This window comes from Micromonospora sp. NPDC005710 (genome assembly GCF_040630995.1).
Classification (GTDB): Bacteria; Actinomycetota; Actinomycetes; order Mycobacteriales; family Micromonosporaceae; genus Micromonospora.
Map to the genome: position 1 here is coordinate 56,586 of NZ_JBEXYP010000016.1, position 57,300 is coordinate 113,885.

At 72.0% G+C, this 57,300-nt stretch carries 54 protein-coding genes and 3 pseudogenes (2 of these 57 running past the window's edge); 44 read left to right on the forward strand and 13 right to left on the reverse strand.

The genetic code is table 11. The features are described 5' to 3' along the window. Positions 1-323, forward strand: partial view of a DUF3040 domain-containing protein gene (locus tag ABZ406_RS21665; protein ID WP_030334542.1) — the 3' portion only. 76 nt of this gene lie to the left of the window's left edge; 323 of the gene's 399 nt are visible here — the last part of the coding sequence; the start codon falls outside the window, past its left edge; its stop codon occupies positions 321-323. 218 nt (positions 324-541) lie between these two features. Here the strand turns inward: ABZ406_RS21665 and ABZ406_RS21670 are convergent, their stop codons facing one another. Genes ABZ406_RS21670 through ABZ406_RS21680 form a run of 3 tightly spaced genes read right to left on the reverse strand, consistent with a single transcriptional unit; the run spans position 542 to position 5,385 of the window. After that, on the reverse strand, positions 542-3,013 hold the full coding sequence (locus ABZ406_RS21670) for a DUF3488 and transglutaminase-like domain-containing protein (protein ID WP_357764379.1): 2,472 nt from the start codon (positions 3,011-3,013) through the stop codon (positions 542-544). Positions 3,014-3,029: 16 nt separating this feature from the next. Then, the gene (locus tag ABZ406_RS21675) at positions 3,030-4,328 is read right to left on the reverse strand and encodes a DUF58 domain-containing protein (protein ID WP_357764382.1); all 1,299 of its coding nucleotides are present in this window, start codon (positions 4,326-4,328) and stop codon (positions 3,030-3,032) included. 1 nt (position 4,329) lies between these two features. Next, complete coding sequence (locus ABZ406_RS21680; protein WP_357764385.1) at positions 4,330-5,385, reverse strand: MoxR family ATPase; 1,056 nt, start codon at positions 5,383-5,385, stop codon at positions 4,330-4,332. Positions 5,386-5,786: 401 nt separating this feature from the next. Here ABZ406_RS21680 and leuS point away from each other — a divergent pair, with 401 nt between their 5' ends. Next, entirely contained in the window at positions 5,787-8,627 is a 2,841-nt protein-coding gene (gene leuS, locus ABZ406_RS21685) for a leucine--tRNA ligase (protein ID WP_357764388.1), read from the forward strand. Between the two features lie 163 nt (positions 8,628-8,790). On the opposite strand, the gene ABZ406_RS21690 is transcribed toward leuS, so the two are convergent. The 3 genes from ABZ406_RS21690 to ABZ406_RS21700 are packed head-to-tail and all read right to left on the reverse strand — an operon-like array spanning position 8,791 to position 11,430. Next, positions 8,791-9,477, reverse strand: coding sequence for a VTT domain-containing protein (locus ABZ406_RS21690; RefSeq protein WP_357764391.1), 687 nt, complete (start codon positions 9,475-9,477; stop codon positions 8,791-8,793). Continuing rightward, positions 9,474-10,193, reverse strand: coding sequence for a glutamine amidotransferase (locus tag ABZ406_RS21695; RefSeq protein WP_357764394.1), 720 nt, complete (start codon positions 10,191-10,193; stop codon positions 9,474-9,476). The genes ABZ406_RS21690 and ABZ406_RS21695 overlap by 4 nt, the downstream gene beginning before the upstream one ends. Next, positions 10,183-11,430 carry a MurT ligase domain-containing protein gene (locus ABZ406_RS21700; protein WP_357764654.1) on the reverse strand — a complete coding sequence of 416 codons (1,248 nt, stop codon included), beginning with the start codon at positions 11,428-11,430 and terminating at the stop codon, positions 10,183-10,185. The genes ABZ406_RS21695 and ABZ406_RS21700 overlap by 11 nt, the downstream gene beginning before the upstream one ends. A 354-nt stretch (positions 11,431-11,784) precedes the next feature. Here ABZ406_RS21700 and mraZ point away from each other — a divergent pair, with 354 nt between their 5' ends. From mraZ to ABZ406_RS21830, 26 genes and pseudogenes are all read left to right on the forward strand, one after another. Then, a complete protein-coding gene (gene mraZ / locus ABZ406_RS21705; RefSeq protein ID WP_357764397.1) occupies positions 11,785-12,216 on the forward strand; it encodes a division/cell wall cluster transcriptional repressor MraZ in 432 nt (143 codons plus the stop codon). A gap of 206 nt (positions 12,217-12,422) precedes the next feature. Continuing rightward, positions 12,423-13,533: pseudogene (rsmH, locus tag ABZ406_RS21710) on the forward strand (16S rRNA (cytosine(1402)-N(4))-methyltransferase RsmH). Next, positions 13,523-14,128, forward strand: coding sequence for a hypothetical protein (locus tag ABZ406_RS21715; protein WP_357764399.1), 606 nt, complete (start codon positions 13,523-13,525; stop codon positions 14,126-14,128). The pseudogene rsmH and the gene ABZ406_RS21715 overlap by 11 nt, the downstream one beginning before the upstream one ends. A 3-nt stretch (positions 14,129-14,131) precedes the next feature. Beyond that, on the forward strand, positions 14,132-16,342 hold the full coding sequence (locus ABZ406_RS21720; protein ID WP_357764402.1) for a penicillin-binding protein 2: 2,211 nt from the start codon (positions 14,132-14,134) through the stop codon (positions 16,340-16,342). 52 nt (positions 16,343-16,394) lie between these two features. Then, positions 16,395-17,957 (forward strand): UDP-N-acetylmuramoyl-L-alanyl-D-glutamate--2,6-diaminopimelate ligase, encoded by a 1,563-nt coding sequence (locus ABZ406_RS21725; RefSeq protein WP_357764405.1) that lies wholly within the window; start codon positions 16,395-16,397, stop codon positions 17,955-17,957. Beyond that, positions 17,954-19,351, forward strand: a complete 1,398-nt coding sequence (murF, locus tag ABZ406_RS21730) for a UDP-N-acetylmuramoyl-tripeptide--D-alanyl-D-alanine ligase (RefSeq protein ID WP_357764408.1) — start codon at positions 17,954-17,956, stop codon at positions 19,349-19,351. Before ABZ406_RS21725 ends, murF begins: the two co-directional genes overlap by 4 nt. Then, entirely contained in the window at positions 19,348-20,472 is a 1,125-nt protein-coding gene (mraY, locus tag ABZ406_RS21735; RefSeq protein WP_354945338.1) for a phospho-N-acetylmuramoyl-pentapeptide-transferase, read from the forward strand. Before murF ends, mraY begins: the two co-directional genes overlap by 4 nt. A 557-nt stretch (positions 20,473-21,029) precedes the next feature. Further along, entirely contained in the window at positions 21,030-22,469 is a 1,440-nt protein-coding gene (locus tag ABZ406_RS21740; protein WP_357764411.1) for a putative peptidoglycan glycosyltransferase FtsW, read from the forward strand. Then, complete coding sequence (gene murG / locus ABZ406_RS21745; protein WP_357764414.1) at positions 22,469-23,575, forward strand: undecaprenyldiphospho-muramoylpentapeptide beta-N-acetylglucosaminyltransferase; 1,107 nt, start codon at positions 22,469-22,471, stop codon at positions 23,573-23,575. The genes ABZ406_RS21740 and murG overlap by 1 nt, the downstream gene beginning before the upstream one ends. Continuing rightward, positions 23,572-25,137, forward strand: coding sequence for a UDP-N-acetylmuramate--L-alanine ligase (gene murC / locus ABZ406_RS21750; RefSeq protein WP_357764417.1), 1,566 nt, complete (start codon positions 23,572-23,574; stop codon positions 25,135-25,137). Before murG ends, murC begins: the two co-directional genes overlap by 4 nt. Beyond that, positions 25,134-25,955, forward strand: coding sequence for an FtsQ-type POTRA domain-containing protein (locus ABZ406_RS21755; protein ID WP_357764419.1), 822 nt, complete (start codon positions 25,134-25,136; stop codon positions 25,953-25,955). The genes murC and ABZ406_RS21755 overlap by 4 nt, the downstream gene beginning before the upstream one ends. A 246-nt stretch (positions 25,956-26,201) precedes the next feature. Beyond that, positions 26,202-27,317, forward strand: coding sequence for a cell division protein FtsZ (gene ftsZ / locus ABZ406_RS21760; protein WP_357764421.1), 1,116 nt, complete (start codon positions 26,202-26,204; stop codon positions 27,315-27,317). A 9-nt stretch (positions 27,318-27,326) separates the two neighbouring features. Further along, on the forward strand, positions 27,327-28,070 hold the full coding sequence (locus tag ABZ406_RS21765) for a YggS family pyridoxal phosphate-dependent enzyme (RefSeq protein WP_357764424.1): 744 nt from the start codon (positions 27,327-27,329) through the stop codon (positions 28,068-28,070). Between the two features lie 190 nt (positions 28,071-28,260). Further along, on the forward strand, positions 28,261-28,953 hold the full coding sequence (gene sepF, locus ABZ406_RS21770; RefSeq protein ID WP_357764426.1) for a cell division protein SepF: 693 nt from the start codon (positions 28,261-28,263) through the stop codon (positions 28,951-28,953). Between the two features lie 30 nt (positions 28,954-28,983). Continuing rightward, the gene (locus tag ABZ406_RS21775; RefSeq protein WP_030334503.1) at positions 28,984-29,289 is read left to right on the forward strand and encodes a YggT family protein; all 306 of its coding nucleotides are present in this window, start codon (positions 28,984-28,986) and stop codon (positions 29,287-29,289) included. Between the two features lie 44 nt (positions 29,290-29,333). Further along, complete coding sequence (locus tag ABZ406_RS21780) at positions 29,334-30,143, forward strand: DivIVA domain-containing protein (RefSeq protein WP_357764428.1); 810 nt, start codon at positions 29,334-29,336, stop codon at positions 30,141-30,143. Between the two features lie 80 nt (positions 30,144-30,223). Beyond that, positions 30,224-30,577, forward strand: a pseudogene (locus ABZ406_RS21785) (hypothetical protein); the annotation flags it as partial. A 267-nt stretch (positions 30,578-30,844) separates the two neighbouring features. Further along, positions 30,845-31,093 (forward strand): annotated as a pseudogene (locus tag ABZ406_RS21790) (hypothetical protein); the annotation flags it as partial. Between the two features lie 10 nt (positions 31,094-31,103). Continuing rightward, entirely contained in the window at positions 31,104-31,409 is a 306-nt protein-coding gene (locus ABZ406_RS21795) for a DUF167 domain-containing protein (RefSeq protein ID WP_357764430.1), read from the forward strand. 22 nt (positions 31,410-31,431) lie between these two features. Then, positions 31,432-32,931: a potassium/proton antiporter gene (locus ABZ406_RS21800; protein ID WP_357764433.1), complete on the forward strand. Its 1,500-nt coding sequence runs from the start codon at positions 31,432-31,434 to the stop codon at positions 32,929-32,931. Positions 32,932-33,157: 226 nt separating this feature from the next. Next, positions 33,158-33,589, forward strand: a complete 432-nt coding sequence (locus tag ABZ406_RS21805; RefSeq protein WP_357764436.1) for a TraR/DksA C4-type zinc finger protein — start codon at positions 33,158-33,160, stop codon at positions 33,587-33,589. Between the two features lie 64 nt (positions 33,590-33,653). Then, positions 33,654-34,268, forward strand: coding sequence for a signal peptidase II (gene lspA / locus ABZ406_RS21810; RefSeq protein WP_357764438.1), 615 nt, complete (start codon positions 33,654-33,656; stop codon positions 34,266-34,268). Next, positions 34,265-35,209, forward strand: coding sequence for an RluA family pseudouridine synthase (locus tag ABZ406_RS21815; RefSeq protein ID WP_357764440.1), 945 nt, complete (start codon positions 34,265-34,267; stop codon positions 35,207-35,209). The genes lspA and ABZ406_RS21815 overlap by 4 nt, the downstream gene beginning before the upstream one ends. 42 nt (positions 35,210-35,251) lie before the next feature. Further along, complete coding sequence (locus ABZ406_RS21820; protein WP_357764442.1) at positions 35,252-36,283, forward strand: hypothetical protein; 1,032 nt, start codon at positions 35,252-35,254, stop codon at positions 36,281-36,283. 74 nt (positions 36,284-36,357) lie between these two features. Then, a complete protein-coding gene (locus tag ABZ406_RS21825; protein ID WP_357764446.1) occupies positions 36,358-38,043 on the forward strand; it encodes an AAA family ATPase in 1,686 nt (561 codons plus the stop codon). Positions 38,044-38,098: 55 nt separating this feature from the next. After that, complete coding sequence (locus ABZ406_RS21830; RefSeq protein WP_357764449.1) at positions 38,099-38,914, forward strand: DUF2567 domain-containing protein; 816 nt, start codon at positions 38,099-38,101, stop codon at positions 38,912-38,914. On the opposite strand, the gene ABZ406_RS21835 is transcribed toward ABZ406_RS21830, so the two are convergent. Further along, the gene (locus ABZ406_RS21835) at positions 38,829-39,533 is read right to left on the reverse strand and encodes an LON peptidase substrate-binding domain-containing protein (RefSeq protein ID WP_357764452.1); all 705 of its coding nucleotides are present in this window, start codon (positions 39,531-39,533) and stop codon (positions 38,829-38,831) included. The two genes, ABZ406_RS21830 and ABZ406_RS21835, sit on opposite strands and share 86 nt — an antisense overlap. A gap of 106 nt (positions 39,534-39,639) precedes the next feature. On the opposite strand from ABZ406_RS21835, the gene hisD reads away from it, so the two are divergent. The 12 genes from hisD (at position 39,640) to hisF (ending at position 47,793) form a co-directional block, all read left to right on the forward strand. Next, on the forward strand, positions 39,640-40,962 hold the full coding sequence (gene hisD, locus ABZ406_RS21840) for a histidinol dehydrogenase (protein WP_357764454.1): 1,323 nt from the start codon (positions 39,640-39,642) through the stop codon (positions 40,960-40,962). Further along, the gene (locus ABZ406_RS21845; RefSeq protein ID WP_357764457.1) at positions 40,959-42,032 is read left to right on the forward strand and encodes a histidinol-phosphate transaminase; all 1,074 of its coding nucleotides are present in this window, start codon (positions 40,959-40,961) and stop codon (positions 42,030-42,032) included. Before hisD ends, ABZ406_RS21845 begins: the two co-directional genes overlap by 4 nt. Next, on the forward strand, positions 42,029-42,640 hold the full coding sequence (gene hisB / locus ABZ406_RS21850; protein ID WP_357764460.1) for an imidazoleglycerol-phosphate dehydratase HisB: 612 nt from the start codon (positions 42,029-42,031) through the stop codon (positions 42,638-42,640). The genes ABZ406_RS21845 and hisB overlap by 4 nt, the downstream gene beginning before the upstream one ends. Continuing rightward, complete coding sequence (locus ABZ406_RS21855) at positions 42,640-42,810, forward strand: hypothetical protein (protein ID WP_357764463.1); 171 nt, start codon at positions 42,640-42,642, stop codon at positions 42,808-42,810. Before hisB ends, ABZ406_RS21855 begins: the two co-directional genes overlap by 1 nt. A 13-nt stretch (positions 42,811-42,823) precedes the next feature. Further along, a complete protein-coding gene (gene hisH, locus ABZ406_RS21860) occupies positions 42,824-43,456 on the forward strand; it encodes an imidazole glycerol phosphate synthase subunit HisH (RefSeq protein WP_357764466.1) in 633 nt (210 codons plus the stop codon). 36 nt (positions 43,457-43,492) lie between these two features. Beyond that, entirely contained in the window at positions 43,493-43,816 is a 324-nt protein-coding gene (locus ABZ406_RS21865) for a hypothetical protein (protein WP_357764469.1), read from the forward strand. A gap of 14 nt (positions 43,817-43,830) precedes the next feature. Further along, the gene (priA, locus tag ABZ406_RS21870; protein WP_357764472.1) at positions 43,831-44,556 is read left to right on the forward strand and encodes a bifunctional 1-(5-phosphoribosyl)-5-((5-phosphoribosylamino)methylideneamino)imidazole-4-carboxamide isomerase/phosphoribosylanthranilate isomerase PriA; all 726 of its coding nucleotides are present in this window, start codon (positions 43,831-43,833) and stop codon (positions 44,554-44,556) included. Further along, entirely contained in the window at positions 44,553-44,942 is a 390-nt protein-coding gene (locus ABZ406_RS21875) for a RidA family protein (protein ID WP_357764474.1), read from the forward strand. Before priA ends, ABZ406_RS21875 begins: the two co-directional genes overlap by 4 nt. A 78-nt stretch (positions 44,943-45,020) precedes the next feature. After that, entirely contained in the window at positions 45,021-45,467 is a 447-nt protein-coding gene (locus ABZ406_RS21880) for a MarR family transcriptional regulator (protein ID WP_357764477.1), read from the forward strand. Positions 45,468-45,472: 5 nt separating this feature from the next. Beyond that, positions 45,473-45,904: an organic hydroperoxide resistance protein gene (locus ABZ406_RS21885; protein WP_357764657.1), complete on the forward strand. Its 432-nt coding sequence runs from the start codon at positions 45,473-45,475 to the stop codon at positions 45,902-45,904. Positions 45,905-45,950: 46 nt separating this feature from the next. After that, positions 45,951-46,949 (forward strand): NADP-dependent oxidoreductase, encoded by a 999-nt coding sequence (locus ABZ406_RS21890; protein ID WP_357764480.1) that lies wholly within the window; start codon positions 45,951-45,953, stop codon positions 46,947-46,949. A gap of 76 nt (positions 46,950-47,025) precedes the next feature. Then, positions 47,026-47,793 (forward strand): imidazole glycerol phosphate synthase subunit HisF, encoded by a 768-nt coding sequence (gene hisF / locus ABZ406_RS21895; RefSeq protein WP_357764483.1) that lies wholly within the window; start codon positions 47,026-47,028, stop codon positions 47,791-47,793. A 184-nt stretch (positions 47,794-47,977) separates the two neighbouring features. On the opposite strand, the gene ABZ406_RS21900 is transcribed toward hisF, so the two are convergent. Beyond that, complete coding sequence (locus ABZ406_RS21900; RefSeq protein WP_357764486.1) at positions 47,978-48,226, reverse strand: hypothetical protein; 249 nt, start codon at positions 48,224-48,226, stop codon at positions 47,978-47,980. A 174-nt stretch (positions 48,227-48,400) separates the two neighbouring features. Here ABZ406_RS21900 and ABZ406_RS21905 point away from each other — a divergent pair, with 174 nt between their 5' ends. Next, the gene (locus ABZ406_RS21905; protein ID WP_357764489.1) at positions 48,401-49,618 is read left to right on the forward strand and encodes a helix-turn-helix transcriptional regulator; all 1,218 of its coding nucleotides are present in this window, start codon (positions 48,401-48,403) and stop codon (positions 49,616-49,618) included. Positions 49,619-49,628: 10 nt separating this feature from the next. After that, positions 49,629-50,171, forward strand: a complete 543-nt coding sequence (locus ABZ406_RS21910) for an N-acetyltransferase (protein WP_357764492.1) — start codon at positions 49,629-49,631, stop codon at positions 50,169-50,171. Between the two features lie 37 nt (positions 50,172-50,208). Here ABZ406_RS21910 and ABZ406_RS21915 read toward each other — a convergent pair whose 3' ends face one another. Further along, complete coding sequence (locus ABZ406_RS21915; protein WP_357764494.1) at positions 50,209-50,670, reverse strand: hypothetical protein; 462 nt, start codon at positions 50,668-50,670, stop codon at positions 50,209-50,211. A gap of 101 nt (positions 50,671-50,771) precedes the next feature. After that, complete coding sequence (locus ABZ406_RS21920) at positions 50,772-51,443, reverse strand: hypothetical protein (protein ID WP_357764497.1); 672 nt, start codon at positions 51,441-51,443, stop codon at positions 50,772-50,774. A gap of 59 nt (positions 51,444-51,502) precedes the next feature. On the opposite strand from ABZ406_RS21920, the gene ABZ406_RS21925 reads away from it, so the two are divergent. Further along, positions 51,503-52,957, forward strand: coding sequence for a PLP-dependent aminotransferase family protein (locus ABZ406_RS21925; RefSeq protein WP_357764500.1), 1,455 nt, complete (start codon positions 51,503-51,505; stop codon positions 52,955-52,957). 66 nt (positions 52,958-53,023) lie between these two features. Here ABZ406_RS21925 and ABZ406_RS21930 read toward each other — a convergent pair whose 3' ends face one another. From ABZ406_RS21930 to ABZ406_RS21940, 3 genes are all read right to left on the reverse strand, one after another. After that, positions 53,024-54,850, reverse strand: a complete 1,827-nt coding sequence (locus ABZ406_RS21930; protein WP_357764503.1) for a long-chain fatty acid--CoA ligase — start codon at positions 54,848-54,850, stop codon at positions 53,024-53,026. A 137-nt stretch (positions 54,851-54,987) separates the two neighbouring features. Then, positions 54,988-55,863: a terpene synthase gene (locus tag ABZ406_RS21935; protein WP_357764506.1), complete on the reverse strand. Its 876-nt coding sequence runs from the start codon at positions 55,861-55,863 to the stop codon at positions 54,988-54,990. Between the two features lie 199 nt (positions 55,864-56,062). Continuing rightward, on the reverse strand, positions 56,063-56,692 hold the full coding sequence (locus ABZ406_RS21940; protein WP_357764508.1) for a TIGR03085 family metal-binding protein: 630 nt from the start codon (positions 56,690-56,692) through the stop codon (positions 56,063-56,065). Positions 56,693-56,864: 172 nt separating this feature from the next. Between ABZ406_RS21940 and ABZ406_RS21945 the strand changes: the two genes are divergently transcribed. Next, positions 56,865-57,300 carry the start of an ABC transporter ATP-binding protein gene (locus tag ABZ406_RS21945; RefSeq protein ID WP_357764511.1) on the forward strand. The gene runs 1,448 nt beyond the window's last position, so 436 of the gene's 1,884 nt are visible here — the first part of the coding sequence; the start codon lies at positions 56,865-56,867; its stop codon lies off the right edge, out of view.

Below are 57,300 nucleotides of genomic sequence, written 5' to 3' on the forward strand. Positions count from 1 at the left end.
CGGCCGTGCGCGCCAGCGATCCGCGCTTCCATGCGCGGCGTCGCCTGCTCGTCGCCGCCGGCGTCATCATCGCTGGCTTGGCTCTACTGGTCTATGGCGCGGTGATCAAGACTCCACCACTCGCGGTGGCGGGCTTCGTCGTCATGCTGGCGTCGGCCGCGTTCGCGGTGCAGTCGCACCGGCGGGCGCAGTCACCCGACCTGCACGTGGTGGGCGGCACGACGAGTCGTCGTCGTCCCCGCGGTGGCCGATCCGGTCGCCGGTCGTCAATCCTGGACCGCATGGAGGACAGGTGGCGGCAGCGCCCGGAGGGGCACCGCTGAGCCGGTCCCGCCGTTGAGGCGGGCCGCACGCCGCGACGAGCGGTCGCCGGGCACAGGCCCCCGGCGACCTGCGTGGTACCCGTGCGCCCTTGCTCCCCGCTGCCCACTCTCCGCATGATCGTGCTCGATCCTGAATGTCAACGCCGTTGCGGTTTGCGGAACGGCGTTTCACGATCGAGCACGATCATGAGTGGCGGGGTGGATGGGTCGGGTTTTGGTCAGCGAGCGGCCCGGTCGGCAAGCAGCCGTCGGGGATTCCAGCGCAGCAGTCGGTACCGGGCCTGCCCGGTGCGCGCCGCCATCCGTCCCGAACTGTCCGCCATGGCGGTACGCCAGCGCAGCAGCACCGAGGGCGGCAGCACGGCGGCGAGCAGGCGGGTCCGTCGGTCCGCCCGGGCGGCCAGCGCTCCGCGGACCGCGCGCAGCGCCGGCACCAACCGCTCACCGGTAAGCGGATCCCGCGCGTAGCGGGCCCGTTCCTCCGCCCGGCCGAGCAGCCGCGCCGACCCGATCGCCTCATCGTCGTCGAGGGCATCCCGGACCAGCCGGTCCGCTGTCGCCCTGGGCGTCTCGGTCGGATCGACCGGAACCCGGAAGTCCACGAGCGTGTCGAGCAGCTCCGCCCAGGCGGCGTGCGCGTCCGCGCGAGCCCGGTTGGCGTCCACGCCGACCACCACCGGTCGCGTCTCCGGATCGCTGTCCCCGTCGACCCTGGCGGCGGCCATCGCCCCGCTCACCGCGCTGCCACCCCGTCGGCGGCGCAGAGCCACCCGGCGCAGCGCGGGCACCGCGAGGAGCAGCAACAGGGCGACCAGGCCCGCTGCCCACCACGGCCAGACCGGCGGCTGCTCGTCCGGCGTCGTTCCGCCGAGGGCGAGCCCGCTGTCGGCGTCCCGGTCGGCGTTGTCCGGCCCGGCGGGCCCGGCCGAGGCTTCCGGCCCCGTCGGGGTGTCCGCGGTGCCGGTGTCCGGGCTGGACGGCTCCGGCGCATCAGTGTCCGGTGCCCAGGTCGACCGGGTGGAGCCGGGCACCCCGTACGCCGGGGTGGCGTCGAACGGCACCCAACCGGCCCCGTCGAAGTAGACCTCGGTCCAGGCGTGCAGGTTGAGGTTCGTGAGCGTGAACGTGTCACCGTCGCGCTTGCTGCCGTTGGTGAAACCGAACGCCACCCGGGCCGGGATGCCTGCCGAGCGGACCAGCCAGGCCATCGCGGCGGCGTACTGCTGGCAGTAGCCGACCTTGTTCGTCAGGAAGTTGACGATGTCCTGACCGCTGCTGCCGCTCTCGGTGCTGAGCTGGTACCGGAAGCCGTTGTCCGCCGAGAAGTGCTGGTAGATCGCCAGCACCCGGTCGTAGTCGGTGCGCTTGCCCTGGACCAGCCCCTTGACCAGCTCATCCACCTCGGGAACCGTCCCGGGGGTGGCGGTCATCTGTCGGCGTACGGGGTGGTCGGAGGGCAGTGGTGGCGCGCCCCGCAGCGCTGCGGGGGTGAAGGTCGACCGGACGTAGTCGAAGGAGTACTTCCGGCCCCGGGAGTTCTCCCGGTTGGAGAAGACGACCTGCTGGTTGGCGTCGTAGAGCCAGTTGTCGCTGAGGTCGTCGGCGCGGGTCGGCTCGGCGTACACCGGCATCAGCGACATGCTCAGGCTCTTGGTGACCTCGACCGTCGCCCGGTAGGTGGTCTGCTGCACGCCCCCACCGGCCCGGTCGGCCGGGTTCGGCAGGTCCCGGTTGACGGACCGGCCGCTGGGGTTACGTGCCTGGAAACCGGCGGGGCGCAGCTCGTCGGCGACCGCGTAGCGCAGGTAGAACGGGTTCGGTTCGGACGTTGTCACCTTGACCAGGTCGGCCACCTGGGACTGGTTGAGCTGGCCGGCGAGCGAGGCGAACAGGTCGATCCGACCCGATGTGCCGCCCGTGCCGGACCCGTTGCCGTTGCCGTTGCCCGGCCCACGGCTGAGCGAGTCGAGCAGCCCACCTGTCATCCCGGGCACCGCCAGCGGAAGTGCCACCGCCAGGGCCACCCCGACCGCCGCGAGCCGGCGGCCGGCGGACGCCAGCGGAGACGCCTCCCACACGTCGACGTCGCGGCCGTCCCCGGTGAACCGGCGGCCGAAGCGGCGTACCCGGTCGACGTTGTCGGTGACGAGCAGCCAGAGGTAACCGGCGGCCCCGATCACGAACGGCACCGCAGGGACGCTGTCCACGTAGACGGCGACCGGCACCGAGTAGATGGCAAGCATCGGCAGCCCCGCCAGCGCGGGCCGGCGCAGCCCCACGGCCAGGACGTCCACGAGTACGGCGACCGCGCCCACGCCGAGCACCGCGATGAACAGCAGCGGGTCGGTGTCCGGGACCTCGACCCCGTACGAGCGCATGTCCTGCATGGAGCCGCTGAGCAGGTCGCCGAAGTACGTGAACGTGCCAGGGGTGGGAAGGACCGCGAACAGTTCCTCGCCGCTGGGGAACAGCCAGGTCAGGGCGAGTGCCAGGCCGGCCAGCATGCCCAGCACCTGACCCCACAGCGGTGCCCTGGCGAGGCGGGTCAACGCGGCCACCCCGGCCACCACGGCGACCGCGATGATGGACTCGACCAGCCACGTCCAGCCCTGGAAGATGGCCGACAGCGGCGCGGCGGCGAGCAGTGTGGCAACGGCCGCCACCACGCCGATGTTCCGACTGCTGATCATGAGGGGAGCCTTCCGTTCATCGCACACCGCCGGCGACCGTCTCGGCCAGCGCGGCCCGTAGGGCGAACCCCTGGGCACCCCGGCCGACCTGCGGCCACAGCGCCGGCAGTCGGCCCCCGTGGTCGACGCCGACCACCCGCCAGCCGCTCTGCAGCATGGCGAGGACGGAGGCGGCGTGGGCGTGCTCCGCCTCGGCCCGGGTCTTCTCCGGAAGGCTGAGCCAGGTGGAGCTGTTCAGCAGGAAGCCGACACAGGTGGCGCCATTGCCGCGCAACCCGGCCAGCAGCTCCGCCTCGGCCACGCTGACGGTGCCGAACAGGCCGATGATCAGACCGCCGTCGGCGCGTTGGCGGACCCGCTGCACGAGGCCGGTGACCTCGGCGCGCTGATCCAGTCGAACCTCCGCGAGGTGGTCGAGCAGTGTGCCGTCCCCGCCGGCCTCCGAGGCGTCCACGTCCGCCCCCGAGCCGGTGACCAGGCGCAACTTGTAGCCGGCCTGTCGCAGGTGGACGGCGATGCTGGCGGCGGCCGAGACCGACCACTCGAAACTCGCCGTCGGCCCCTCGCCGCGGTGGCCGTACGCCCTGGTGTCCAGGACGACGGTGGCCCGGCTCTCCCACGGTTGCTCCTCGCGGCGCACCATCAGCTCGCCGGTGCGGGCGGTGGACTTCCAGTGCACCCGACGCAGGTCGTCGCCGCGCCGGTACTCCCGGGTCGCCGCGTCGTCCTCGCCGTGCACCGCCACCGAGCGGGCCCGGCTGTCGCCGCTGCCCGCGTACTCCCCGGGAAGCCGGACCGACGGCAGCGGGGTGACCTGCGGGATGACCGTCAGGTGGTCGGTGCTGGGGAAGGAGCGGGTGAGCTCGCACAGACCGAACGGGTCGGTCATCCGGACGACCAGCGGGCCCACGTCGTAGCGGCCCCGCACGTCGGCCCGCACCGTGTACGCGACGGAGCTGGCCTGGTGCGCGCCGAGCCGCTCCAACACCACCCGGGGCCGGCTGCCCAGCGCGTAGGGCAGCCGGTCCTCCAGAAGCAGCGTGCCGGTCGGCAGCCGGGAGAGGTTCTGGAGGCGCAACACCACCCGGGAGTTGGCGCCGACCGGAACCCGGTGCGGGTCCAGCGAACGGTTGCAGGCCAGCTTGTAGCGGCTGCGCCCGACGTAGGCGGCGGCCAGCAACGGCAGGATGGCCAGCAGCACGGCCACCCGGAGCAGGTCCTTCTCGCCGAGGATGCCGGCCGAGATCGCCGCCGCGACCGCAGCGGCGAGGAAGGACCGCCCGCGGGTGGTCAGCCCGCGTAGACCCGCACGCACGTCACGGCCTCCGCGGCTCGTAGGGTGCGCGACCGTTGCCGGTGGCGGGCGGCCGGGTGTCGTACGGGTTGCGCTGCCGGTCGTGCGGCAACGGCAGGCGGTGCACCAGCTCGGACACGATCGCGTCGGTGGTGCGCCGGGCGAGCTGCGCGTCGGCGGTCGGGATGATCCGGTGGGCGAGCACCGGCACCGCCAGGGCCTGCAGGTCGTCGGGAAGGACGTAGTCGCGGCCCTCCAGGGCGGCGACCGCCCGGGCGGTGCGCAGCAGTTGCAGTGTCGCCCGGGGGGACGCGCCGAGTCGCAGGTCGGGGGCCTCGCGGGTGGCGGTGACCAGGTCGATCGCGTACTGCTTGACCGCGTCCGCGACGTGCACCTGCCGAACGGTGGCGATCAGCTGCCGGACTATCGCCGCGTCGGAGACCGCCCGCAGCTCGTGCAGCGGGTCGGTGGCGCCGTGCCCGTCCAGCATCGCCATCTCGGCGTTGGAGTCCGGGTAACCCATCGCGATGCGGGCGGTGAACCGGTCGCGCTGCGCCTCCGGCAGCGGGTAGGTCCCCTCCATCTCGATCGGGTTCTGGGTGGCGATCACCATGAACGGGGTCTGGAGCTGGTACGTCACCCCGTCGACGGTGACCTGCCGCTCCTCCATGCACTCCAGCAGCGCCGACTGGGTCTTCGGGGAGGCCCGGTTGATCTCGTCGCCGACGACCAGGTTGGCGAACACGGCGCCCGGACGGAACTCGAAGTCGTGCGTCTCCTGGTTGTAGACGCTGACCCCGGTGACGTCGCTGGGCAGCAGGTCGGGGGTGAACTGGATCCGCCGCACCGTGCAGTCGATGGACCGCGCGAGGGCCTTGGCCAGCTTGGTCTTGCCGACACCCGGAACGTCTTCGATCAGGAGGTGACCCTCGGCGAGCAGGACGGCCAGGGCGAGCCGCACGGTGGCGGTCTTGCCCTCGATGACCTGCTCGATGTTTGCCACGATGGCCTCACTGGCGGCGCGGAACTCGTCGTGCGGCAACAGGCCGCCCACCTCGTCCCAGGTCTGTTGTGTCACGGGCCTCCTCCTCGTCGCCGTCACGGCAGCTCTGTAGAGAGCACCTGGACCCGCCGTTGGGTTCGCGAGTCGAGCCTCGTATGCCGCAGGAATCTCACTAGTCTCTCAGGCTAACCATGTTTGTCGTTATCGCCGACCCCCGCAGGTAGTCCGTCGGTTACACACCGATATTCGCCAGCTCGGGGTAACCGATCCGACCCGCCCCGGGGGCCGGCAGGGCGGACCGTGGGCGAGGTACACTGCGGGCATGGCCGGAGTCTTCCTGCTTCTTACCGGGCCGTGCTGATGCGCTGAACGCAGCGACAGCACGGCGGCCCCTCCTGCGCGAGGGGCTTTTTTGTGCCCGCCGCCGGCCCGGCCCGGTGGTGCCGAGACGAAGCGAAGCGAAGCGAGGAGAGACGATGAGTGAGGCAGCCGCACCGGCGGGCGACATTCCCCCGTTCCGGTACACCGCGGCCCTGGCCGACGAGATCGAGATTCGTTGGCAGGACACCTGGGCGCGCGAGGGCACCTTCCACGCACCGAACCCGACCGGCCCGTTGGCCGACCCGACCCACCCCCGCGCCGGCGCGGAGAAGCTGTACGTGCTGGACATGTTCCCGTACCCCTCCGGAGCGGGCCTGCACGTCGGCCACCCACTGGGCTACATCGGCACCGACTGCTACGCCCGCTACCAGCGGATGGCCGGCCGCAACGTGCTGCACGCGATGGGCTTCGACGCGTTCGGCCTGCCCGCCGAGCAGTACGCGGTGCAGACCGGCACCCACCCCCGGACCACAACCGTCGCGAACATCGAGCGGTACAAGGCGCAGCTGCGCCGGCTGGGGCTGGCGCACGACGAGCGTCGCTCGGTTGCCACCATCGACACCGACTTCTACCGCTGGACCCAGTGGATCTTCCTGCAGATCTTCAACTCGTGGTACGACAGCGACGCCGGCCGGGCCCGCCCGATCGCCGAGCTGATCGCCGAGTTCGAGGGCGGCAACAGGCAGACCCCGGACGGCCGCGCCTGGGCCGAGCTGAGCGTCGCCGAGCGCCGTCAGGTCGTCGACGACCACCGCCTGGCGTACGTCTCGCAGGCCCCGGTCAACTGGTGCCCGGGGCTGGGCACCGTGCTGGCCAACGAGGAGGTCACCGCCGACGGTCGCTCCGACCGGGGCAACTTCCCGGTCTTCAAACGCAACCTGAAGCAGTGGATGATGCGGATCACCGCGTACGGTGACCGGCTGCTGGACGATCTGGACAGCCTGGACTGGCCCGAGCCGATCAAGCTGATGCAGCGCAACTGGATCGGCCGCTCCACCGGCGCCCACGTCGACTTCCCGACCAGCGCGGCGCCGGTGCGGGTGTTCACGACCCGGCCGGACACCGTCTTCGGCGCCACCTACATGGTGCTGGCGCCCGAGCACGAGCTGGTCGACACGCTGGCGCCGGCCAACTGGCCGGACGGCACGAGGGACGCCTGGACCGGTGGGCACGCCACCCCCCGGGAGGCCATCGAGGCGTACCGCAAGGCGGCGGCCGCCAAGACCGACGTCGAGCGGCAGTCCGACACCAAGGAGAAGACCGGCGTCTTCATCGGCGGGTACGCCACGAACCCGGTCACCGGTGGGCAGATCCCGATCTTCATCGCGGACTACGTGCTGGCCGGCTACGGCACCGGCGCGATCATGGCGGTGCCGGCGCAGGACGAGCGGGACTGGGCGTTCGCCGAGGTCTTCGAGCTGCCCATCGTGCGTACCGTGCAGCCGGCGGAGGGCTTCGACGGCAAGGCGTACACCGGGGACGGCCCGGCGATCAACAGCGCCGCGCCCGAACGCGGCCTGGACCTGAACGGCCTGGGGGTCGCCGACGCCAAGGCGGCGATCATCGCCTGGCTGGAGGCGAACGGGCACGGCAGCGGCGCGGTGACCTACCGGCTGCGCGACTGGCTGTTCTCCCGGCAGCGCTACTGGGGCGAACCGTTCCCGATCGTCTACGACGAGACCGGCGCGGCCATCGCCCTGCCCGAGGAGATGCTGCCCGTCGAACTGCCCGAGGTGGACGACTTCTCCCCGAAGACGTTCGAGGCCGACGACGCCAACAGCAACCCGGAGACCCCGCTGTCGCGGCGGCGCGACTGGGTCGAGGTCGAACTGGACCTGGGTGACGGGCCGAAGCGCTACACCCGGGAAACCAACGTGATGCCGCAGTGGGCCGGCTCCTGCTGGTACGAGCTGCGCTACCTGGACCCGACGAACAGCGAGCGGTTCGTCGACGCGGAGAACGAGCGGTACTGGATGGGCCCGCGCGCCGACGGTGACTGCGGGGGCACCGACTTGTACGTCGGTGGCGCCGAGCACGCCGTGCTGCACCTGCTGTACGCGCGGTTCTGGCACAAGGTGCTGTTCGACCTGGGGCACGTGTCGTCGTTCGAGCCGTTCCGCAAGCTGTTCAACCAGGGCATGATCCAGGCGTACGCGTACACCGACTCGCGCGGCAGTTACGTGCAGGCCGAGGAGGTCTTCGAGCGCGACGGGGCCTACTACCTGGGCGACCTGGCGGTCAACCGCGAGTACGGCAAGATGGGCAAGTCGCTGAAGAACGTGGTGACCCCCGACGACATGTGCGCCGCGTACGGCGCGGACACCTTCCGGGTGTACGAGATGTCGATGGGTCCGCTGGAGGTCTCCCGCCCCTGGGAGACGCGGGCGGTGGTCGGCTCGTACCGGTTCCTGCAGCGGGTGTGGCGGGCTGTCGTCGACGAGCAGACCGGCGAGCTGCGGGTCACCGAGGACCAGGCCGACGAGGCGACCCGCCGGCTGCTGCACAAGACGGTCGACGGCGTCCGTGGCGACATGGACGGCATCCGGTTCAACACCGCGATCGCCAAGCTGATCCAGCTGACCAACGGGCTGACCGGCCTGTCGGCCACGCCCCGCGAGGTGGCCGAGCCGCTGGTGCTGATGGTGGCGCCGTTCGCCCCGCACCTGGCCGAGGAGTTGTGGCGCAAGCTGGGCCACGACACCTCGCTGACGTACGCGGACTATCCGACCGCCGACCCGGCGCTGCTGGTGGCCGACACGGTGACCTACCCGGTGCAGGTCAACGGCAAGGTCCGTGGTCGCGTCGAGGTCCCCGTCGACGCCTCCGAGGAGACCGTCCGCGCGGCGGCCCTGGACGTGGTGGCCGCGACGCTGGGCGGCAAGGAACCCCGCAAGGTCATCGTCGTGAAGGGTCGGATGGTCTCGGTCGTCGCCTGACAACGGTGCCCCGCGTCGGGAGCGGCACGCACCGTGACGTCCACCGACGTGAACACTGGAACGAGCGTGATGACTCAGAGACATAAAGATGTCTGTGAGTCATCACGCCGTCCGACGCGGCGGGGCCACGGGGGCGGACCTGGTCAGGTCAGCTCGCGCATGGTCAGACCGGTGTGGTGCGACGGCGGCGGCGTTCGGCGCGCCACCACTGGTGGACCAGGACCAGACTGGCGATCAGGCCGAGGCTGGCCGGGGCTGCGGCGTACCAGTTGACGTGGCCGGGGGAGCTGACCGCCGCGCCGATCGCCGCGTACCCGAAGGCGGTCGGCGCGGACGCGATCACGCTGCCGGCCAGGAAGGGCAGGACGCGGGCACCGGTCGTGCCGTAGCCGTAGCTGACCAGCCCGAAGCCGGCGATCGGCAGCAGCCGGACGGTGACCACGCCGACCACGCTCTGCCTGGCGAACCACCCGTCGAGGCGGGCCAGCCGACCGCGGACCCGTTCGGCGACGAAATCCCTACCGAGCAACCGGCCGACGGTGAACCCGATCGCCGCTGCCACAAGCGCGGCTCCCAGGGCGTACGCCGCACCCTCCAGGGGGCCGAAGATCGCGCCCGCCGCGAGCGTGATGAAGGTCCGGGGTACCAGCGCGACGAGGAGCAGCGCGCCCCCGAGGATCGCCGCCACCGGGGCGAATTCGCCCAGCCGGTCGGCGACCAGCGGGAGCTGCGCCGGATCCGGCCGGGGCACCAGGAGCAGCAGGAGCCCGCACCCACCGATCAGCAGCACCAGCAGGGCGAAGCGGGCGGCCGACGGCTGCCGGAGCAGCCGTCGGACGGCACGGATCATGCCCCGGCGGCGGCCACCGCGGAGCGGCGCTCGTTGCGGAGCCGGTCCGACCAGGTGTCGTCCAACGGGGGAAGCTGGTGTGCGCCGGTGGCCCAGCGCAGCAGCAGGTCGGCCAGGGCCGGGTTACGAGCCAGCGCCGGCCCGTGCGAGTAGGTGCCCAGCAGCTTGCCGCGCCAGGCGCCCTCGGTGGCCCCGTCGTTGCCCACGCCGGCGGTGACCCGGGCCAGCGGGGAGACCTCCGGACCGAGGTGGGTACGACCGCCGTGGTTCTCGAAGCCGGTCAGCGGCGGCAGGCCCAGCCGAGGGTCGATCTCCCCGGCCAGCTCGCCCACGGCCCGGCTCTCGCCCCGGTCGGACTTCAGGTCGAGCAGCTCCAGCCCGCGGCACTGCACGCCCTTGGCGAAGAAGGACGTGCCGAGGAGTTGGTAACCGGCGCAGACGCCGAACACGACCGAGCCCTGGGCGACCGCGCGGTGCAGGCCGCCGTCGGCGAGAAGCCGCTGGGCGCCGAGCGCCTGCGGGCCGTCCTCGCCCCCGCCGACCAGGTAGATGTCGGCTGTCGCGGGCAGCCGCTCGTCGGAGCGGACCTCCAACACCTCGACAGGCATTCCCCGCTGACGGGCCCGACGGGCCAGGATCAGGGCGTTGCCCCGGTCTCCGTAGGTGGAGAGCAGGTCGGGGTAGATCCAGACGATGCGCAGGCTCTCAGATGACACGGTCCAACTCCGCTCGGATGTCCTGGAACGCGGTGTAGTTCGCGATGACCTCCAGCCGCCCGGGCGGGACCGACCGGAGCGCGTCGTCGAACGTGCGGACGTGCTGGAACGGCACGTCGTTGACGTCCAGTCGAACCGCCAGGTCGTAGGCCCGGTCGCCGGTGATCAACACCTGCCGGCCGCGGAGCGGGGCGAAGTCGACATCGTAGAGCCAGGAGGTGTCCAGACCGTCGGGGTCGCGCGCGTTGATGGAGAGCAGGGTCGGCGCGTCGTCGGCCATGTCGAACGCCTCCAGCCAACTGGCCGGGTTCTTGGCCAGCAGCAGCCGGATGTTGCGGCCGTCCTTGTTCACCTGCGCGTAGCGGCCGGCCACCGAGGTGACGATGCCGAGGCGGGACACCGCGTCGACCGGGCGGACGCCGAACTCGGCGGCCACCGCCAGTGCGGTCGCCGCGTTGCCGAGGTTGACCTTGCCGGGTAGCTGGAGGGAGACCTTGTGCCAGGCGCCGGTGGGGTCGAGCACGCCCTCGTCCTCGACGAGCCAGTGCGGCTCCGGTCGCCGCAATGGGCAGCCGGTGCACCACCACTGCTCGCCCGAGCGTTGGATGGTGGAACCGCACTCCGGGCAGACCCAGGAGTCGTCGTGCCAGCGCTGGCCGGCACTGAACCACGTCACGTGCGGCGGCTTGATGCCCCGGGAGGGGTCGCCGGGCGGGGTGGCGGCCCACACCACCAGCGGGTCGTCGGCGTTGGCGACCACCCGTACGTCGGTGTGCCGGACCAGCGCCGCGCGCCAGAGCTGCGCCATCATGGCGACCTCCTTGGCGCGGTCGAGCTGGTCGCGGGAGAGGTTCAGCAGCGCGACCACGTGCGGCTCGGTCGCCTCCAGCACCTGGGCCAGGTAGTGCTCGTCGACCTCGAGCACCGCGTACGGGGTGCTGCCGGCCTTGGCCAGCGCCGAGGTGTGCCCGCTGGGCATGTTGGCGCCGAAGGAGTTGGTGGCGACCCGGCCGAGCACGCCGACCGCGGCGGAGGTCAACCGGGTGGTGGTGGTCTTGCCGTTGGTGCCGGAGACGAGCGCGATAGCGCGCCCGGCCGACAGGTGGGCCAGCAGGTCCGGGTCGATCTTCAGGCCGATCCACCCGCCGATCACCGAACCGTCGCCACGGCCGGCCGCCCGGGAGAGCGCCGCGGCGGTCCGTGACACGGAGCTGGCCACCTTGGCCCGTAGGGGCATTTTCGCGTCCGTCACGCGAGCGAGGTTACCGGACCGCCGGCCTCACCAGATCGCCGCCGACGGTGAACCGTTCGGCCGTGGTGGTTGCGCGGGCGGCCGGGTGGGTGTCCCCCGGACGGAGTCGATCTATGTCGGAAAGCGGACCACGCCGGGGGGCGGCCGGACCCCTCCACTCCGCTCCACCCCCTGTGACGTGCGGTTTTGCCGTCGGGTCAGGCGCGCCACGCGGGCGAATTTGGTTGCGGGTGGAGGGAAGTGGAGTAGAGTGGGGACCAATGGTGAGGCCGGGAGGGCTCACCGGCCCGGGGGGTCAGCGGCGCCGCGAACGCCGCTCAGGGGCGAGGGGGTTGGGCCGTGTTTCTCGGCACCCACACTCCGCGCCTGGACGAAAAGGGCCGGTTGATCCTTCCGGCCAAGTTCCGGGACGAGCTGGCGGGGGGTGTCGTGGTCACCAAAGGGCAGGAGCGCTGCCTCTACGTCTTCCCGACCCCTGAGTTCCAGCGGATCGCGGAGCAGTTGCGCGCACAGCCGATGACGCACAAGGCGGCCCGGGCCTACAGCCGTGTCTTCTTCGCCAGCGCGCACGACGAGGTTCCGGACAAGCAGGGTCGGGTGACGATCCCGGCCCACCTGCGGTCCTATGCCGCACTGGACCGCGAGTTGGTGGTGATCGGCGCCAGCACGCGGGTGGAGATCTGGGACAAGGTCGCCTGGGAGACCTACCTCGCCGAGAGCGAAGACGACTTCGCCGACATCGAGGAGGGGGTGCTGCCCGGCGGTCTGTAGGGCGGTAACGGCGCCCGACGTACTGCGAGATCTCCAGCCGCTTTCGAGTTCCTGGCATCACTTCCCCGGTGCCAGGCGCACGATCCAGACATGGGACGACGGTCCGGTGTCAGGCGGGAGCGGATGGGGATCTGGCGGTACGACGGCAGCGCCGTCCGACGACAGGCGCACGAGGAGAACGGACGTTTCAACCAGTGGGGGTCATCATGGGGGAGTTGCGCGGCACGCACGTGCCGGTGCTGCTCGAGCGGTGTCTCGAGCTGTTGGCCCCCGCGCTGGGTCGAGGCGGCCGGACGGTCCACGTCGACGCGACGCTCGGCCTGGCCGGGCACGCGGAGGCGGTGCTCGAGGCCAATCCCGAAACGGTCCTGATCGGGCTCGACCGGGACACCGAGGCGCTCGCCCACGCGCGGGTCCGACTGGCCCGGTTCGCCGATCGGGTGCACCTGGAGCACGCCGTCTACGACGAGTTGCCTGACGTACTGGACCGGCTGGGCTATCCGGCCATCGACGGCATCCTTTTCGACCTGGGTGTCTCGTCGTTGCAGCTCGACGCGCCCGACCGCGGGTTCGCGTACGCCCAGGACGCTCCGCTGGACATGCGGATGGACCAGACCCGGGGGGTGACCGCCGAAGAGGTGGTCAACACGTACGCGCATCCGGACCTGGCCCGGGTGCTGCGGGTGTACGGCGAGGAGAAGTTCGCGGGTCGGATCGCCTCGGCGATCATCCGGCAGCGGGAGCGGGAGCGGATCACCTCGTCCGCGCTCCTGGCGGAGCTGGTTCGGGACTCCATTCCGGCGCCAGCCCGACGAACGGGTGGGCACCCGGCAAAGAGAACGTTTCAGGCTTTACGGATCGAGGTAAACAGAGAGTTGGCAGCGCTGGAGACAGCGTTGCCATCTGCGCTCGACGCACTGACAGTGGGCGGTCGCATGGTGGTCCTGTCCTACCACTCGCTGGAGGACAGGCTCACCAAGGCGGCACTCACGGATCGGGTCCGCAGTAAGGGCCCGATCGACCTTCCGGTCGAGCTTCCCGGGTCCGGTCCGACGTTCCGGCTGCTCAGCCGGGGCGCCGAACTGCCCGGGGAGGCGGAGGTCGCCGCGAACCCGCGCGCCGCCTCGGTGCGGCTGCGGGCCGCGGAGCGGCTCGACCCGGACGCGACAGAGCACTGGCGGACCGACCGCGAACGGTCTCGCCGACGGGTGAAGGGAATGCACCAACCGGGCACGGGGTCCGCCTGATCCGTGGGGGGTCAGGGGCACCGGCACGGCTAGAGGGACGGATGTTGAGGGGGAGGGACATGAGCATTGACAAGCGCGACCGCCGGGACGTCACCGGCGGCGGCCAGCGCGCACCGCGGTCGGGGGGCCGGATCGCGGCGGAGCGGGCTCCGCGCCTCGGTAACGGTACGTCACGCATCGATCGAGTGAACCGGCAGGGGGAGACTCGCGCCCGGGGGGCGCGCGAGTTCCCGACTCAGGGCAGCGCGGCGCTGCGGCCGGTCGAGAAGGCCGCCAGCGCCACCAGCGCCCGTCCGCCGCGGCTGCGGGTGGCACCGCCGGCGCCGATCTCGGTGCCGCGTGCGCCGTTCGCGGCACTGATCGTGGTGCTGGTGGTCGGTGGGGTGCTGGGCATCCTGGCCGTCAACACGAAGATCAATGAGAACGCGTTCCGGCTCGAGCGGTTGCAGCAGCAGCAGGCTCGACTGGACCTGGAGAAGCAGCAACTCGACAAGCAGATCGCCGAGTCCAAGGCGCCGGGCAACCTGACCGCCGAGGCGCGGCGGCTGGGCCTTGTCGACGCGGGTGAGCCGGGCTACATCCGGCTACCGGACGGCAAGACCATCGGCGTGCCGCAGCCGGCGACCGGCCAGCCGTCGGTGACCAGCCAGGGTGCGGGAGGCTGACCGGTGCCACAGAGGTCGGACGAACCGCGCCGGGACCCTTCGGGGTCCCGGCGCGGTTCTGCGCGTGATGCCCGTTCCGGTGACGGTGAGTCGCGCACCGGCGAGCCGGGCATCGGAGGCATCTCCGGCGCCCGGGCGTACACCCCGAGGGGTCGGACGGTCCGCGAGGAGCGCGCCGTACCGGCCCGCGGCCAGGGCGCCGAGCAGCGGCGTACCCCGCGCAGCAGCAACCGGTCCGGTGACCCGTTCCGGCCGGCGTTGCAGGTGCTCGACGGCGGCCGGGCCGCCGCCCGGGCCGGCCGGCGTGACGCTCCCGCGGCCGGACGCGGTCAGGTGGTGCGCACCGTCGCCCCGCGTACCCCCCGTGCCCCGGGTGGGGACGAGCCCCCGCCGCGTCGCCGGACCACGCCCCGCGCGCCCCGGCGCACCGACCGACCGGCGGCCCGCCGGCCGTCCCGCAAGCCACGACGCCCGCCGAAGCTGGCCGACTCGCGGCTGCGGCTGCGGCTGGGCACAGTGCTCGCGCTCACCCTGTTCGCCGTCATCGGCATCCGGCTGATCTTCCTCCAGGCTGTCGACGCTCCGGCGTACGCCGGGGGCGGCACCGCCGACCGCCTCCGCACCGTCGAACTGCCGGCGCCCCGGGGTGCGATCTACGACAGCACCGGCGCGCCGCTGGCCCGCAGTGTCGAGGCACGGTACGTGTTCGCCGATCCGACCGAGGTGGAGGACCCGCCGGGCGTCGCCAAGGCGCTCTCCCCGCTGCTCGGCATCCCGGTGTCGAAGCTCATGGAACAGATGAAGCCGCGCAAGCTGGAGAACGGCAAGGAGTCCACGTTCGGCTATCTGGCCCGGGGGGTGGATGTCCCGACCGCCAAGCGGGTGCAGGCGCTGGAACTGCCCGGCATCGGGGTGCACCGCGACGAGCGCCGGGAGGTGCCCGGCGGTGACCTCGCGGCCAACCTGATCGGCTTCACCAGCCAGGACATGGACGGGTTGGAAGGGCTGGAGGCCCGGTACGACGACGTGCTCGCCGGTCAGGACGGCAAGCGGGTGTACGAGGCCGGCCTCGGCGACCTCGCCGCGCCGATCCCGGGCGGCTACAGCCGGACCACTGTGGCCAAGCCGGGAAGTTCGATCGCCCTCACCGTCAACGGCGACCTCCAGTTCCGGACGCAGCAGATCCTCAGCGCCGGCATGGCCCAGGCACCGGGCGGCACCGGTGCGGCCGTGATCATCGAGATTCCCTCGGGCGCGGTGCTGGCCCAGGCCAGCAACCCCACCTACGACGCGGCGAAGCCGACGCCCAGTGACCCGGTCGCCCGGGAGGACGCCGCAACCAGCTTCGTGGTCGACCCCGGCTCGGTGCACAAGGCGATCACCTACGGTGCGGCGCTGCAGGAGGGGGTCATCACCCCGGACACGGCGCTGCCCATCGCCAACAGCATCAAGATGGGTGACACCTGGTTCTCCGACACGCACCCGGCCAACGGCAGACGGATGAGCGTGCCGGGCATGCTCGCCTACTCGTCGAACGTCGGCACCATCACGATCGCCGAGCAGCTCGGCAAGGACCGGCTCATCGACTACCAGAAGCGTTTCGGGCTGGGTAAGCCCACCGGCGAGGGGATGCCCGGGGAGGCCAGCGGGCGACTGCTGCCGGCCGACGAGTGGAGCGGTTCGTCGCACGGGTCGGTGCCGATCGGGCACAGCGTCGACGCCACCCCGCTGCAGATGGCCGCCGCGTACGCGGCCATCGCCAACAATGGCACCTACGTGCAGCCGCACCTGGTCAAGGAGATGATCGGCCCGGACGGCAAGCGCACACCGGCGCCGGCCCCGGTCACCCGGTCGGTGCTCAGTCCGCAGAACGCGGCGGCCCTGCGCACCATGCTGGAGGCGGTCACGACCGTCGACGGCGCCACCGGCGTCACCGCCGCGGTTCCGGGCTACCGGGTCGCCGGCAAGACCGGCACCGGGTGGCGGTTGGTGAACGGCAAGAAGCAGCCGGGTGAGGTGTCCTCGTTCATCGGGATGGCCCCCGCCGAGAACCCCCGCTATGTGATCGCCGTCTTCGTGTATGCACCCGACGGCGGGGGCGCGGCCATCGCCAGTCCAGCGTTCCGCGACATGATGCAGTTCACTCTGCGTCACTATCGGGTGCCGCCCTCCACCGGCGGATCCGCGCCCAAGTTCGTGGTCTATCCGCGCTGAGCAGCGATGGCGGGACATCATCGGTGAGTGCCGACGAACCACCGGGGCGGCTGTGCGGCCGGAACCGGACGACGGGGTAGGGTCTGACGCCGTGCCCGGCAATCCACGTCCACGTACCGTGACCGGAGTCCGGCTCGGTGATCTCGCCGTCCGGCTCGCCGTCGACCTTGCGGCGGACGCCGCCGCGGTGGTCGTCTCCGGGGTCACCCACGCCAGCCAGGAGGTTCGCTCCGGCGACCTGTACGCGGCGCTGCCCGGTGCCCGTCGGCACGGCGCGGAGTTCGCTGCCGCCGCCGCCGAGGCGGGTGCCGTGGCGATGCTGACCGACCCGGCAGGCGCGGAGTTGACGGCGGCTTCCGGCCTGCCCGCCCTGGTGGTGCCCGACCCGCGCGCGGTGCTCGGCGAGCTGGCCTCGGCCGTGTACGGCGACCCCAGCGCCGACCTCACCGTGATCGGCGTGACCGGCACCGCCGGCAAGACGTCCACCGCCTACCTGATCGAGTCGGGGCTGCGCGCGGCCGGGCACACCACCGGCCTGGTCGGCACCGTGGAGACGCGGCTCGGTGACCTGGTGATCGACAGTGTGCGTACCACCCCCGAGGCGACCGACCTGCACGCCATGCTCGCCACCGCACGGGAGCGTGGGGTGACCGCCGTGGTCATGGAGGTCTCCAGCCACGCGCTGGCCATGGGCCGGGTGGGCGGTGTGCGGTTCGCTGTCGGCGGTTACACCAACTTCGGCTCCGACCACCTTGACTTCCACGCCGACAGCGACGACTACTTCGCCGCGAAGGCCCAGCTGTTCGACGGGCGCTGCGCCGTCGAGGTGCTCAACCACGACGACCCGGCGTTGAAGCCGCTGCTCAAGCCGACGACCGTCACCTACTCGGCGGTCGGTGACCAGGGCGCGACCTGGTGGGCCGACGGGGTGGACGGCGAGGGGTACGCGCAGCGGTTCACCGCGCACGGCCCGGACGGCGTGGCCGTGTCCGCCGGTGTCGCCCTGCCCGGCCGGCACAACGTGGCGAACGCGCTGCTGGCCATCGCCGCACTGGTCGGTGCCGGGGTGGACCCGGTGACCGCGGCGGACGGGGTGGCCGCCTGCGGGGGCGTCCCGGGCCGGCTGGAGTTGGTCGACGTGGCCGCGCCGGTGCGCGGGGTGGTCGACTACGCGCACAAGTCGGACGCGATCGTCGCCGCGCTCGCCGCCCTGCGCGAGTTGAGCGCCGGCCGACTGATCTGTGTGATCGGCGCCGGTGGGGACCGGGACCGGGGCAAGCGGCCGGTGATGGGCGCCGCCGCGGCGGAGGGAGCCGACGTGGTGCTGGTGACCGACGACAACCCGCGCACCGAGGACCCGGGGGAGATCCGCGCCGAGGTGCTCGCCGGGGCGTACCGGGCCGGCACCGCCGCGCGGATCGTCGAGGTGGCGGGCCGCCGCGCCGCGATCGACGAGGCGGTGCGGCTGGCCGAGCCGGGCGACGTGATCGCGCTGCTCGGCAAGGGCCACGAGCGCGGCCAGGAGGTGGCGGGCCAGGTGCTTCCGTTCGACGACAGCATCGAGTTGGCCGAGGCGCTGCGGGCCCGCTTCGGGGACCTGGCGGGTCAGCGGTGATCACGCTGAGCCTGGCCGAGGTGGCCGCGGCCGTCGACGGACGGCTGGTCAACGCCGACCCGGAGGCCACCGTCACCGGTTCGGTGGAGTTCGACTCGCGCAAGGTCGGCCCCGGCTCGCTATTCGTGGCCTTTCCGGGGGAGAAGGTCGACGGGCACGACTACGCGGCGACGGCGATCCAGGCTGGCGCGGTGGCGGTGCTCGGCAGCCGTGCGGTGCCCGGGGTGCCGATGGTGCTCGTCGACGACGCCCTCGCCGCGATGGGCCGACTGGCCCGCGCCGCGGTGGACCGGCTGCCCGGGCTGACCGTGATCGGCGTGACCGGCTCGTCCGGCAAGACCACCACGAAGGACCTCATCGGTCAGCTCACCACCCGACTCGGAGCCACTGTGGCGCCACCCGGCTCGTTCAACAACGAGCTGGGGCACCCGTACACCGCCCTGCAAGCTGACCCGGCCACCCGTTACCTGGTGATGGAGAAGGGGGCGCGCGGAATCGGGCACGTGCGGTACCTGTGTGAGCTGGTGCCGCCCCGGATCTCCGTGGTGCTCAACGTCGGCACCTCGCACATCGGCGAGTTCGGCTCGCAGGACGCCATCGCCCAGGCCAAGGGCGAGCTGGTCGAGGCGCTACCGCCGGACGGGCTGGCCGTGCTCAACGCCGACGACCACCGGGTGGACGCGATGGCGAGCCGTACGCAGGCCCGGGTGGTCCGCTACGGCGAGGCGCCCGACGCCGACGTGCGCGCCGAGGACGTGACGCTCGACGAGCGGGGGCACCCCTCGTACACCCTGGTCACCCCGGAGGGGCGCGCGCCCGTGCGGCTGCGACTGGCCGGCCGCCACCAGGTCGGCAACACGCTCGCGGCGGCGGCGGTCGCCCGGGAGCTGGGCATGCCGCTGACCGAGCTGGCCACCGCCCTCGGCGAGCTGGGGCTGGTCTCGACCCGTCGGATGGACGTCTTCGACCGCCCCGACGGGGTGACAGTGGTCGACGATTCGTACAACGCCAACCCGGCCTCGATGGCGGTCGCCCTACGGGCGCTGGCCAGCATGGGTCAGGGGCGGCGTACCGTCGCGGTGCTTGGTTACATGGCCGAGCTGGGCCCGTTCGAGTACGACGGCCACGCCGAGGTCGGCCAACTCGCGGCCGAGCTCGGTGTCGACCGGCTGCTCGTGGTGGGTGAGCCGGCCGCGCCGATCCACGAAGGCGCGACAGCTGTAGCAAACTGGGGAGGAGAGTCGGTGCTGCTCACCGATCAGGCGGCGGCCGTCGAGGTGCTGCGGAGCGAGCTACGACCGGGTGACGTCGTCCTGGTCAAGGGTTCCCGGTACCGGACCTGGGAGGTGGCCGACGCCCTGCGCGCCGACGCCGGTGGGGAGCCGACCCGATGAGGGCGATCATCGTCGCCATCGGGGTGGCCTTCATCGTCTCGCTGTTCGGCACCCCGATCGCGATCAAGGTGTTCACCCGGCTCAAGGCCGGTCAGCCGATCCGGTCCGACGGCCCCGCGATGCACCAGGGCAAGAAGGGCACGCCCACGATGGGCGGCGTGGTCTTCATCCTGGCCACCGTGATCGCGTACGTGGCCGGGCACCTCGCCCTGACCACCCTGCCGGACCAGCAGATCGCCCAGGTGGAACCGACCATCACCGCACTGGTGCTGCTGGGGCTGATGGTCTTCTCCGGCGCCGTGGGTTTCCTCGACGACTTCCTCAAGGTGCGCAAGCGCAACAGCGCCGGGCTGAACAAGCGCGGCAAGTTGCTCGGGCAGATCCTGGTCGGTGCGGTCTTCGGGGTGATCGCCCTGTGGTTCCCGAGCACCATGACGAACGGTTCGGGCCTGGCGACCAACACCGAGACGGTGGGCAGCACCACGCTGAGCTTCATCCGGGACATCGACTTCCTGGAGGTCAGCAAGGTCGGCGCGGTGATCATCTTCATCTTCGTGGTGATGGCCGCGACGAACGGCGTCAACCTCACCGACGGCCTGGACGGCCTCGCCACCGGCGCGTCGGTGATGGTGCTCGCCGCGTACGCGCTCATCGCGTTCTGGCAGTACCGGCACTGGTGCGCCGACCCGAACTACACCCAGCCGTACTGCTACGAGGTCCGCGACCCGTTGGAGATCGCGCTGATAGCCGGGGCCGCGGCCGGGGCCTGTGTGGGCTTCCTGTGGTGGAACACCTCCCCGGCGCGGATCTTCATGGGCGACACCGGGGCGCTGGGGCTGGGCGGTCTGATCGCCGGCATGGCGATGTCCACCCGCACCATCCTGCTGCTGCCGATCATCGGCGGGCTCTTCGTGATCATCACGATGTCCGTGGTGATCCAGATCATCTCCTTCAAGACCACGGGTAAACGGGTGTTCCGGATGTCTCCGCTCCAGCACCACTTCGAGCTGGCCGGCTGGAGCGAGGTCAACATCGTGGTGCGTTTCTGGATCATCGCCGGCATCGGCGTGGCCATCGCCCTGGGCCTGTTCTACAGCGAGTTCCTCGCCAACATGACCTGACCTGCCCCGCCCCCACCCCGTCGATCTTGCACTTTCGGATGTCGGAACGTCTTCTTATGACCGTTTCGTCGGCACCGAAAGTGCAAGATCGACGCACCCGGGGGTGGGTGAGGGCGGTACGGGGGCGCGGGGCAGTACGGGGGCGGGGCAGGGTTCGACACGCCCGGTGGGGCGTTGTGGGGCGGTGGGGCGTGTTCAGCGGTGATGATGTCGGGGTGGGGGAGGATATCGGCACCGAGGATGGAACTGCCGGACGGCCGCGACGGTCGCCGAGCGCGGCGCGTACGCCATCGACTGCCGCGGCGCGCGGCCCGCAGCCCGGCGCGGCGGCCCGCGAGTCCGGGTCGGGGGTCCGCAAGGCTGGGTCGGCGGCCCGTGAGTCCGGGTCTGGGGCCCGTGAGTCCGGGTCGGGGGCGCGGGAGGCTGGGCCGAGGGCTCGCGACCGCGAGGCCGGGTCGGGGGCGCGTGAGCCCGGCGCAGCGGCCCGTGAGGCCGGGACGGCGGCGCGGGAGGCTGGGCCGGCGGGACGTGGGCCGGAGGTCGCGGCGGCGACACCGGTGCGCGGGTTCGACGCGGCCGGTGGGCTCGCCGCGCTGCGCGGCCTGCTGGACCGGCCGCTGACCTCGTACTTTCTGCTGCTGTCCTGCGCCGGCCTGCTGCTGCTGATCGGGCTGACGATGGTCTTCTCGGCGACAAGCGTGAAGGACTACGCCGAGGACGGCAACGCCTCGGCATCGGTGACCAAGCAGGCCATCTTCGCGGTGATCGGCATCGGTGCGTTCTGGGTCTGCCAGCGTCTGCCGGCGAGCACCTACCGGTCGCTGGGCCGGCCGCTGCTGTTCACGTCGATCGCCCTGCTGGTGGTGCTCAACCTGCTCGTCGCGTTCGCCCGGCTGACCGGGCAGGATTCGGCCAGCTTCGGGCCGGTCGAGGCGCGACTGAACTGGCTGTTCGTCGGCGGGATCCAGCTTCAACCATCGGAGCTGGCCAAGTTCGCGATGGTGCTCTGGGGTGCGCACCTGGTCGCCCGCAAGGGCGCCGCGCTGGGGTGGTGGCGCGAGCTGGCCACCCCGCTCTTCCCGGTGGTCGGCCTGCTTTTCGTCCTGGTCGGCTACAACGACACCGGCACGATGCTCTGCCTGCTGGCCCTGGTGGTGGGCCTGCTCTGGGCCGCCGGGGTGCGGATGCGGGTCTTCGGCGCCCTGGCCGCTGCCGGTCTGGTCGGGATCGGCCTGCTCGTCGCGGTGGCCTCGCTGGGTGCCGGCTCCGGTGAGCGCGGCGAGGACAACTACCGCCTCGCCCGGTTGGACATGTTCTTCAACCCACCGGACCCGGAGACCTGCAAACTCAACGAGTGCCTCCAGTTCTACCAGGGGCGGCTGGCCATCGAGCACGGTGGCTGGTTCGGTGTCGGGCTGGGCAAGGGCAGCCTCAAGTGGGACTGGCTGCCCGAGGCGCACAACGACTTCATCTTCGCGATCATCGCCGAGGAACTGGGTGTGATCGGGTGTGTCGTGGTGCTCACCCTGTTCGCGGTCATCGCGTACACCGGGTTCCGCATCGCCCGGCGGGTCGACGACCCGTTCCGTCGGCTCGCCGCCACCGCCGTGACGACCTGGCTGGTCAGCCAGGCGGTGATCAACATCGGTGGGGTGGTCGGGCTGCTGCCGATCACCGGCCTGCCGCTGCCGTTCATCTCCGACGGCGGAAGTGCCCTGGTGGTGACGTTGGCCGGCATCGGCATGCTGGCCTCCTTCGCCCGCGCCGAACCCGATGCGGCCAGAGCACTGCATGCCCGTCCGCCGGCCCGGTGGGTCCGACTACTCTGGGCCCCGTTGCCGCCGCTTCCCGGCCGGCGTCGCCGACCGGCGATGCCGCCCGCCGGCCGAGGGTCAGTGCCCCGGTCCCGCGAGCGGCGCCATGACGATCAGGCCGCGCCGCGCGGGGTCCGACAGGACCGGAGCCGCGGTGGTACGGCGAGCGAGAGGAGACGCTGATGGGTCCGCTGCGTTCGGTGGTGCTCGCGGGAGGTGGCACCGGGGGGCACGTCTACCCGCTGCTCGCCTTCGCCGACTGCCTGCGCCGACACGACCCGGGCGTCCGGATCACCTGCCTCGGCACACCTCGGGGCATGGAGAACGACCTGATCCCGCCGCAGGGCTACGACCTGCGGCAGATCCCGGCGTACCAGCTGCCCCGGTCGGTGAACATGAACCTGGTCCGCACCCCGGGCCGGATGTGGACGGCGGCCCGCGCCGCGGGCAAGGTGATCGACGAGGTGCGGGCCGACGTGGTCGTCGGCTTCGGCGGGTACGTATCGGTGCCGGCCTACCTGGCCGCGTGGCGTCGCGAGCTGCCCATGGTGATCCACGAGGTGAACGTGCCGCCGGGCGTGGCCAACAAGCTGGGCATGAAGTTCACCAAGAACGTGGCCGTCGGCTTCCCGAACCAGCCGAGCCAGGCCGAGTCGCTGCGGGACGCCACAGTCGTCGGTGTGCCGCTGCGCCGCGCCATCGCCGGTCTGGACCGGTACGCGCTGCGTAACGCCGCCCGCGCCCACTTCGGGCTCCGCCCGGACCTGCCGGTGCTCTTCGTGTCCGGCGGCTCGTCCGGTGCCCGTTCGATAAACCTGGCGGTGTCCGGGGCGGCCAAGGAGTTGGCCCGCAACGGCGTGCAGGTGCTGCACGTGATGGGTGCCCGCAACGAGCCGGTGCCGATCCCCACCGACCTGCCGGTGCCGTACGTGACGCTGCCCTACCTGTCCGAGATGGAGCTGGGCTACGCCGCCGCCGACCTGATGCTGGCCCGGGGCGGGGCGATGACCGTCGCCGAGGTGGCGGCGATCGGGCTGCCCACGATCTACGTGCCGTACCCGCACAGCAACCAGGAACAGCGGCGCAACGCGCTGCCAGTGGTGGAGGCCGGCGGAGGGCTGCTGGTCGACGACGCTGAGCTGACCCCGGACTGGCTGGAGCGGACGGTCATCCCACTCATCCGTGACCCACAGCGGCTGTACACGATGGGTGCCGCTGCCGCGTCGTACGGTCGGCGCGACGGCGACGAGGCCCTGCGGTCCTTCGTGCTGGCGGCGGTGGCCCGATGACCGCGCAGTTCACCCCGGCCGGCACGCTCACCGCCGAGGACCTGGGTGCCGTCCACCTGATCGGCGTGGGTGGGGTGGGCATGCTCGGCGTGGCCCGGCTGCTGCTCACCCGTGGCATCCGCGTCTCCGGCAGCGACCTGCGGGAGTGGCCCTCGCTGGCGGGCCTGCGGGCGCTCGGCGGCACCATCCACCTCAGCCACGAGGTGACGAACCTCGACGGTGTGGACACCGTCGTCTACTCGTCGGCCATCCCGCAGGACCATCTGGAGCTGGTCGAGGCGCGTCGGCGCGGCCTGCGGGTGCTGCACCGCTCGGAGGCGCTCGCCGCGGCGATGACCGGCCGCCGGGCGGTGGCCGTCGCCGGCACGCACGGTAAGACCACCACCACCTCCATGGTGACGATGGTGCTCCAGCAGGCCGGTGTGGACCCGTCCTTCGTGATCGGTGGGGAGATCTCCGAGGTCGGCTCGGGCGCCCACCACGGCACCGGCGAACACTTCGTGGTCGAGGCGGACGAGAGTGACCGCTCGTTCCTCATCTACCGCCCGTACGTCTCGATCATCACGAACGTCGAGGCGGACCACCTGAACACCTACGGCGACTACGCGACGCTGGAGGCGGCGTTCGTGGAGTTCGCCGGCCTCACCGACCCGGACGGGTTCATCATCACCTGCGCCGACGACCCGGGCGGTCGGCGGCTGGCCGAGAGCCTGCGGTCCGAGGGGCGGCGGGTCCACACCTACGGTGAGGCGGCCGACGCCGACCTGCGGTTGACCGAGGTCGTCTCCTCCGCGCGCGGGGTGCGCTACCTGGCCGCGATCGACGGCCGGTCGCTCGGCGAGTTCCGGCTACCGGTGCCGGGACGGCACATGGGGCTGAACAGCGCCGCCGCGGTGCTGGCCGCGTACCTGCTGGAACTGCCCTTGGAGGCGGCGGAGGCCGCGCTCGCGGTCTTCCCCGGGGTGCGACGGCGCTTCGAGCGCAAGGGTCTCGCGGACGGCGTGCTGGTCTACGACGAGTACGCGTACCACCCGACCTCGATGACGTTGGCGATGCAGACGCTGCGCGAGGTCGCCGGGGACGGCCGGTTGATAGTCGTCTTCCAGCCGTACCGGCTGTACCGCACCCGCGACAACCAGGCGGAGATCGCCGACGCGCTGGCCATCGCCGACGAGGTGGTGCTGTTGGAGGTCTTCGGCCCGGGTGAGTTGCGTCAGCCCGGCGAGGGCTCGGCGGCGCTGATCGCGGCGGTGGACCTGCCCGCCGACCGCAAGGTCTTCGTCGAGTCGTGGGAGCAGGCGCCGGTCGAGGTGGCCCGTCGTGCCCGCTCGGGGGACGTGGTGGTCACCATGGGCGCCCCGCCGATCTCCCTGATGGGTGACGAGCTGCTGGCCGCCCTGGGTGAGCGGACGGACGGCCCGGCACCGACAGCGACAGTGGACCCGGTGGCCACCACCCCGGCGATCGGTGAGCCGGTCGCTGGTGGGGCCACGTCCGGCGGCGACGGAGCGGCTCTCGGTGGCACCGCCGTGCCTGGCGGCTCGGCGCCCACGGCCGGATGAGTCCCGGCCCGGCCCGAGGGCGGACCAGCGCCGCCGCCGACGGGGGCGGCCCGCGCCGCGGTCCGGCCCGGCGGTGGCAGCTGGTTCGGGCGGGCAGCGACGCGGTACCGCCCTCGACCCGCCGGTTCATGGCCCGTGCCCGGCAACGCCGCATGCGGGCGGCGTTGCCGTGGGCGGTGGCCGCCGGGGTGCTGGCGTTGGCCGGGCTGGTCGCCTGGACGGTGCTCGGCACCGGGTTGTTCGGTGTGCGGGAGGTGCGCGTGGAGGGCGCCGACCTGGTGACTCCGGTGCAGGTGCACGACGCGGTAGGGGTGCCGGACGGGGTGCCGCTGGCGCGGGTGGACCTGGCCGCTGCGGCGCGTCGGGTCGGGGCGCTGCCGGCGGTGGAGCGGGTCACTGTCTCCCGGGACTGGCCCGGCGCGCTCGTGGTGCGGGTGACCGAGCGGACCGCGGTGGCGGTGGTGCCGCAGGGCGAGGCGTTCGCCCTGGTCGACCGGAGCGGGGTGGCGTTTCGGACGGTGGAACGACGCCCGGCCGACCTGCCGCAGGTGACGGTGGCCCGGCCGGCCGCCGACGACCCGGGTACCCGGGCCGCGTTGGAGGTGCTCGTCGCACTCACGCCCGAGCTGCGCGCGCAGTTGGTGGACGTGAACGTGGAGGGGTTGGCCCGGATCAGCCTGCGGTTGCGAGGGGACCGCACGGTGGTCTGGGGCGACGCGACCCGGGGCACGGACAAGGCCCGGGTGGCCACCGCGTTGCTCGACCAGGACACCGACCGGATCGACGTGAGCGCGCCCGACGTGGTGACCTTTCGGTGACCGGGTGAGCGTGGAGGGACGTGACCCGCCGCGCTCCGCTCGGCGACACGCCGCCCGGGTCCTTGGCTCATCGCGTGGTGGCGCTTACGTTGCCTCGAAGAGCTTCAGTGGTTGACATAACTGTAAGCCTCTAGTAGAGGGTTAGGGTTCACCCCTGATCCTCGTTGGTGACAGCTGTCGTCGGCCGCTGGTCTGGCCACGCCGTACGCGGTCGGCCGAAGCCAATCTCGAAGGAAAGGACCGGAGATGACACCTCCGCACAACTACCTGGCGGTCATCAAGGTCGTCGGCATCGGGGGTGGCGGCGTCAACGCCGTCAACCGGATGATCGAGGTTGGGCTCAAGGGCGTCGAGTTCATCGCGATCAACACCGACGCGCAGGCGCTGCTGATGAGCGACGCCGACGTCAAGCTCGACGTCGGCCGGGAGCTGACCCGTGGCCTGGGGGCCGGGGCCAACCCGGACGTCGGGAAGAACGCCGCCGAGGACCACCGCGACGAGATCGAGGAAGTGCTCAAGGGCGCCGACATGGTCTTCGTGACCTGCGGCGAGGGTGGCGGCACCGGCACCGGCGGCGCGCCGGTGGTGGCCAACATCGCCCGCAAGCTCGGCGCGCTCACCATCGGCGTGGTGACCCGGCCGTTCTCCTTCGAGGGCAAGCGGCGCCAGGTGCAGGCGGAGACGGGGATAGACGAACTCCGCAACCAGTGCGACACCCTCATCGTCATCCCGAACGACCGGCTGCTGGCCCTGGGTGACCGCAACATCAGCATGATGGACGCGTTCCGCACGGCCGACCAGGTGCTGCTCTCCGGTGTGCAGGGCATCACCGACCTGATCACCACTCCGGGTCTGATCAACCTGGACTTCGCCGACGTCAAGAGCGTGATGAGCGGCGCCGGCAGCGCGTTGATGGGCATCGGCAGCGCGCGTGGCGAGAACCGCGCGGTGGAGGCGGCCGAGGCGGCCATCTCCAGCCCGCTGCTGGAGCAGAGCATGGACGGCGCGCGGGGCGTGCTGCTGTCCATCGCCGGCGGCTCCGACCTGGGCCTGTTCGAGATCAACGACGCCGCGCAGTTGGTCACCGACGCGGCCCACCCGGACGCCAACATCATCTTCGGTGCGGTCATCGACGACGCGCTCGGCGACGAGGTGCGGGTGACTGTCATCGCGGCGGGCTTCGACGGCGGCACGCCCGCGTACAAGGCGGCCGAGCCGACCCGCAAGACCAACACCAACCAGCCGGCACCGCAGAGCACTCCGGCGCCGACGCCGGTCACCAACCCGGCTCCGGCCCAGTCGCCGCGTCGGGTGCTCTTCGACGACGTGGACGTTCCCGACTTTCTCAAGAACGGGTCCTGAGCACCGCCGATGACCGACAGTTCAGCCGCTGTGGGACCGGATCGGCACGCCGAACTCGCTGCCGGTCTGGCGCAGGTGCGGTCCCGGGTCGACGACGCCTGCGCGCAGGCCGGCCGGGACCGCGCCGAGGTCACGATGATCGCGGTGACGAAGACCTACCCGGCCAGTGACGTGGTGGCGCTGGCCGGGCTCGGGGTGACCGACATGGGGGAGAACCGCGACCAGGAGGCAGCCGGTAAGGCCGCCGAGGTGGCTGCCGCCGGGGTGCGTCCCCGTTGGCACTTCATCGGGCAGTTGCAGCGCAACAAGGCCCGCTCGGTGGTCCGCTACGCCGACGTGGTGCACTCCGTCGACAGTGTCCGGCTGGCCCGGGCGTTGGCCACCGCGACCGCGGACCGGCAGACGCCGCTCGACGCCCTGATCCAGGTGAGCATCGACGGTGACGCGGCCCGGGGCGGGGCTCTGCCCGACTCGGCGGATCCAGGCTCCGGATTGGAGTCGGTGGCCGAGGCGGTGACCGACGCGTCAGGGCTGCGTCTGGTCGGTCTCATGGCTGTCGCTCCGCTGGGGTGGGAGCCGGAGCGGGCGTTCGCACGACTCGCGGAGGTTACCGACGCGTTTCGGGCTGTCCATCCGGGAGCCACCGCGCTGTCCGCAGGTATGAGTGGAGATTTCGAAATCGCGATCCGTTACGGCGCGACACATGTCCGCGTCGGTAGCGCGTTGCTCGGAATGCGTCCCACGCTGCGGTAGCCTGACCGCCAGACAAGCAAATTACATCAGTGTTGTTTCAGGGGCGGCGTCTCCTAGCCGGGGGTCGTGGCGCGCGACGCGAATCGCGCGCCGGGGGATTGCCGTTCCGGTCCGATGGGCATGGTTGTCCACTCGCGACGGGCGACATGGCACGGGGGCGCGTGCCGCACGGCGGACGGAAGGGCGCGGGATGGGTGCACTGCGCAAGGCGGGGGTCTGGCTCGGTCTGGTCGAAGAAGACGACGAGCGGGCCTACGACGACGGTGGCTACGACAAGGGTGGCTACCGCGACTCGCGTTACCGGCAGAGCCGGTACGCCGAGGAGTTCGCCGACGACGACGAGGACGACACCGAGGAGCCGCCGGCTCCCCGGCCGCGCGAGACCGGGCGGGGTCGACTCTCCGAGCGGTCGAGCGGGCGGTTGAGTGAGTCCGAGCGCGGTGACGGTGAGCGGCCGGAACGGGCCGAGCGGTCCAGCGTCCGGTCGATCACCCGGTCGTCGGCGGGTGAGACGTCAGGTGCGCTGACCTACCACACCAGGGACAACCTGGCCCTCGCGCCGCAGGTCACGTCGCGCGAGCGGGCCCTGCCGGAGGAGGAGCAGCGTTACCAGATCACCACGCTGCACCCCACCACCTACCGGGAGGCACGCACCATCGGCGAGCACTTCCGCGACGGGGTTCCGGTGATCATCAATCTCACCGAGATGGATGAGGCCGATGCCCGCCGTCTGGTGGACTTCGCCGCCGGGCTGGCGTTCGGCCTGCGCGGTACGATCGAGCGCGTGACCAATCGGGTGTTCCTGCTCTCACCGGCTAACGTCCAGGTCACCGCTGAGGACAAAGCCAAGATCGCTGAGGGCGGCTTTTTCAGTCTGAGTTGATCCCGCCCGACCCGAGGGACGTCGCTGACCGTGTTGTCGATCTTACTGCAAGTGCTGTACCTGATCCTTTATGTCTTCCTGCTCCTTCTTCTGTCCCGGTTCGTGTTGAGCGCCGTCCTGCAGTACGGCCGTCGCTGGCAGCCGGGGCGTGGAGCATCGGCAGGATTGGAATCCGTGTGGAGCGTCACTGATCCCCCTCTCAACGCGTTGAGGCGTGTGATCCCTCCGCTGCGAATTGGTACCGTGAGCATCGACCTGGCCTCCCTTGTGCTCCTGGTTATCCTGTTCGTGCTGATGGAGTTCGTGTTAGGGCCGTCGATCAGGGCATCTGCCTGATGACCGACGCGCTTTCGCGGCCGCAACTGACCCGAGGAGTTTCGATGCCGCTGACCCCGGCCGACGTCCACAACGTCGCCTTCAAAAAGCCGCCGATCGGCAAACGGGGGTATGACGAGGAGGAGGTCGACGCCTTCCTCGATGAGGTCGAGCGCGAGCTCGCCCGTCTCATCGAGGAAAACAACGAGCTGCGCGCCCAGGTGGAGCGCGGCGGCCGTGGCGGTGCCCCCGCCGGCTCCGGCGGCGACGCCCGACTTGCGGCGGAGCTCAACGACGTCAAGGCCCAACTGGACCGGGTGCAGCGCGACAAGTCGGCGGCCGAGCAGGCTGCCCGCGCGATGCAGGCCGAGCTGGAGCAGGTCCGCTCGACCGGCGGCCCGGCCGGCGGCGTCACCGGTGACGGTGAGCAGCAGGCCCTGCGCGTGCTGATGATGGCCCAGCGCACCGCCGACGACCACGTGTCCGACGCTCGCCGCGAGGCCGACCAGCTGCTCTCCGAGGCCCGCAGCAAGGCCGAGGAGGTGACCCGGGAGGCGCGCGCGAAGGCTGACGCCCTTGAGCGGGACGCCCGCCAGCGGCACCAGGAGGCCATGGGCGGCCTGGACGCCAAGCGCACCGCGCTGCAGAAGCACATCGAAGAGCTCAAGCAGTTCGAGCGTGAGTACCGCACCCGGCTCAAGGCGTACCTGGAGAGCCAGCTGCGTGACCTCGACGGTCGTGGCCAGGGGCTCGAGGCCGAGATGACCCGCTCCGAGGCAGGCCGGGTCGCCGGCGGCAACGGGCTGGCCGCAGCAGGTCTCGCCGGTTCGTACGGCGGCGGCGGGCGCTCCGGCGCCCTCGAAGCCGGACGCTGAGCACCGGCCGGCGATCGCTGTCCGCCAATGGTGACGGTCGCCGGCCCGGCCTGGACGGTTCGACGCGGCGGGGGTGAGCCGTGATAGTCGCAAGTCTCCTGCTCATCCTCGTCGCGGTGGTGCTACTGGTGCTCGGCCTGGCCGGTGGCTCCAGCTTCCTGTTGGTCATCTCCATCGCGGCCAGTCTGCTGGCCGCCGTGGCGTTGGTGGCGGGCGCCCGCCAGGCAGCCGCGAACCGCGCCCTGGCGGATCCGAACCGGACCGACCGGCGGCATCCCGACGCATCCCGCACGGCCAGCCAGGCCACCCCGGGTGTCGCGTACGGGCCGCCGATCGTCGAGCCGGAGGTGCCGGTCCAGCACGTGCCCACGACGTTTGGTACCGGCGGTGGCGGGTGGCGGCAACCACCCGCGCCGCCGGTCGATGAGGCGTCGCCGTTCGACCCGCCGCGCGTCGGGGATGAGCCGCCGTTCGACCCGCGAGTGGGGGACGAGCCGCGCGTCGACGACGAGCCCCCGTTCGAGCCGCGCGTCGACGACGAGCCCCCGTTCGGCCCGCGCGTCGACGACGAGCCCCCGTTCGGCCCGCGCGTCGACGACGAGTCTCCCTTCGTGACCGCGGCGGACGACGGGCCCTCGCGTGCCCGGCCGGTCAGCCCGGCGACGCCGACCGCCTCGTCGACAGACGGCGTGTTCGACCCCGCTGTCGTGGCTGTCGACGAGCCGGCCGCCCAGCAGATCACCGCCGCCGAGGCGGCCCGGGTGGCCCGGCTGCTCGACGCCGTCGAGGTCGTCGACGGCCGCCCCCGCTACCACCTCGACGGCTGCCCCCACCTGATCGGCTGGCAGCCCGAGACGTTGCCGGTCGCCGAGGCCGTGGAACTCGGCTTCACTCCGTGCGCGCACTGCGCCCCGGCGACCGCTCTGCTCGCCGACGCCCGGCCGATCTGAAGCGACGCCGGTGCCCGCGCAGGACACGCTCACCGTGGCGGTACGGGTGAAGCCTGGCGCCTCCCGGGACCGGGTGGGTGGCCGCTTCGACGGCCCGCACGGGCCCGCCCTCGTGATCGCGGTCCACGACCCGGCCGTCGACGGTCGGGCCACCGAGGCTGCCCGTCGGGCGTTGGCCGGCGCGTTGGGCGTCCGACCGGCCACCGTGTCGTTGCGTACCGGCGCGGCAAGCCGGGACAAGCTCTTCCTCGTCGAGCGGCCCGGCCCGGAGTTGCCCGAGGTCCTGCGCCGTCTGCGCGACGGATCCGCCGAGTGAGGACAGCCCAGGCAAGGCAGCCGTGACGCCCGGATTGGATATCGGGCTGCTGCTCGGTGCGGCGGTGCTGTTGGTAGCGGTCGGCGCGGTGCGACTCTCCACCCGGCTCGGCGTGCCCAGCCTCCTGGTCTACCTGGCCCTGGGCGTGGCGATCGGCGAGAGCGGCTTGGGCATCCGGTTCGACGACGTCGAGCTGACCCGGACCCTCGGCTTCTGTGCGCTCATCGTGATCATCGCGGAGGGCGGTCTGACCGCCCGGTGGACGACGCTGCGCCCGGTGCTCGGGCTGGCCTCCGCGCTCTCCACGGTCGGCGTGATCGTCAGCATCGTGGTGGTCGGCGTCGCCGTGCACCTGCTGCTGGGGCTGGACTGGCGGCTGGCGCTGCTCTACGGCGCGGTGCTCTCGTCCACCGACGCGGCGGCCGTCTTCGCCACCCTGCGCCGGCTGCGGTTGCCGCCGCGACTGGTGGCGACACTGGAGGCCGAGTCGGGGATGAACGACGCCCCGGTGGTGCTGCTGGTGGTGCTGCTGTCCCACCGGGGCTTCTCGCACCCGTGGTGGTACGAGGTCGCGTTGGTCTGTTACGAACTGGGCATCGGTGCGGCGGTGGGCGTGGCCGCGGGGGTCGCCGGCACCTGGGCGCTGCGTCGGGCAGCCCTGCCGTCGGCGGGGCTCTATCCGATCGCGGCGGTGGGCATCACAGTGCTGGCGTACGCCGCGGGGGCTGTTCTGCACGCCTCGGGCTTCCTTGCCGTCTATGTGGCCGGGGTGTTGCTGGGCAATGCCCGCCTCTCGCACCGGCAGGCGATTCTCGGGTTCGCGGACGGGCTGGCCTGGCTCGCCCAGATCGGGTTGTTCGTGCTGCTCGGGTTGTTGGCCTCGCCGGGTCGGCTGGACGCGGCGGTGCTGCCCGCCGTGGTCGCCGGGCTGGCGCTGGTGCTGCTGGCCCGGCCGTTGTCGGTAGCCGTCTCGGCGTTGCCGTTCCGGGTCGGTCTTCGAGAACAGGCGTTCCTGTCCTGGGCCGGGCTGCGCGGGGCGGTGCCGATCGTGCTGGCCACCATTCCGCTCTCCGAGCGGGTGCCCGGCGCGGAGCGGCTCTTCGACGTGGTCTTCGTGCTGGTGGTGATCTTCACGCTGGTGCAGACCGGGACGTTGGGGCCGTTCGCCCGCCGGCTGCGGGTCACCGCGCCGGCCGAGGCCGCGGAGATCCATGTGGAGACCGCGCCGCTGGAGCGGATGCGGGCGGACCTGCTCCAGGTGGAGGTGCCTCCCGGCTCACGACTGGCCGGGGTGCACGTCGACGAACTGCGCCTTCCGCTCGGCGCGTCGGTGACCCTGGTGCTGCGTGACGGCGTGGGCTTCGTGCCCGCACCGGACACTCGGCTGAAGACCGGCGACAGTCTGCTGATCGTGGCGACCGCCGGGGTGCGGGACGCGGCGGAACGGCGGTTACGGGCGGTCAGTCGGCGGGGTCGCCTGGCCCGATGGTTTGGTGAGTACGGGGATGAGGTGGACGTTTGATCTGCTAGCGTTCCCTTTGCCCCAGTTGGGCAGGGCTAGGGCCTGTTGAGCGGTACGACGGTGCGCCACGTTGTCGGACGCCTGTACGTTCCGTATTCTTGCCAATCTCCGGAGTGCGCGGCCATCGTCGCCGTGCGCCCCTTTTCGTACATAGGGGACGCCCTGGTTGGCGCCCCCTGACCAGGCGCCGCGGACCGCGCGGTTCCGCCGGCCGAGGGAGCGACCCATGGCGAAGCCAGCCGATACCAGGACCGCCGGACGCAAGCCGGCGGCCAAGCCGGTGGCGAAGGCCACCCGCAGCACGGCGGAGACCGAGAAGATCCGGGCGGCGCTGGCGGCGCGGCGGGACGAGCTTCGTGCCGAGTACGATCAGACGCTGAGTGAGATCACCGAGCTGCAGCGCGATCGGCTGACCGACTCGGCCGGGGACGACCAGGCCGACACGGGCACCAAGACGCTCGAGCGGGAGCAGGAGATCTCTCTCGCCAACAGCATTCTGGAACGGATCACGCAGGTGGAGCGCGCTCTGGAGCGCCTCGACGAGGGTGGTTACGGCTGGTGCGAGCGGTGCGGCAACCCGATCCCGGTCGAGCGCCTCGCCGCCTTCCCGTCGGCCACCCAATGTGTGACGTGCAAGCAGCTGGGGGAGCGGCGCTGAGGTCCGTTCCCCGGCGGCGATGAGACGGTGAGCGATCACCGCCACGACTGTCGATGGGGAGCGCATGACCGCAGTACCGTCCGCCGAACCCGGCCGCACCGACCCGGGCGGCGGCACCCGCCGGCCCCGGGCCGTCGCGATCCTCGCCGGGGTCGCCCTGGTGGCCCTGCTGGCCGACCTGGTCACCAAGCACCTCGCGCTGGCCGCGCTGACCGACCGGGAGCCGGTCCGGCTGCTGGGCGGTGTCGTCTACCTGAGCCTGACCCGCAACAGCGGCGCGGCCTGGAGCATCGGCGCGGACCACACCTGGGTCTTCCCGCTGATCACCATCGGGGTGGTCGGCTGGATCGTCTGGATGGCACTGCGGCTGCGCTCGCTGCCCTGGGCGATCTCCCTCGGCCTGGTGCTCGGTGGCGCGTTGGGAAACCTCGTCGACCGGATCTTCCGGGCACCCTCCCCCTTCCACGGGCACGTGGTCGACATGATCAGCCTGTTCGACCCGTACGGTCAGGTCTGGCCGGTGTTCAACCTGGCTGACAGTTCGCTGGTCTGCGGTGTGCTGCTGGCCGTCGTGTTGGAGCTGACCGGCCGCCAGCGGGACGGTCGGCGGGCGGGCCGCGACGGCGACCCGGCCACCACTGACGCCGCGTCGGGCACCGAGCAGCGGGAGCGGGCATGACCTCCGCGTTCGCCGCCGGCGGCGACCACCGTTCCCTTCCGGTTCCGGACGGCCTCGACGGCATGCGCCTGGACCAGGCCGTGTCCCGGCTGTTCGGGCTCTCCCGCACCGCCGCCGCGGCCCTGATCGACGCCGGGGACGCGCTCGTCGACGGCTCGGCCCGGCCCAACTCGCACAAGGTCAAGGCCGGCTCCTGGCTCGAGGTCACGCTGCCCGCCCCGGTCGCACCGCCGACAGTGGTGCCGCAGGCGGTGCCCGGCCTGCGGGTGGTCTACGCCGACGACGACATCGTCGTGGTCGACAAGCCGGTCGGGGTGGCCGCGCACCCCAGCCCCGGGTGGACCGGGCCGACGGTGATCGGCGCGCTCGCCGCGATCGGGCACCGCATCTCCACGAGCGGCGCCGCCGAACGCCAGGGAGTGGTGCACCGTCTCGACGTGGGCACCACCGGGATCATGGTGGTGGCCAAGAGCGAGCAGGCGTACACGGCGTTGAAGCGGGCCTTCAAGTACCGGGAGGTCGACAAGGGCTACCACGCGGTGGTGCAGGGTCACCTGGACCCGCTGCGGGGCACCGTCGACGCGCCGATCGACAGGCACCCCACCCACGACTACCGGTGGGCGGTGGTGTCCGGCGGCAAGCCGAGCATCACCCACTACGACACCCTGGAGGCGTTCCCGGCGGCGAGTCTCGTGGACGTCCGGCTGGAGACCGGCCGGACCCATCAGATCCGGGTGCACTTCTCCACCCTGCGGCATCCCTGCGTGGGTGACCTCACCTACGGCGCCGACCCCACCCTCTCGGCCCGTCTCGGCCTGGCCCGACAGTGGCTGCACGCCCGCGAACTGAGCTTTGTGCACCCCCGAACGGGGGACGAGGTCCGGTTCGTCAGCGACTACCCTGACGACCTGGACCGTGCGCTTCAGATCCTGCGTGACTGAGCGGCGACCGCCCGACACCGTTCCACAGAGGGGATCCCGCCCGTGCGCGCCGGCAACCTGCTGCGGCAGCTGGACCAGCGGCTGCTGCCGCCGCTGACCCGGGCCGTGGCCCGGCTGGGCGACCGGTCGCCGCGGTCCGGTGTGCTCAGCTGGGCCGCTGTGCTCTCGGCGGCGGCGGTGCTGGGCACCGCGGTCTGGGCCGTCGACGACACCCCGGTCGGCGATCGGACGGTCGGCGAGGTGACCCGGGTCGGCGTGGCCGACGGCGATTCCGTTCCCGGCTATCTGCGGTCCGCCGCGGCCGACCTGGCCGCGCTGCCCGGGGCGGCGCCGGCCGCCGAGGGCGGGACGTACGCGTTGGTCACGCTCGACGCGTACCTGCCACCACAGCGGTTGGCCTCGGTGCTCGGTGACGTGGGGGTCTCGACGGTCTTCGGACGGGTTCCGCTGCCCGGCCGGCAGACCGAGATCGTCAAGATTCCCGCCCTGCGGGTGCCCGACGACGTGGTCGCCGGGATGCGGCAGGTGGCGGCACGCAAGGAGACCGAGGCCGCCGACTACCGGGCCAGGGCAGCCGCTGTCGACGGCGACGGGGTGGGCGAGCGGGAGTTGCGGGAGCGGTACGCCAGCGGCGCCGAGGTGGCCGCCGCCGAGGCGGCCGCGTACCGCACCGGCTGCGCCTGTGTCTACGCGGCGGTGGTCCGCGCGACGCCCGTGGCGCTCCGCGACGTCGCGGCGCAGCCGGACGTGCGGGCCGTCGACCCCGCCCCCGAGGTGTACCGGCTGGACCGCACGGTCTTCACGCCACCCCTGCCCGAGCAGCGCGACGTGGTGCGCCCCCCGGCCGACACCGGGCCGAGCCCGGCACCGGCCGAGACGGAGCGGCCAGCGCCGGCGGTGAGCGCGCCGGCACCCTCGACCCCCGTGGGCGAATCGTCGGAACCCGCACCGGTCGTGACGATTCCGTCACCAGAACATTCTAAGCCGGAGCCCACCGAGTCGACGTCGCCGAGCGTCACGACCTCGCCGGACGCCGCCGTCGCCGAGCAGTCGTCGTCGCCGCCGTCGTCGTGATCTGCGTCGGCTGGTGTGCGCTCTGAGGTGTGGTCCGAATAGGGTTGGGTTCGTAGCCTGTCAGACAGAGATCGATGGCGCTGGGAGGGCGGGCCGTGGAGGGCAGTGAGACCGGCTGGGGCCGGCCGGCCGAACCAGCGCCGCGGTGGCGTGCGTTGTTGGACCGTGCCCGGCTGGGCGGTCGTGGCGCGGAGCAGACCGAGCCGGAGCGGCACGGCGAGGAGCCACCGCCGGACCCGCTGCCACGGCGTGCGGCCCCCAACGGCTACGCCGGGCGGGCACCCGCCATCGGGCATCCGGCCGACCTGTCGTACGGCGCGGAGCCTGGTTACCGGGCCGAGGCGACCTACCGGGTCGACCCCGCGTACCGCGCGGAGCCGGACTACCGCGCGGAGCCCGACTACCGGGCCGAGCCGGCGTACCGGGCCGAGCCGGCGTATCGCACCGAACCGGGTTATCGGGCCGAGCCGGATTACCGCGCGGAGCCGGCGTACCGGACCGAACAGCCGGACTACCGCGCTGAGCCCGGCTACCGGGCCGACCCGGGCTTCCGCGCGGAACCTGACTACCGGGCGGCGCCGGGCTACCCCGCGGAACCTGACTACCGGGCCGCGCCGGGCTACCGCGCGGAGCCGGACTACCGGGCCGAGCCGACGTACCGGGCCGAGCCCGAGCCGCCGGTCCGCGCCCCCGACCCGGTTTCGTCGCGCTACGCATTGTTGGACAACGGCTACCGGCCGGGCGACCCGCCGGTCGAGTCGCGGTACGCGCTGCTGGAGACCGGCTACCAGCCGGAAACCGGCTACCCGGCCGCGCCGCCACCGGTCGTTCCACCGCCCGCGCCGCCGGTCGCACCGCCCGTCCCGCCACCACCCGCCCCGGCGGTCAGCGCGGCGATCGCCGAGCGTGCCTACCCGGCGCGGATCGAGTGGCGGCCACCGGCCGGCGACCCGGAGCAGGAGCGCGCCAACGGGGTGCTCCAGCGGGACCTGGGCACACCACGCGTGTTCGCCTTCGCCAACCCGAAGGGCGGGGTGCACAAGACCACCGCCACGGTGCTCGCCGCGGCCACCGTCGGCAGCGTCCGCGGCAAGGGCGTGCTGGCCTGGGACGACAACGAGCTGCGCGGCACCCTCGGCCTGCGCGCCGGCAGCGCCCGGCACGCCCGGACGATCCGGCACCTGATCAGCGACCTCGCCCAGATCGAGATCCTGGAGGGCGCGACCCTGCTGGACCGGCTGGACGACTACCTGCGGCACGCCTCCGACGGCTCGTACGACGTGCTCGCCGGCGAGGAGAGCCCTCGCTTCGCCCAGCGACTGGACCAGTTCACCGTCCGGCGGGTGCTGGAGCTGCTGCGGCGCACCCACGACGTGGTCTGCGTGGACACCGGCAACAACGTGGAGAGCCCCAACTGGCGCACCGTGATGCAGGCCGCCGACCAGCTGGTGGTGACCACTGTGCCCCGGGAGGACGCGGCGTTCAGCGCGGACTGGATGCTCGACCTGCTGCACGAGGAGGGCATGGGCGAGTTGGCGGACAACGCCATCACCCTCATCTCCTGCCCGACCCCGGGTCGCTCGGCCCTCCAGGACGACCTGGAGCGGCACTTCGCCACCCGTACGCGGGGCGTGGCGGTCGTGCCGTACGACCCGGCTCTGGAGACCGGGTCGTCGATCGAGTACCACCAGCTCCAGCCGGAGACCCGGCAGGCGTGGCTGCGGGCCGCGGCGATGATGGTGGAGCCGTTCGCCCGGTGAGTTGGTCTGCGCCACCGGCGCCCCGGCCCCGTACCGGGCCTGAGAGGATCATCGGGTGAGCCCGGACAACCCCGACAGTGAGCGGCCCGTCGGCGAGCCCGACCAACCCGCGCCACCCCGTACGCCGGATGTGATGCCGCCGGAGGCCGACCTGTCGGCCGGAACGGCGCCGGGCGGGCTGCCCGCCTCCGCGGCGTACCAGAGTTCGCTGGAGCTGCGGTTCGACGAGCCGCGTCGTCCGCTGCGTGCGGTGGCGACGGTGCTGGGGGCCGTGCTCGCGCTCGCCGCGCTGGGTGTCCCACTCGGGTTGCTCTGGGCCGCGCTCGCGCCGGACACTCCGGTGCTCAAGACGGCCGAGGGGGCGATCTACGCCGAGCCGCAACCGGAGCAGCCGATCGCTGCCGACGGCTGGTTCAGCCTGCTCGGGCTCGCCTTCGGGCTGATCGTGGCGCTCGCCCTGTGGTACGTGCTGCGACGGCGACGGGGCCCGGTCGGGTTGCTCGCCGCGGTGCTCGGCACGCTTGTCGCCGCGCCGGTGGCCTGGCAGGTGGGGCGGCGGATCGGCCTGGCCACCTTCGAGCGCCTACTGACCACCGCGCCGGCCGGGGAGGCCTTCAGCAAACCGGCCGACCTGCGCGCCGGTGGGGTGGACTGGCTGCTCGGTGTGCTGCCGGTGCCGCACGGCAACCTTCTGCTGCCGGCGTTCGGGGCGGCGGTCATGTACACCCTGTTGGCCGGCTGGTCGCGGTGGCCGGGGCTACGCCCGGAGCCCGAGCCGGGGGAGTTCAGTTGGGTGTCGGCGGGGACGCCAACTCCGCCAGCGGGACCGGAACCGCCCGCACCTGACGCAGCAGAGCCGCCTCGCGGTTGAGCAACCGCAGCTCGGCGCGGAGCCGGGACGCGGTGTCGTCGATGGCCAGCAGGCGCTGCCGGTCGTCGACGGTGAGCGCCGCGGTGGCCGCCACCAGGTGCGAGAGCACAGTCGGGTCCTCCGGCAGCTGCTCGGAGATCTCCTCCGGGTCGGAGCGGATCAGGCCGAGGTACTGCCGGAACACCGCGATCACCCGGGCGGCCAGCAGATCGGCCACCTCGTCCGTGCCGCCCGGGTCGGGCAGCCATTCGACGTCGGCGGTCAGGTAGGGCTCCGTGCTGTCGTCGACCTCGGCGATCCGGAACCGACGCCGGCCGACAGTGACGATGTCGAACCCGCCGTCGGCCAACTCGGTCACCTGGCGCAGCTCGGCGGTGCAGCCCACCTCGTGCAACGTCACCTTGCCGGCACCGGGCGTCGCCCGGTCGCCGGGACCGGCGGGCGCGACCTCCCAGCCGGACTGGATGGCCACCACGCCGAACTCACGCGGGGCACCCTCGGGCAGGCCGACCAGGTGTCGGACCAGCGCCCGGTAGCGCTCCTCGAAGATGTGCAGCGGCAGCACCAACCCGGGAAAGAGCACCGTTGCGAGCGGAAACACCGGCAGCCGTGCGATCACGTGGTCGAGCCTAACCAATCGCGCCGCCGGGGGCGTGGCCCGGCTCACCGTCCCGCCGACCGGGCGGCTCGGGTGGACGTCGGGCCGGCCGCCTAGACTCCCAAGGGTGCTGAATCGGATCGACCTGCGCGACGGTCTCGGTGACCCGCGCCGTCTGCTGCCCCGTGCCCAGCTCGACGTGTCCGTCGCCGTCGAGCGCATCCGGCCCCTGGTGGAGGCGGTCCGTGAGCATGGGTACTCGGCGATCCGGGAGGCGAGCGAACGGTTCGACGGCATCTCCCCGGAGGTGCTGCGGGTGCCGGTCGAGGCGATCACCGAGGCGGAGGGGGTGCTCGACCCGGCGGTGCGTGCCGCGCTGCTGGAGTCCATCGCCCGGGCCCGTCGGGTGCACGCCGACCAGCGGCGCACCGACCACACCACCCAGGTGGTGCCCGGTGGCACCGTCACCGAGCGGTGGTTGCCCGTCGACCGGGTCGGTCTGTACGTGCCCGGTGGCCTGGCGATGTACCCGTCGACAGTGGTGATGAACGTGGTGCCGGCCCAGGCGGCCGGGGTCCGCTCGCTGGTGGTGGTCAGCCCGCCGCAGAAGGACAACGGCGGCCTGCCCGACCCCCGGGTGCTCGCCGCCTGCGCGCTGCTCGGCGTCGACGAGGTGTACGCGGTGGGTGGGGCCCAGGCGGTGGCGATGCTGGCGTACGGCGCGGCGGTCGACCCGGCGGGTGATCTGCGGTGCGACCCGGTCGACCTGATCACCGGCCCCGGCAACATCTGGGTGACCGCCGCGAAGCGGCTGCTGCGCGGCGTGGTCGGCATCGACGCCGAGGCCGGGCCGACCGAGATCGCCATCCTGGCCGACGACACCGCCGACCCGGCGCACGTGGCCGCCGACCTGATCAGTCAGGCCGAGCACGACCCGCTCGCCGCGAGCGTGCTGGTCACCCCGTCGGAGGCGTTGGTCGAGGCGGTCGAGGCGGAGCTGGCCCGGCAGGTGCCGGCGACGAAGCACACCGAGCGGGTCACCACGGCGCTGACCGGTGAGCAGAGCGGCGTGGTCCTGGTCGACGACCTTGAGGCGGGGCTGCGGGTGGTCGACGCGTACGCGGCCGAGCACCTGGAGATCCAGACGGTCGACGCCCGGGAGTGGGCGCTTCGGGTCCGTAACGCCGGGGCGATCTTCGTGGGTGCCTGGTCGCCGGTGTCGCTCGGCGACTACTGCGCCGGCTCCAACCACGTGCTGCCCACCGGCGGCTGCTCCCGACACTCCTCCGGGCTGTCCGTGCAGTCCTTCCTGCGCGGTGTGCACCTGATCGAGTACACCGAGGCCGCGCTGCGCGACGTGGCCCCGCACGTGGTCACCCTGGCCAACGTGGAGGATCTGCCCGCGCACGGCCAGGCGGTCCAGGCCCGTTTTCCGGGAGGTGCGGCGTGACGAGCCTCGACGATCTGCCACTCCGCGCCGACCTGCGCGGGCTGTCGCCGTACGGGGCGCCGCAACTGGACGTGCCGGTGCGGCTCAACACCAACGAGAACTCGCACCCGGTGCCCGAGCCGGTGGTCGAGGCGATCGGCAAGGCGCTCGCTGCCGAGCTGCGTGAGCTGAACCGTTACCCGGATCGGGACGCGGTGGCGCTCCGCGCCGACCTGGCCGAATATCTCGGGCACGGGCTCACCGTCGAACAGGTGTGGGCGGCCAATGGCTCCAACGAGATCCAACAGCAACTGCTCCAGGCGTTCGGCGGGCCGGGGCGCATTGCGCTCGGTTTCGTTCCGGCGTACTCGATGCACCCGCTGCTGGCCCTCGGCACCAGCACCCGGTGGGTGCCCGCCGCCCGGGGCGTCGACTTCGGGCTGACCGCCGAGGAGGCGGTCGCCCAGGTCCGCGAGCACCAACCGGACGTGGTCTTCCTCTGCTCGCCGAACAATCCCACCGGCACCGCACTGGACCCGGCGGTGATCGCCGCAGTGCTCGACGTGGCGCCCGGCATGGTGGTCGTCGACGAGGCGTACGCCGAGTTCGCCCGGCCCGGGACGGTGAGTGCCCTCGCGGTGCTGCCCGGCCACCCGCGGCTGGTGGTGACCCGGACGATGAGCAAGGCGTTCGGCTTCGCCGGCGGCCGGCTGGGTTACCTGGCCGCCGACCCGGCGGTCGTGCGGGCGGTGCAGCTCGTTCGTCTGCCGTACCATCTCTCCGCGCTCACCCAGGCCGCCGCACGCGCGGCGGTGACCCACCGCGACGCCCTTCTCGGTACGGTGAGCGCGATCATGGCGCAGCGGGACCGGATCGTGGCGACGCTGCGCGAGCGGGGGTTGCGGGTCGCCGACAGCGACGCCAACTTCGTGCTGTTCGAGGTGGGCGGTGACCAGTCCGTCGTCTGGAACGCCCTGCTGGCGCAGGGGGTGCTGGTTCGTGACGTCGGCCTTCCCGGCTGGCTGCGGGTGACCGCCGGCACTGCCGCCGAGACCGACGCCTTCCTTTCTGCAATGGAGACCTCGCAATGAGTCGGACCGCCCGGGTGGAACGGATCACCAAGGAGACCAAGGTCCTCGTCGAGATCGATCTCGACGGCACCGGCGCCGCCGAGATCAGCACCGGCGTCGGCTTCTACGACCACATGCTGCACCAGATCGCCCGGCACGGCGGCTTCGATCTGACCGTGCGCACAGTGGGTGACCTGGAGATCGACGCGCACCACACGATCGAGGACACCGCACTCGCCCTGGGCGCCGCGTTCGACCAGGCGCTCGGCGACAAGGCCGGCATCCGGCGGTACGGCTCGGCGACAGTGCCGATGGACGAGGTGCTGGTCCGGGCCGCCGTGGATCTCTCCGGTCGGCCGTACGTGGTGCACGACGAGCCGGCGCTCGCCCCCTACATCGGGCCGGTCTACGCGACGAGCATGACCCGCCACATCTGGGAGTCCTTCGGCCAGGCGGCCCGGGTCACGCTGCACGTCGACGTGCTGCGGGCGGCCCGGCCGGGTGGTCACCCGGACGCGCACCACGTGGTGGAGGCGCAGTTCAAGGCGGTCTCCCGCGCGTTGCGCGAGGCCACCTCGATCGATCCGCGGTCGGCGGGGTCGATCCCGAGCACGAAGGGCCTGCTCTGATGGGCGGGGCGTTGCCGACCTTGCTGTTGATCCTGGCCGGGGTGCTGGTGGGTGGCACCTGGTCGCTGTATCGGCAGGGCGCGCCGAAGGGGGCGGTGCTTGTCACGGCGGTGCTCGCGGTGCTCGCCACCGTCGCCGGGGTGCTGCGGCTGCTGCCGGACAACGGGTGATCGGGGTGACGACGTGAGCGACGTGGTGGTGCTCGACTACGGTTCGGGCAACCTGCGCTCGGCGGAGCGGGCGTTGGCCGCCGCCGGAGCGGATGTCCGGGTGACCGACGACCTGGCCGCGGCGGCTGCCGCGGATGGTCTGGTGGTGCCGGGTGTGGGCGCGTACGCGGCGTGCATGGCGGGGATCGAGGCGTTGGGCGCCGGCCCGGTCATCGCCGAGCGGGTGGCCGCTGGCCGACCGGTGCTCGGCATCTGCGTGGGCATGCAGGTGCTCTTCGAGCACGGCGACGAGCACGGCGTGGTGACCAAGGGGCTGGGGTTGCTGCCTGGTGGGGTGACCCGGTTGGCCGCGACCCGGTTGCCGCACATGGGCTGGAACACGGTCCGGGCTCCCCGCGAGTCGGTGTTGTTCGCCGGGTTGACCGAGCGGAGCCGGTTCTACTTCGTCCACTCGTACGCGATGGGCGACCCGGCCGCGCTCGCCGCTGCCGGTGCCACCGTGACCACCGCCCACCACGACACGGATTTCGTCGCGGCGGTGGAGCGTGGGTCGTTGTCGGCGGCTCAGTTCCACCCGGAGAAGTCCGCCGAGACCGGTGCCGCGCTGCTGCGTAACTGGCTCGCCACGTTGCCCAGCGGTGGCTGAGCGCCGTCTCGCGGTGCCCGACCCGAGGGTGTCGCGGTGAGCCGGGAGCGCGCCCGTCGGCGGGCGGAGCGGGAGGCCGAGCAGGCCCGTGAGCGGGTGGTCCGGCAGCGCCAGGTCGCTCGCCGGCAGCGCCGCCGTGCGGTGGTGCGCGGGTTGACGCCACGGCTGCGGCGGGGTCGTTCCGGGCGGCTGGCCCGGCACACCCGGGGTGAGCGGGCGGCGATCGTGCTGCTCACCGGCGCGGCGTTGCTCCTGATCTGGACGTTCGTCGACAATCTGGCGTTGCGTGTCGCGCTGATCGTGCTCCTGCTGCTCGTACTGCCGGCGATCGTCGTGATCGCCCTGGACCGTCGTTCCTGACCGAGGAGAAGACCTTGAGCCTCACCCTGTTACCCGCCGTTGATGTCGCTGACGGCCGGGCCGTCCGGCTCGTGCAGGGCGCCCTCGGAAGCGAGAGCGTCTACGGTGACCCGTTGGAGTCCGCGCTGGCCTGGCAGCAGGACGGCGCGGAGTGGATCCACCTGGTCGACCTGGACGCGGCGTTCGGTCGGGGCACCAACGCGCACCTGCTGGCGGAGGTGGTGCGGCAGTTGGACGTGCAGGTGGAGCTGTCCGGCGGCATCCGTGACGACGAGTCGTTGCGGGCGGCGTTGGGCACCGGGGCGGCCCGGGTGAACATCGGGACGGCCGCCTTGGAGGACCCGGTGTGGTGTGACCGGGTGGTCGCGGAGTACGGCGACCGGGTGGCCATCGGCCTGGACGTGCGGGGTCACACGCTGTCGGCGCGGGGGTGGACCCGCGATGGTGGCGACCTGTACGAGGTGCTGGAGCGGCTGGACAAGGCGGGCGCCAGCCGGTACGTGGTCACCGACATCACCAAGGACGGGACGATGCGCGGGCCGAACCTGGATCTGCTGCGGGAGGTGTGTGCCCGTACCGACCGGCCGGTGATCGCTTCGGGTGGGGTGTCCACCCTGGACGACCTGCGGGCGTTGGCCAGTCTGGAGTCGGCGGGGGTGGAGGGTGTGATCGCCGGCAAGGCGCTCTACGCGGGTGCCTTCACTGTGGCTGAGGCGCTGCGGACGCTGGCCGAGTCGTGACCGTCACGAGGCTGGGGTCGGGTGGCCCGTGGGAGCAGCAGTACGGGTACTCCCGGGTGGTCCGGGCCGGTGAGCGGGCCTGGACGGCCGGGTGTACGGCGACTGTGGACGGTCGGGTGGTGCACGTCGGTGACGCGGCCGCGCAGACCGCGCAGGCGTTGCGGATCGGGTTGGCCGCGCTCGCCGAGGTGGGTGCGGAGCCGGGCGACGTGGTGCGGACCAGGATGTACGTGACGGACCGGTTGCACGCCGACGAGGTGGGCCGGGCGCACAACGCGGTCTTCGGCGCGGTCCGGCCGGCGGCGACCCTGGTGGTGGTGGCCGCTCTGCTGGACCCGGAGCACCTGGTGGAGGTGGAGTTGGAGGCGTACCTCGGCGATCGCTGAGGTACGCGCTGGCGGCCTGCTGGCCGCCGTTTGGCCAGATTGGTTGTGCACAACTTAATTGTGGGCTACAGTTCAGCGGTGGCCGATGACCTGCTGTTGCGTCGACAGGTGTGCTTCGCCCTCTACGCCGCGTCGCGCGCCCTCACCGACGTCTACCGGCCGATCCTGGACGAGGTCGGGCTGACCTACCCGCAGTACCTGGTGCTGCTGGTGCTCTGGGAGCGTCCCGACGACGCACCCACGGTGTCCGAGCTGGGCACCGAGCTGCGACTTGACTCCGGCACGCTCTCCCCGCTGCTCAAGCGGCTGGAAGGCGCGGGCCTGGTGGTCCGCCGGCGGTCGGCGCGGGATGAGCGGCGGGTCGAGGTGGGCCTCACCGAGCAGGGGCGGGCGCTGCGGGAACAGCTCTGCGACGTTCCGCTGCGGATCGCCCTGGCCACCGGGCTGGGCATCGACGAGCTTGTCGCGTTGCGCGACACGCTCACCCGGGTCACCGACACGATCCACCGACAGAAGGAGCAGTGACTCTCATGCAGGTTCTCTACACCGCGTCCGCGACCGCCACCGGCGATGGCCGCGACGGCCACGTCGAGACCTCCGACGGCACCCTCGCGCTCGACCTGGCCGTGCCGAAGGAGATGGGTGGCGCCGGTGGTGCCGCTAACCCCGAGCAGCTCTTCGCCGCCGGTTACGCGGCCTGCTTCCACAGCGCGCTGCGGATCGTGGGTCGCCGGGCCAAGGCCGACGTGAGCGACTCCGTCGTCGCGGCCGAGGTGGGCATCGGGCCGAACGGCAGCGGCGGTTTCGGGCTCACCGTGCAGCTCGTCGTCGACCTGCCCGCCGTCTCCCGCGAGGCCGCCGAGCAGATCGTCGAGCAGGCCCACCAGGTCTGCCCGTACTCCAACGCGACCCGTGGCAACATCGACGTCACGCTCACCGTCCGCGAGACCCTGGGCGCGTGACCTCGCCGCCCAGGCCCCCATCCGCGGACGAGAGGACTACCACCCCGTGACCAGCAACCGCGAGATCCACCTGGCCAGCCGCCCCCAGGGCTGGCCCACCGCTGACACCTTCCGGCTCGTCAAGACCGAGGTGCCGACACCCGGACCGGGCCAGATCGTGGTCCGCAACCAGTACATGTCAGTCGACCCGTACATGCGGGGACGGATGAACGACGTCAAGTCGTACGTCGCGCCGTTCGCCCTCGACGCACCGCTCGACGGTGCCGCGATCGGCGAGGTGGTGGCCAGCGAGGCGGCCGACGTCGCCGTCGGCACCACAGTCCTGCACGGGCTGGGCTGGCGGGAGTACGCGCTGCTCGACGCCACCGCCGCCCGGCCGGTCGACCCGGGTGTCGCCCCGGTCAGCGCGTACCTCAGCGTGCTCGGCATGACCGGGCTGACCGCGTACGCCGGGCTGCTGGAGGTCGCCGCGATGAAGCCCGGCGAGACGGTGTTCGTCTCCGCCGCGGCCGGCGCGGTCGGCAGCCTGGTCGGCCAGATCGCCAAGCTCAAGGGCGCCGGTCGGGTGGTCGGCAGCGCCGGTTCCCCGGCCAAGGTCGAGCGGCTGCGGGCGCTGGGCTTCGACGCCGCCTTCGACTACCACGACGGGCCGGTCCGTGACTCGTTGCGGGCGGCCGCCCCGGACGGCGTCGACGTCTACTTCGACAACGTCGGCGGTGACCACCTGGAGGCGGCCATCTCGGTCATGAACCTGCACGGCCGGGCGGCGATCTGCGGCATGATCTCGCAGTACAACGCCACCGAGCCGCCCGCCGCGCCGCGCAACCTGGCACTTGTCATCGGCAAGCGGCTCACCCTGCGCGGCTTCCTGGTCAACGACCACAACGACGTACGGGCGGCGTTCGTCCGCGACGTCGCCGGCTGGCTGCGCGAGGGAACGCTCTCCTACGACGAGACGATCGTGGACGGCATCGAGAACGCTCCGGAGGCGTTCATCGGCCTGCTGCGCGGCGACAACCTCGGCAAGATGCTCGTCAAGGTGTGACTTCCGATCCGACGCGCGGCGGTGGCCGGCCTCACCGGTCGGTCATCGCCGCCTGTGGGGAGGATAGGCTCGCGGCATGACGGTGGCGGTACGGGTGATCCCCTGTCTGGACGTGGACGCCGGGCGGGTGGTCAAGGGAGTCAACTTCCTCGACCTTCGCGACGCCGGCGACCCGGTGGAGCTGGCGGCGGCGTACGACCGGGCCGGCGCGGACGAGCTGACCTTCCTCGACGTCACGGCGTCCTCCAGCGACCGGGGCACCATGCTCGACGTGGTGCGCCGCACCGCCGAGTCGGTGTTCATCCCGCTGACCGTCGGCGGTGGGGTCCGGCAGGTCGCCGACGTCGACACACTGCTGCGGGCCGGGGCGGACAAGGTCGGCGTGAACACCGCCGCCATCGCCCGCCCGGAGTTGATCGCCGAGATCGCCGACCGGTTCGGCCGGCAGGTGCTCGTGCTCTCCCTCGACGTGCGTCGGTCGCCGGACGGCGGCACACCCAGTGGCTTCGAGGTCACCACGCACGGTGGTCGGCGCGGCACCGGCATCGACGCGGTGTGGTGGGCGCACCGGGGCGCCGAGTTGGGCGCGGGGGAGATCCTGCTCAACTCGATGGACGCCGACGGCACCAAGGCGGGCTTCGACCTGGAGTTGATCGCCGCGGTGCGAGCCGTGGTGGACGTGCCGGTGGTGGCCAGTGGGGGCGCCGGCGAGGTGGCCCACTTTCCGCCCGCTATCGGCGCCGGCGCGGACGCGGTGCTCGCCGCGAGCGTCTTCCACTTCGGCGAGTTGACAGTCGCCGAGGTCAAGGACGCGCTGCGCGGCAGTGGCCACCCGGTGCGCTAGCCAGACGGGGCCGCCGTCCGCGCCGGGCCCAGGTGGTACGCGTCGTGCGCGATCAGGTTCGCGAATGCTCCCGCCCACGCCCAGCACCGGGTGCAGGTGCCGCAGATCGGGCATAACCCGCGTCGCTGCTCATGCTCGGCCAGAACCCGCCACCATCGGGCCAGTTGCTCCGGCCTGGGCGCACTCACCGGGCTCCATCCGTGTTCGCGAGGATCGCCGCGACTGACACCTGTGCCTCGAAGCACCACCCGCCGGCACAATCCGGTACGGGTCCGGCGCACGTGTGCCCCCGCAACCGCACCATGCCGCCGACATGCTGCGGGTCCACCACCACCGCCCACACCAGTTCGTCGCGTTTGGTCGGATTCGGGCTGATCTCCCACGCCAGCAGGTGCAGCAGAGTGCCCGCAGGCACCTGAAGGCTGTCGGTCATGTTCGGCTTCGAGGGCAAGGGGTGTCTGCCTTTCCGGTGATGTCCACAGATCCCGTCGATCCGGTCGGAAGCTGCAGCGTCAGATGGACTACTACGTCGATCGTGGCCGATAAGCTGGGCCTACGGCACGCGTGCGCGGTGTGCACACGCTCCTGCACACGCTGGGGGTCGGAGATGGACACCTTCGGGCAGCTGCTCAGACGGCATCGCGAGAGCGCCGGGCTGTCCTTGCGGCAGCTCGACTCGCTCATCCACTTTCAGTACAGCCACATATCCCAGGTCGAGCGCGGTGAGCGCCGCCCCACCGAGGCGCTGGCCACGAACTGTGACCGGGTCCTGGGCGCGGACGGCACGCTCATCGAGGCGTACCGGATCGAGCGGGCCGGCACCACCGACATGCACAGACGCGCCATGCTGCGTGCCATGACCGCCTTGGCCGCCGCACCCGCTGTCGCGCCCCTGGCCGGGTTGGAAGCCCTTCGTCACGGCCTCGGCGACATGGTGACGCCCGACCGCGATGAGTGGGAGCAGATCGCGGCTGACCACGGCCACGGCTACTACCGGCAATCTCACGCCGCCCTGATGGCCCAACTGGGTGCTGACCTGACCGTGCTGCAACACCAACTCGCCGCTGACAGTGGTGTACGCCGAGCTGGCCTCCTGCGGGCTGCCTCGCGTCTGTCCGTCATCGTCGCGCTGAGTCTTGTCGCGTCGGGGCAGACCGTGATGGGGCGGCGCTGGTGGAAGACCGCCCATCGGGTCGCCGACGAGTCCGGGGACACCGAGACCCGGGTTCTGGCGCGGGCGTGGGATGTGGTGAACAGCTGCTACGACGGGCGCTCGCCGTCGGCGGTCGTCGTCCTGTCGGACGAGGTGTTGCCTATGCTGGGCCGCCAGGCCACGGCGGCGGCGTGCGGGCTGCTCGCCGGCCGAGCCCAAGCCCTGTCGTTGGCCCGGCGGCACGCGGACGCGGTGGCGACGGTGCGGCAACTCGCCGATCTCGCCCAGCAGTTGCCGGCCGCGATCGTGGACGACGTGGAGTCGTTGTGGGGGTGGCCGGAACATCGGTTCCACCACACCGAATCGTGGGTTTACACACACGCCGGCCGGCTGGTCGATGCTGAGGCCGCGCAGGAGCGGGCCCTCGACCTGTATCCGGCGTCCCAGGCGCGGCTACGTGCGCAGGTGCAACTCCAGCAGGCTGCCCGGCTGATTCGGGGCGGGCACATTCCCGACGGGTTGCGGTACGCCGCCGACACGCTTGACGCGCTGCCAGCTCACCTGCACAACCACCTGCTGCGGTCGGTGGCAACACAGGTCGCAGCCGCCGTACCCAGGACGGAGCGGTCCCGGCCCGCGTTCGTCGACCTCACCGACCGGGTTCGCGCCTAGGGTTCTCGCCATGCCCGTGACGTACACCGTGCACACTCCCGGATCGGCCGCTGCCGTACTTCCGGCGCTGGTGCGCTTGTACGGGGTGGTCTATGCGGAGCCGCCATACAACGAGGGACCGGATCAGGTGGCCGGGTTCGCCGACGGCTTGCCCGGTGAGACGGGGCGTTCCGGGTTCAGCCTTGTCGTCGCCGACGACGCGGGCCTACTGGTCGGTGCCGCGTACGGCTGGACGATGCCGGCCGGCCGGTGGTGGACACGCGCCGACACTGAGCCACCCAGCGACCTTCTGAACGCCGACAAGTTCGCGGTGATGGAGTGGGTCGTGCATCCCGACCGGCGCGCCGTGGGCATCGGCGCGGAACTCATCCGCAGGCTCCTGAACACGCGATCCGAGCCGTGGGCGACCCTGGCGTCCAACCCGGCCGCACCCGCCCGCGCCATCTACCGGCGCGCGGGTTGGCAGCAGGTCGGCGGGTCGGCGATGCCCGACGGCACTCCTATGCACCTGCTCGTCCTGCCGCTACCGGCAGCACCCGGCCCGCGTCGCTGACTGCCGCGCGACCTGGCGCGACCGGCCTTCGGCCGGGTCAGCGCTCCCCGGAGTGCCCCTCGGGTGAGCGACGCGGGGTGGGAATCGACCGGACCGCGTACTCCTGGACGGCAGCCGCGTGGTCGGCCTCGTCGAGGATCCAGTCGGCGCTGCCGGGCGCGTGCCGGCGGGTCAACACTCCCTGCACGGTGTCCACCATTGTCGCCACACCCGCGCGCGGGCGGGTGCGCCACAGTTGCTCACCCTCGGCGGTGATCCGGAACCAGCCGTCGGCGACGCTCACCAGCCCGGCGCCCACCAAACGCTGGACCGCGACCTCCACCTCGTGTCGCTGCGGAATCGCGTGGTTGAGGTGGTCGGCGGTGGAGAGCACGTCGGTCAGTCGGACACCCTCCGGCCGGCGGCTTGTCGCCGACCGACGGTGCCGTCCGGCCCCGCTCGCGATGACGAGCGACACGAAGATCCAAGCGTCGTTCCAGCGCCAACCGTTCTCCCCCATGCAGAGATGATGACGGCGCGCGTCGCGGAAGGGAACACCCACCCGCCAACCGGTACGCGGCACCACCGCCCCGTACCGGTTCGTGAACGGTCGGTGAAGGTTCAGCCCGCTGGCGTGGCCGGCGCGGGGTTGCCCGGCGGGGCCGCGGGGCGCTCGGGCGTGGCGCCCTCCGGCACGGCGAACAGCGGGATGAAGAACTGGGACAACGGGCCGATGGCCAGCGCGTACGCCACAGTGCCCACACCGACGGTGCCGCCGAGCAGCGCGCCCAGCACCAGCACGGTGACCTCGATGACGGTGCGCACCAGTCGGACCGACCGGCCGGGCCGGCGGGCCACGTACCCGGTCATGAGACCGTCGCGGGGGCCGGGCCCCAATCGGGCGCCCAGGTACAGGGCGGTGGCGGCGCCGTTGGCGACGATGCCGGTGATCAGCATCGCGATCCGGACACCGAGCGGGTTGTTCACGGGCAGCAGGGGCACTGTGGCGTCCACTACCAGGCCGACCACCACGACGTTGCTCACCGTGCCAAGGCCGGGCCGTTGCCGCAGCGGGATCCACAGCAACAGGACCAGCGCGCCGACGCCGATGGTGACAGTGCCGAAGGAGAGCCCGGTCAGCTCGGAGAGCCCCTGGTGGAACACGTCCCACGGGTCGAGGCCCAGGTAGGAGCGGATCATCAGGGCCATGCTGACGCCGTACAGCGCGAGCCCGAGGTAGAGCTGGACCAACCGTCGAACCGGCCGGTGCCGCAGATTGCCAAGCAGTGCCATGCATGCCACCCTAGGTGCCAATCCTCGCCGAGGAAGAAGCCAATATCCGAGGAGTGGCTATGACCGGGCAGGTCCGCGGTGTCCAATTGGCCCGTCTGCTCGGGCAGTGGCATGCCCTGCCGGGCCGCCGGCGCAGCCCCGACTACGCCGCGCTGGCCGGCTCGGTGCGCGGGCTGCTCGCTGACGGCCGGCTGCCCCTGGGCGTCCGACTGCCGTCGGAACGGGAGCTGGCCGAGGCGCTGCGGATCAGCCGGACCACTGTCACCGCCGCGTACCGGCAGCTGCGCGAGACCGGGCACCTGGCCAGCCGTCGAGGCGCCGGCAGTTGGACGATGCTGCCCGGCAACCACCGGGTGGCCAGCACCGGCCTGTGGACCCCGCTGGACGACCGGGACATGCTCGACCTCGGCGTCGCGGCGCTGGCCGCCCCGCCGCAACTTCTGTCGGCCGCGCGGGCCGCCACCGAGGACCTGCCCCGCTACCTGAGCGGCGCCGGTTACCACCCCACCGGCATCATCGAGCTGCGCGAGGCGGTGGCCGAGGCGTACACCGCACGGGGTCTGCCCACCTCGGCCGACCAGATCATGGTCACCAGCGGCACCCAGCACGCACTGGACCTGGTGCTGCGCCTCGCCCTCGCCCCGGGCGGTTCGGTGCTCGTCGAGTCGCCGACCTACCCCAACGCCCTCGCGGCGCTTGCCGGCCGGCGGGCCCGGATCAGCACCCACGGTCTGGCCGCCGACACCGGCTGGGAGCCCGACCTGCTGCTGGGCAGCCTCCGACAGACCCGGCCCAAGCTGGCCTACCTGATTCCGGAGTTCCAGAACCCGACGGGGCACCTGATGCCCGCCCCGTTGCGCGAACGCGTGGTGGCCGCGGCGCACGCGGTCGGCACCGACCTGATCATCGACGAGTCCTTCGTGGACCTGTCGATGGACGGCACCGAGCCGCTACCCCCGGTCGCCACGTACGACCGGCACAGCCGGGTGATCAGCATCGGGGGAATGAGCAAGCCGTACTGGGGTGGCCTGCGGATCGGCTGGGTGCGCGCGTCCGCGCCGCAGGTGCAGCGACTGGCCGCCGTCCGGGTCGGGGTCGACATGGCAAGCCCGGTGCTGGACCAGTTGGTCGCCGTCCACCTGCTCGCCGACGCCGAGGCGATCGTCGCCGACCGCCGCGTCCAGTTGGCCGTCCAGCGCGACGCTTTGCTCGGCGCGCTGGCGCACCGACTGCCGGAGTGGCGTGTCACAGTGCCACGGGGTGGCGTGACGCTCTGGGCGGAGTTGGACGGTCCCGTCTCGAGCGCCCTGGCCCGGGCCGCGGAGGAGGTCGGCGTACGGCTGGCTCCCGGCCCTCGGTTCGGCCTGGACGGCACCCTGGAGCGTTTCCTGCGGCTGCCGTTCACCCTGCCCGCGGCGGACCTCGTGGAGGCCGTCGGGCGGATCGCCGCGATCCGCTACGACCTGGACCGGGGCGGCCGGCAACGGTGGCGCGAGCCGGCGGTCATCGCCTGAGCGCCCCCTGACCGCCGATGCCGGTGGCCCCGCACCCAGAGCGGGTACGGGGCCACCGGCGACGCGTCAGAGCTCGGCGAGGCTGCCGGCGTACATCTTGTCGATCTCGGCGGCGAAGTTGCTCTCCACCCCACGCCGCTTGATCTTCAACGACGGGGTGATCTCACCGTCCTCGATCGTCAGGTCACGCGGCAGGATGGCCACCTTCTTGATCGTCTCCCAGCGGTTGAGCTTGGCGTTGAGCTGGGCGACGTACTCCTCGACCATCGTCTGGGCCTCGGCCGACGCGACGATCTCGGTGTAGCTGCGCCCTTCGAGGGGGCCGCCGGCGACCCAGCCCCGGATCGCGTCCGGGTCCAGGGTGACGAGCATCGTGCAGAAGTTGCGGGCCTGACCGACGACCACGGCCTGCGAGGTGTACGGGCAGATGGCCTTGAACATGCCCTCGATGTGCGACGGCGCGATGTACTTGCCGCCCGAGGTCTTGACCAGGTCCTTCTTGCGGTCGGTGATGCGCAGGTAGCCCTGCTCGTCGAGGGTGCCGATGTCACCGGTACGGAAGAAGCCGTCCTCGGTGAACGAGGCGGCGGTCTCGGCCGGCAGGTTGTGGTAACCGCGCATCACCGGCCGACCCCGTACCAGGATCTCCCCGTCGGTGTCGATCTTGCACTCGAGGTCGCCCATCGCCTGGCCCACGGTGCCGATCCGCAGCCCGGCCGGCGGGTTGACGAAGTTGCCGGCGCTGGTCTCGGTCAGGCCGTAGCCCTCGGAGATCGGCAGGTTCGCGGCGGCGAAGAAGGTGGCGATCTCGGGGCTGAGCGGTGCCGCGCCGGACACCAGCACCCGCATCCGGCCGCCCAGGCGGGCCTGGAGCTTGCTGAACACCAGCTTCTCGGCCAGCCCGTAGCGCAGCTTCAGCCCGGCCGGCACCGGCTTGCCGGCCTGCTCCAGGGCGATCTTCTCCTTGCCGACACCGACGGCCCAGCCGAAGATCTTCGCCTTTGCCCCGCCGGCACCCTGCGCGGTGGTCACTGCCTTGTTGTAGACCTTCTCGAAGACGCGGGGGGCCCCGCACATCAGAGTCGGACGGATGACCGAGAGGAGGTCGACGAGCTTGTCCACCCGCCCGTCGACGTAGGTGGGCAGGCCGACGTGGATGGCGCCGCAGAGCAGAGTCTTGCCGAACGAGTGCGCCAGCGGCAGCCACAGGTACTGCAGGTCGTCGTCGCGCAGCAGCCCGACCTCCGCCTGCGCCACGGCCTCCCAGCACCAGCCGCCGTGCAGCAGCTCGACGCCCTTGGGTTGGCCGGTGGTGCCGGAGGTGTAGATCAGGGTCGCCAGGTGGTCCGGGCCGATGCCGGCCACCAGCATGTCGATCAGCTCCGGCTCGGCGGCCAGCGCCTGCGCGCCGCGCTCCTCCAGGTCGGCGAGCGTCAACTGCGTGATCGCGGCGGTCGGGTCGACAGCGCCGTCGAGCAGCACCACGTGGGTGAGCGCGGGCAGGGTCGCCCCGGCGATCTTCGCCGCCTGGGCCGGGTTCTCCGCGAACAACACTGTCGAACCGGAGTCGGCGATGATGTACGTCGCGTCCGCCGGCTCGGTGGTCGGGTAGACGGTGGTGGTCGCGCCGCCGGCACACATGATGCCGAGGTCGGCGATTACCCACTCCAACCGGGTGTTGGCGAGGATCGCGACCGGGTCCTCCTGGCCGACGCCCAGGCCGTGCAGGCCGGCGGCGACAGCCTTCGCGCGCTGGCCCACCTGGGCCCAGGTCAGCCAGACAGGCCCCGAATTGTCAGGGTTCGGGGACGCGAACGCGTTCCGGTCGGGGGTGGCCGCCACGCGCTTGAGGAACATGTCCGGGATGGAGCGGTACGGTACATCGAGAGCCATCGCTGTAGCCGCCTTCGGGGGTGGTGGCGTGACGGTCGTCACGTCATGATGGTTACCGAAGAGTATTGCCTGTTGCCGTGCATCGGCTAGCCCTGGTGATCGTCCGGCCGTCCCATCCCGCCAACCGGTACGGCCGATCAGGCGTACCGGGCGGCCACCACCGACCAGTCGTAGGTGGCCCGGACCCAGTTGCGCCGAGCGGCCAACGCGTCGCGCATCCCGTCGTCGCCGACGGCGCGGAGCGCCTCCTCCGCGGTCAGGTACGTCGCCAACCCCTGATTGAACCGGTGCGCCGCACTGCGCAGCGCGGTCACCTCGTCCGCGTCGTTGCCCTGGGCGATCACCGTGACCAGGTTGTGCGCGTCCGGGTCGGTCTGGCTCTCCTTGCCGTACGAGAAGAGGTCGTTGCACCAGCAGACCAGGTCCACCGCCAACAGGTCCAGGGCGACCAGCCCCGGGTCGGCGCGCTGGGTCGGCCCGGAGGGCCGCGTCGACGCCAGGTCGGTCAGGGTGAGGCAGGGGTGCACGCCGCCGATGTGCCGGCGCAGTTGCACGTACTCCGCCACCTCGGGCACGCGCCGACGCTCCCGGTTGCCCGCCTCCCAGAGCAGCGCCAACAGGTACTCCCGCATCTGGCTCACGAACCGCAGCAGCAGACCGGCGTGATCGTGCAGTCGGGTCCGGCGGCAGAGGTCGTGCAGCGCGTCACCCAGCGGCCCGACGGCGGGCGGTACGACGTACGGATCACCGCAGCGGTCCAGCACGTCGAGCAGGGTGCTGATCGCCGGGCCCAGGCGCACCGGGTCGGCACCCAGGCCGTCCTCGTCGCAGGCGTCGTCCATGACGAAGAGCCAGCTGATCAGGTCGGTGAGCAGCCGCAGGCCCTCCACCGAGCCGTCCGGGCACGCACGACCGGCCAGTCCGGCGGCGTCGGCCCGTTCCAGGCGGTGCACGCGTTGGCTGGAATCGACCAGACCGAACGTGCGCGCCCACTCGATGCTCTCGCTCGCCACCTGGTCGGTGGCACGGTGGCGACCCGTGGCAAACGGGGGTTCCCGCAGCGCCGAAATCGCGAAGTCCCGCACAGTGAGCCCCCACTCCGTACCGCCCGGCGCGGAGCGGCGCGGTGAAGCGTACGGGAGGAAGTATCTGCATCTTTCGCTGGGTGTGGGAAATTCCACAGTGATTCAGTGACCATTTACGTGCAGAAAGTCACATGCCCAGCTTGGAGGCCCGCAGCCGCTGCGCCGCCTCCGCCGAACCGTTCAGTTGGACCCGGGCCACCCGTTGCCGGCCGGAGAGGAACAGCACCAGCTCGGCCGGGGCGCCGACCAGGCGCAACGGCTCACCGTCGCGACCGACGGACACCTCACCGTGGCCGGGCGCCTGCACGTAGAGATCCGCCGGGAAGCGGCGAAGTGCCATCCGGGCCATCGGGGCCGCCCGCTTCCAGAGGGCGCTCTGGAGGCCCTCGGAGAGATCGCGCGGCTGCCAGCCGGAACCAGCCCGCCGGACGTCCTCGTGATGGATGAAGAACTCCATCGTGTTGGCCACCTCGTCGGTGAGCGGGTTGCTGACCGGGCTCCACCGCGGCGGCCGGCGCACCTGTGCCACCAGTTCGGGATAGGGCCGTCGGGCGAGCCGCAGACGGACCCGCTCGGCGTAGCCGCGCAGCGGCGGCAGCACGATCCCACCTGCCGCGTCCGGACGCCGCTCCCGCAGCACCAGGTGCGCGGCGAGGTCGCGGGTCGCCCAGCCCTCGTTGACAGTGGGGGCGTCCGGCCCGAGGGCCAGGAGAAGATCGGCCAGCGCCTCGCGCTCGGCTCGGGCGTACCGCGACATGGCCCGATCGTAGGCCCGCCGGCCCGTCGGCGCTCGGCGGCGGACGCCGGTCGGCGCCGCAGGCACGTCGACGTCCGGTACGTGACGGTCGACATATCCCGTCAGGGTCGGCGGTGCTGGCCCCGACCGGTAAGGATGAGGGAGATAATTGCGGCTTACGGCGGGGGCGAGCGTGGCGAGCAAGACAAGTCGGGACGTTCTCAGTCGAGGGCTGGGGGTCCTGCGACAGGCGATCCGTGAGCAGCCGCGGATCTTCGCGGTGGCGGTCGTCGGCAGCGTGCTCTTCGGCGGAATGATCATTGTCAGTGCCCGGGTCGTCGGGTCGGTCATCGGCGAGGTGGCGCTTCCGGCCATCGAACGCGGCAAGGTGGGCTCCGGCACCCTGGCGCTGGCCGCGGCAGCGTTGTTCGGGATCAGCGTGGTGCGGGTGGCGGGCATCTTCGGCCGCCGGCTCGGTGCCGGCTACATGCAGTACCGCCTCCAGGCCTCCTACCGCCGCAGGGTCACCCGCCGGTACCTGGAGCTGCCGCTGTCCTGGCACCACCGCAACTCCACCGGCACCCTGCTGTCGAACGCCAACTCGGACGTGGAGGCAGCCTGGTACCCGA

Coding starts and splice junctions, on each gene's coding strand:
- ABZ406_RS21855 (WP_357764463.1), top strand. CDS start 42,640: ATGGGCGGGGCGTTGCCGACCTTGCTGTTGATCCTGGCCGGGGTGCTG.
- ABZ406_RS21920 (WP_357764497.1), bottom strand. CDS start 51,443: ATGGCACTGCTTGGCAATCTGCGGCACCGGCCGGTTCGACGGTTGGTC.
- ABZ406_RS21930 (WP_357764503.1), bottom strand. CDS start 54,850: ATGGCTCTCGATGTACCGTACCGCTCCATCCCGGACATGTTCCTCAAG.
- ABZ406_RS21910 (WP_357764492.1), top strand. CDS start 49,629: ATGCCCGTGACGTACACCGTGCACACTCCCGGATCGGCCGCTGCCGTA.
- ABZ406_RS21780 (WP_357764428.1), top strand. CDS start 29,334: ATGCCGCTGACCCCGGCCGACGTCCACAACGTCGCCTTCAAAAAGCCG.
- lspA (WP_357764438.1), top strand. CDS start 33,654: ATGACCGCAGTACCGTCCGCCGAACCCGGCCGCACCGACCCGGGCGGC.
- murC (WP_357764417.1), top strand. CDS start 23,572: ATGACCGCGCAGTTCACCCCGGCCGGCACGCTCACCGCCGAGGACCTG.
- ABZ406_RS21700 (WP_357764654.1), bottom strand. CDS start 11,430: ATGCCCCTACGGGCCAAGGTGGCCAGCTCCGTGTCACGGACCGCCGCG.
- murG (WP_357764414.1), top strand. CDS start 22,469: ATGGGTCCGCTGCGTTCGGTGGTGCTCGCGGGAGGTGGCACCGGGGGG.
- ABZ406_RS21825 (WP_357764446.1), top strand. CDS start 36,358: ATGGCGCTGGGAGGGCGGGCCGTGGAGGGCAGTGAGACCGGCTGGGGC.
- ABZ406_RS21805 (WP_357764436.1), top strand. CDS start 33,158: ATGGCGAAGCCAGCCGATACCAGGACCGCCGGACGCAAGCCGGCGGCC.
- ABZ406_RS21900 (WP_357764486.1), bottom strand. CDS start 48,226: ATGACCGACAGCCTTCAGGTGCCTGCGGGCACTCTGCTGCACCTGCTG.
- ABZ406_RS21765 (WP_357764424.1), top strand. CDS start 27,327: ATGACCGACAGTTCAGCCGCTGTGGGACCGGATCGGCACGCCGAACTC.
- ABZ406_RS21905 (WP_357764489.1), top strand. CDS start 48,401: ATGGACACCTTCGGGCAGCTGCTCAGACGGCATCGCGAGAGCGCCGGG.
- ABZ406_RS21670 (WP_357764379.1), bottom strand. CDS start 3,013: ATGATCAGCAGTCGGAACATCGGCGTGGTGGCGGCCGTTGCCACACTG.
- ABZ406_RS21885 (WP_357764657.1), top strand. CDS start 45,473: ATGCAGGTTCTCTACACCGCGTCCGCGACCGCCACCGGCGATGGCCGC.
- mraY (WP_354945338.1), top strand. CDS start 19,348: ATGAGGGCGATCATCGTCGCCATCGGGGTGGCCTTCATCGTCTCGCTG.
- ABZ406_RS21715 (WP_357764399.1), top strand. CDS start 13,523: ATGAGCATTGACAAGCGCGACCGCCGGGACGTCACCGGCGGCGGCCAG.
- hisB (WP_357764460.1), top strand. CDS start 42,029: ATGAGTCGGACCGCCCGGGTGGAACGGATCACCAAGGAGACCAAGGTC.
- ABZ406_RS21925 (WP_357764500.1), top strand. CDS start 51,503: ATGACCGGGCAGGTCCGCGGTGTCCAATTGGCCCGTCTGCTCGGGCAG.
- ABZ406_RS21755 (WP_357764419.1), top strand. CDS start 25,134: ATGAGTCCCGGCCCGGCCCGAGGGCGGACCAGCGCCGCCGCCGACGGG.
- ftsZ (WP_357764421.1), top strand. CDS start 26,202: ATGACACCTCCGCACAACTACCTGGCGGTCATCAAGGTCGTCGGCATC.
- ABZ406_RS21915 (WP_357764494.1), bottom strand. CDS start 50,670: ATGGGGGAGAACGGTTGGCGCTGGAACGACGCTTGGATCTTCGTGTCG.
- hisF (WP_357764483.1), top strand. CDS start 47,026: ATGACGGTGGCGGTACGGGTGATCCCCTGTCTGGACGTGGACGCCGGG.
- sepF (WP_357764426.1), top strand. CDS start 28,261: ATGGGTGCACTGCGCAAGGCGGGGGTCTGGCTCGGTCTGGTCGAAGAA.
- leuS (WP_357764388.1), top strand. CDS start 5,787: ATGAGTGAGGCAGCCGCACCGGCGGGCGACATTCCCCCGTTCCGGTAC.
- ABZ406_RS21940 (WP_357764508.1), bottom strand. CDS start 56,692: ATGTCGCGGTACGCCCGAGCCGAGCGCGAGGCGCTGGCCGATCTTCTC.
- ABZ406_RS21690 (WP_357764391.1), bottom strand. CDS start 9,477: ATGATCCGTGCCGTCCGACGGCTGCTCCGGCAGCCGTCGGCCGCCCGC.
- ABZ406_RS21815 (WP_357764440.1), top strand. CDS start 34,265: ATGACCTCCGCGTTCGCCGCCGGCGGCGACCACCGTTCCCTTCCGGTT.